The 57,671-nt window shown below is 43.3% G+C and carries 54 protein-coding genes and 1 tRNA gene (1 of these 55 running past the window's edge); 12 read left to right on the forward strand and 43 right to left on the reverse strand.

All coding sequences use genetic code 11. From position 1 onward, the window contains the following. Positions 1–131: 131 nt before the first annotated feature. Positions 132–929: a CRISPR-associated endoribonuclease Cas6 gene (cas6, locus tag NZ583_06095; protein ID MCS7281178.1), complete on the reverse strand. Its 798-nt coding sequence runs from the start codon at positions 927–929 to the stop codon at positions 132–134. Positions 930–1,027: 98 nt separating this feature from the next. On the opposite strand from cas6, the gene NZ583_06100 reads away from it, so the two are divergent. Next, positions 1,028–1,101, forward strand: a tRNA-Gln gene (locus NZ583_06100). 2 nt (positions 1,102–1,103) lie between these two features. Here NZ583_06100 and NZ583_06105 read toward each other — a convergent pair. Further along, on the reverse strand, positions 1,104–2,759 hold the full coding sequence (locus NZ583_06105; protein MCS7281179.1) for a glutamine--tRNA ligase/YqeY domain fusion protein: 1,656 nt from the start codon (positions 2,757–2,759) through the stop codon (positions 1,104–1,106). Beyond that, a complete protein-coding gene (locus tag NZ583_06110; protein MCS7281180.1) occupies positions 2,746–3,534 on the reverse strand; it encodes a DUF523 domain-containing protein in 789 nt (262 codons plus the stop codon). The genes NZ583_06105 and NZ583_06110 overlap by 14 nt, the downstream gene beginning before the upstream one ends. Positions 3,535–3,617: 83 nt before the next feature. On the opposite strand from NZ583_06110, the gene NZ583_06115 reads away from it, so the two are divergent. From NZ583_06115 to NZ583_06135, 5 genes are read left to right on the forward strand one after another with little or no spacing between them, the layout of a single operon-like run. After that, positions 3,618–4,496 (forward strand): glycine--tRNA ligase subunit alpha, encoded by an 879-nt coding sequence (locus NZ583_06115; protein ID MCS7281181.1) that lies wholly within the window; start codon positions 3,618–3,620, stop codon positions 4,494–4,496. Continuing rightward, complete coding sequence (gene glyS / locus NZ583_06120) at positions 4,493–6,565, forward strand: glycine--tRNA ligase subunit beta (GenBank protein ID MCS7281182.1); 2,073 nt, start codon at positions 4,493–4,495, stop codon at positions 6,563–6,565. The genes NZ583_06115 and glyS overlap by 4 nt, the downstream gene beginning before the upstream one ends. A gap of 12 nt (positions 6,566–6,577) precedes the next feature. Beyond that, entirely contained in the window at positions 6,578–9,343 is a 2,766-nt protein-coding gene (gene ppdK, locus NZ583_06125; GenBank protein ID MCS7281183.1) for a pyruvate, phosphate dikinase, read from the forward strand. Next, positions 9,333–9,866, forward strand: a complete 534-nt coding sequence (locus NZ583_06130; protein MCS7281184.1) for an epoxyqueuosine reductase QueH — start codon at positions 9,333–9,335, stop codon at positions 9,864–9,866. The genes ppdK and NZ583_06130 overlap by 11 nt, the downstream gene beginning before the upstream one ends. Positions 9,867–9,907: 41 nt before the next feature. Continuing rightward, the gene (locus NZ583_06135; GenBank protein MCS7281185.1) at positions 9,908–10,120 is read left to right on the forward strand and encodes a DUF2905 domain-containing protein; all 213 of its coding nucleotides are present in this window, start codon (positions 9,908–9,910) and stop codon (positions 10,118–10,120) included. 27 nt (positions 10,121–10,147) lie between these two features. Here NZ583_06135 and NZ583_06140 read toward each other — a convergent pair whose 3' ends face one another. The 8 genes from NZ583_06140 to dsrA form a co-directional block, all read right to left on the reverse strand. Beyond that, positions 10,148–11,812 carry an AMP-binding protein gene (locus NZ583_06140; GenBank protein MCS7281186.1) on the reverse strand — a complete coding sequence of 555 codons (1,665 nt, stop codon included), beginning with the start codon at positions 11,810–11,812 and terminating at the stop codon, positions 10,148–10,150. Positions 11,813–11,928: 116 nt separating this feature from the next. Beyond that, entirely contained in the window at positions 11,929–13,524 is a 1,596-nt protein-coding gene (locus NZ583_06145; GenBank protein ID MCS7281187.1) for a (Fe-S)-binding protein, read from the reverse strand. Positions 13,525–13,529: 5 nt separating this feature from the next. Further along, on the reverse strand, positions 13,530–14,435 hold the full coding sequence (locus NZ583_06150; GenBank protein MCS7281188.1) for a hypothetical protein: 906 nt from the start codon (positions 14,433–14,435) through the stop codon (positions 13,530–13,532). A 6-nt stretch (positions 14,436–14,441) separates the two neighbouring features. Next, positions 14,442–14,759, reverse strand: a complete 318-nt coding sequence (locus tag NZ583_06155) for a TusE/DsrC/DsvC family sulfur relay protein (protein ID MCS7281189.1) — start codon at positions 14,757–14,759, stop codon at positions 14,442–14,444. 68 nt (positions 14,760–14,827) lie between these two features. Further along, complete coding sequence (gene cobB / locus NZ583_06160) at positions 14,828–16,252, reverse strand: hydrogenobyrinic acid a,c-diamide synthase (glutamine-hydrolyzing) (GenBank protein ID MCS7281190.1); 1,425 nt, start codon at positions 16,250–16,252, stop codon at positions 14,828–14,830. Between the two features lie 9 nt (positions 16,253–16,261). Further along, a complete protein-coding gene (locus NZ583_06165) occupies positions 16,262–16,459 on the reverse strand; it encodes a hypothetical protein (protein MCS7281191.1) in 198 nt (65 codons plus the stop codon). Between the two features lie 9 nt (positions 16,460–16,468). Further along, entirely contained in the window at positions 16,469–17,533 is a 1,065-nt protein-coding gene (gene dsrB / locus NZ583_06170; protein MCS7281192.1) for a dissimilatory-type sulfite reductase subunit beta, read from the reverse strand. A gap of 2 nt (positions 17,534–17,535) precedes the next feature. Continuing rightward, on the reverse strand, positions 17,536–18,702 hold the full coding sequence (gene dsrA / locus NZ583_06175; GenBank protein MCS7281193.1) for a dissimilatory-type sulfite reductase subunit alpha: 1,167 nt from the start codon (positions 18,700–18,702) through the stop codon (positions 17,536–17,538). Positions 18,703–18,794: 92 nt separating this feature from the next. Between dsrA and NZ583_06180 the strand changes: the two genes are divergently transcribed. Then, complete coding sequence (locus NZ583_06180; protein MCS7281194.1) at positions 18,795–19,709, forward strand: polysaccharide deacetylase family protein; 915 nt, start codon at positions 18,795–18,797, stop codon at positions 19,707–19,709. A 64-nt stretch (positions 19,710–19,773) separates the two neighbouring features. Here the strand turns inward: NZ583_06180 and NZ583_06185 are convergent, their stop codons facing one another. Then, on the reverse strand, positions 19,774–19,971 hold the full coding sequence (locus tag NZ583_06185) for a tautomerase family protein (GenBank protein ID MCS7281195.1): 198 nt from the start codon (positions 19,969–19,971) through the stop codon (positions 19,774–19,776). Between the two features lie 112 nt (positions 19,972–20,083). Between NZ583_06185 and NZ583_06190 the strand changes: the two genes are divergently transcribed. Then, positions 20,084–21,484 (forward strand): CoA-binding protein, encoded by a 1,401-nt coding sequence (locus NZ583_06190; GenBank protein ID MCS7281196.1) that lies wholly within the window; start codon positions 20,084–20,086, stop codon positions 21,482–21,484. Positions 21,485–21,486: 2 nt separating this feature from the next. Then, the gene (locus tag NZ583_06195; protein ID MCS7281197.1) at positions 21,487–22,146 is read left to right on the forward strand and encodes an acetate--CoA ligase family protein; all 660 of its coding nucleotides are present in this window, start codon (positions 21,487–21,489) and stop codon (positions 22,144–22,146) included. Between the two features lie 20 nt (positions 22,147–22,166). Here the strand turns inward: NZ583_06195 and NZ583_06200 are convergent, their stop codons facing one another. Genes NZ583_06200 through NZ583_06215 form a run of 4 tightly spaced genes read right to left on the reverse strand, consistent with a single transcriptional unit; the run spans position 22,167 to position 28,660 of the window. After that, on the reverse strand, positions 22,167–23,453 hold the full coding sequence (locus NZ583_06200) for an MFS transporter (protein ID MCS7281198.1): 1,287 nt from the start codon (positions 23,451–23,453) through the stop codon (positions 22,167–22,169). A gap of 29 nt (positions 23,454–23,482) precedes the next feature. Further along, positions 23,483–25,867: an FAD binding domain-containing protein gene (locus NZ583_06205; GenBank protein ID MCS7281199.1), complete on the reverse strand. Its 2,385-nt coding sequence runs from the start codon at positions 25,865–25,867 to the stop codon at positions 23,483–23,485. After that, positions 25,867–28,149, reverse strand: a complete 2,283-nt coding sequence (locus tag NZ583_06210; protein ID MCS7281200.1) for a xanthine dehydrogenase family protein molybdopterin-binding subunit — start codon at positions 28,147–28,149, stop codon at positions 25,867–25,869. The genes NZ583_06205 and NZ583_06210 overlap by 1 nt, the downstream gene beginning before the upstream one ends. Position 28,150: 1 nt before the next feature. Beyond that, a complete protein-coding gene (locus tag NZ583_06215; protein MCS7281201.1) occupies positions 28,151–28,660 on the reverse strand; it encodes a (2Fe-2S)-binding protein in 510 nt (169 codons plus the stop codon). Between the two features lie 164 nt (positions 28,661–28,824). On the opposite strand from NZ583_06215, the gene NZ583_06220 reads away from it, so the two are divergent. Next, positions 28,825–29,496 (forward strand): SagB/ThcOx family dehydrogenase, encoded by a 672-nt coding sequence (locus NZ583_06220; GenBank protein ID MCS7281202.1) that lies wholly within the window; start codon positions 28,825–28,827, stop codon positions 29,494–29,496. A 5-nt stretch (positions 29,497–29,501) separates the two neighbouring features. On the opposite strand, the gene NZ583_06225 is transcribed toward NZ583_06220, so the two are convergent. The 16 genes from NZ583_06225 to NZ583_06300 form a co-directional block, all read right to left on the reverse strand. Continuing rightward, the gene (locus NZ583_06225; GenBank protein ID MCS7281203.1) at positions 29,502–31,913 is read right to left on the reverse strand and encodes a DNA-directed DNA polymerase; all 2,412 of its coding nucleotides are present in this window, start codon (positions 31,911–31,913) and stop codon (positions 29,502–29,504) included. Positions 31,914–31,957: 44 nt separating this feature from the next. Beyond that, positions 31,958–32,836 (reverse strand): TonB family protein, encoded by an 879-nt coding sequence (locus NZ583_06230; protein ID MCS7281204.1) that lies wholly within the window; start codon positions 32,834–32,836, stop codon positions 31,958–31,960. 17 nt (positions 32,837–32,853) lie between these two features. Further along, complete coding sequence (locus NZ583_06235) at positions 32,854–33,237, reverse strand: biopolymer transporter ExbD (GenBank protein ID MCS7281205.1); 384 nt, start codon at positions 33,235–33,237, stop codon at positions 32,854–32,856. Beyond that, entirely contained in the window at positions 33,227–33,652 is a 426-nt protein-coding gene (gene exbB, locus NZ583_06240; GenBank protein ID MCS7281206.1) for a TonB-system energizer ExbB, read from the reverse strand. Before exbB ends, NZ583_06235 begins: the two co-directional genes overlap by 11 nt. 88 nt (positions 33,653–33,740) lie before the next feature. After that, on the reverse strand, positions 33,741–34,310 hold the full coding sequence (locus NZ583_06245) for an amino acid synthesis family protein (protein MCS7281207.1): 570 nt from the start codon (positions 34,308–34,310) through the stop codon (positions 33,741–33,743). Continuing rightward, positions 34,258–35,130, reverse strand: coding sequence for a UPF0280 family protein (locus NZ583_06250; GenBank protein MCS7281208.1), 873 nt, complete (start codon positions 35,128–35,130; stop codon positions 34,258–34,260). Before NZ583_06250 ends, NZ583_06245 begins: the two co-directional genes overlap by 53 nt. After that, on the reverse strand, positions 35,127–36,638 hold the full coding sequence (locus tag NZ583_06255; GenBank protein ID MCS7281209.1) for a 4Fe-4S binding protein: 1,512 nt from the start codon (positions 36,636–36,638) through the stop codon (positions 35,127–35,129). The genes NZ583_06250 and NZ583_06255 overlap by 4 nt, the downstream gene beginning before the upstream one ends. Positions 36,639–36,645: 7 nt before the next feature. After that, on the reverse strand, positions 36,646–37,791 hold the full coding sequence (locus tag NZ583_06260; protein ID MCS7281210.1) for an amidohydrolase family protein: 1,146 nt from the start codon (positions 37,789–37,791) through the stop codon (positions 36,646–36,648). Between the two features lies 1 nt (position 37,792). Then, positions 37,793–39,940 (reverse strand): xanthine dehydrogenase family protein molybdopterin-binding subunit, encoded by a 2,148-nt coding sequence (locus NZ583_06265; GenBank protein MCS7281211.1) that lies wholly within the window; start codon positions 39,938–39,940, stop codon positions 37,793–37,795. 6 nt (positions 39,941–39,946) lie between these two features. Further along, positions 39,947–41,245, reverse strand: a complete 1,299-nt coding sequence (locus tag NZ583_06270) for an FAD binding domain-containing protein (protein ID MCS7281212.1) — start codon at positions 41,243–41,245, stop codon at positions 39,947–39,949. A 3-nt stretch (positions 41,246–41,248) separates the two neighbouring features. After that, a complete protein-coding gene (locus tag NZ583_06275; GenBank protein ID MCS7281213.1) occupies positions 41,249–42,556 on the reverse strand; it encodes a TRAP transporter large permease in 1,308 nt (435 codons plus the stop codon). Between the two features lies 1 nt (position 42,557). Continuing rightward, entirely contained in the window at positions 42,558–42,980 is a 423-nt protein-coding gene (locus NZ583_06280; GenBank protein MCS7281214.1) for a TRAP transporter small permease, read from the reverse strand. A gap of 60 nt (positions 42,981–43,040) precedes the next feature. Next, positions 43,041–44,171: a TRAP transporter substrate-binding protein gene (locus tag NZ583_06285; protein MCS7281215.1), complete on the reverse strand. Its 1,131-nt coding sequence runs from the start codon at positions 44,169–44,171 to the stop codon at positions 43,041–43,043. Further along, the gene (locus tag NZ583_06290) at positions 44,162–45,649 is read right to left on the reverse strand and encodes an aldehyde dehydrogenase family protein (protein MCS7281216.1); all 1,488 of its coding nucleotides are present in this window, start codon (positions 45,647–45,649) and stop codon (positions 44,162–44,164) included. Before NZ583_06290 ends, NZ583_06285 begins: the two co-directional genes overlap by 10 nt. Before the next feature lie 9 nt (positions 45,650–45,658). Next, entirely contained in the window at positions 45,659–46,204 is a 546-nt protein-coding gene (locus tag NZ583_06295) for a cupin domain-containing protein (protein ID MCS7281217.1), read from the reverse strand. Positions 46,205–46,243: 39 nt separating this feature from the next. Then, a complete protein-coding gene (locus NZ583_06300) occupies positions 46,244–47,197 on the reverse strand; it encodes a metallophosphoesterase (GenBank protein MCS7281218.1) in 954 nt (317 codons plus the stop codon). Positions 47,198–47,267: 70 nt separating this feature from the next. Here NZ583_06300 and NZ583_06305 point away from each other — a divergent pair, with 70 nt between their 5' ends. Both NZ583_06305 and NZ583_06310 read left to right on the forward strand, forming a co-directional pair. Beyond that, positions 47,268–47,393, forward strand: a complete 126-nt coding sequence (locus tag NZ583_06305) for a hypothetical protein (GenBank protein MCS7281219.1) — start codon at positions 47,268–47,270, stop codon at positions 47,391–47,393. Further along, on the forward strand, positions 47,384–47,923 hold the full coding sequence (locus NZ583_06310) for a hypothetical protein (protein MCS7281220.1): 540 nt from the start codon (positions 47,384–47,386) through the stop codon (positions 47,921–47,923). Before NZ583_06305 ends, NZ583_06310 begins: the two co-directional genes overlap by 10 nt. Here NZ583_06310 and NZ583_06315 read toward each other — a convergent pair. The 11 genes in view from NZ583_06315 to ribE are tightly spaced (at most 55 nt apart) and all read right to left on the reverse strand, a layout consistent with a single transcriptional unit that may run on beyond the window. After that, complete coding sequence (locus tag NZ583_06315; GenBank protein ID MCS7281221.1) at positions 47,913–49,094, reverse strand: class I SAM-dependent rRNA methyltransferase; 1,182 nt, start codon at positions 49,092–49,094, stop codon at positions 47,913–47,915. The two genes, NZ583_06310 and NZ583_06315, sit on opposite strands and share 11 nt — an antisense overlap. Before the next feature lie 8 nt (positions 49,095–49,102). Then, positions 49,103–49,591, reverse strand: a complete 489-nt coding sequence (gene mog, locus NZ583_06320) for a molybdopterin adenylyltransferase (GenBank protein ID MCS7281222.1) — start codon at positions 49,589–49,591, stop codon at positions 49,103–49,105. Continuing rightward, entirely contained in the window at positions 49,588–50,028 is a 441-nt protein-coding gene (locus NZ583_06325; GenBank protein ID MCS7281223.1) for an MOSC domain-containing protein, read from the reverse strand. The genes mog and NZ583_06325 overlap by 4 nt, the downstream gene beginning before the upstream one ends. Next, entirely contained in the window at positions 50,025–50,495 is a 471-nt protein-coding gene (moaC, locus tag NZ583_06330) for a cyclic pyranopterin monophosphate synthase MoaC (protein ID MCS7281224.1), read from the reverse strand. The genes NZ583_06325 and moaC overlap by 4 nt, the downstream gene beginning before the upstream one ends. A 1-nt stretch (position 50,496) precedes the next feature. Beyond that, on the reverse strand, positions 50,497–51,471 hold the full coding sequence (gene moaA / locus NZ583_06335) for a GTP 3',8-cyclase MoaA (protein MCS7281225.1): 975 nt from the start codon (positions 51,469–51,471) through the stop codon (positions 50,497–50,499). Then, positions 51,458–53,365: a molybdopterin biosynthesis protein gene (locus NZ583_06340; protein ID MCS7281226.1), complete on the reverse strand. Its 1,908-nt coding sequence runs from the start codon at positions 53,363–53,365 to the stop codon at positions 51,458–51,460. Before NZ583_06340 ends, moaA begins: the two co-directional genes overlap by 14 nt. Beyond that, a complete protein-coding gene (locus NZ583_06345; GenBank protein MCS7281227.1) occupies positions 53,362–54,600 on the reverse strand; it encodes a molybdopterin molybdotransferase MoeA in 1,239 nt (412 codons plus the stop codon). The genes NZ583_06340 and NZ583_06345 overlap by 4 nt, the downstream gene beginning before the upstream one ends. After that, the gene (locus NZ583_06350; protein MCS7281228.1) at positions 54,590–55,921 is read right to left on the reverse strand and encodes a radical SAM protein; all 1,332 of its coding nucleotides are present in this window, start codon (positions 55,919–55,921) and stop codon (positions 54,590–54,592) included. Before NZ583_06350 ends, NZ583_06345 begins: the two co-directional genes overlap by 11 nt. 55 nt (positions 55,922–55,976) lie before the next feature. Then, on the reverse strand, positions 55,977–56,888 hold the full coding sequence (locus NZ583_06355; GenBank protein MCS7281229.1) for a branched-chain amino acid transaminase: 912 nt from the start codon (positions 56,886–56,888) through the stop codon (positions 55,977–55,979). Next, on the reverse strand, positions 56,885–57,268 hold the full coding sequence (gene nusB, locus NZ583_06360; GenBank protein MCS7281230.1) for a transcription antitermination factor NusB: 384 nt from the start codon (positions 57,266–57,268) through the stop codon (positions 56,885–56,887). Before nusB ends, NZ583_06355 begins: the two co-directional genes overlap by 4 nt. Positions 57,269–57,276: 8 nt before the next feature. Continuing rightward, on the reverse strand, positions 57,277–57,671 hold the 3' portion of the coding sequence (gene ribE, locus NZ583_06365) for a 6,7-dimethyl-8-ribityllumazine synthase (protein MCS7281231.1). It continues 97 nt past the right edge of the window; 395 of the gene's 492 nt are visible here — the last part of the coding sequence; the start codon falls outside the window, past its right edge — the gene reads right to left on this strand; its stop codon occupies positions 57,277–57,279.

The following is a 57,671-nucleotide window of genomic DNA, read 5'->3' on the forward strand; positions in this document are numbered from 1 at the left end:
GCGCCCTCAGCCAGAATCTCATTACGCCGCGAAAAGAGGGAGCGCGGATTTCGGGGAGAGACCTTGGACTTGAGCCGGACAAAAATGCCGGACTCACAGTTTCTAAAGTAACGCAAACTTTTTTAAGATTCCTAGATAGCATTGGCCCAGCCGTTGGTGCTTTTTTCGCTTTTACGCATATCTTTATGCCAAACCTCTATACACCCAAATCCCTGGGAGTTTTTTGCTCCAAGACCTGTCTCGAATGCCAAAATGAAGAGCTTTTCCGGAAGATTCAATTCGAATATGCCGTCCCATCCCTTTATAATTGTCCCTTTGTAGCGAAGGATCCTTTGGTTTTTTGAGCTCACTTTATAAGGTCTTATGGAGCCTCCTTTTATGTCCTCACCGTAAAATGTCCTAGACTTCTTTCGCAGATTTTCTAGTAAAGATTCTTCGAACTCCCTTTCGAATGGGCTCAAGTAATACGTGCTCTTTCTTCCCTCAAAATCATTGGGAGTTCTGTAAACCGTTATGGGAGATAAGGTTCTCACAAGGATTCTTTCCTCGTAGTCGGGTAAACCTTCGACTTCTACGGATAGTATACAAAACCTTTTTCTGCCAAGTTCGAAGCTTTCACTTTTTAAAAGGTTTATCGCAAAAGACTCCACAAAGTCCCGCGAAGGTGAACATACAACGAGATTTATGTTGCCGTACAAAGTGATCCACTGGTTTTCTACAAATGCTCGCCTATCTGGTATTAACCTGGAAAAAGTAAAAAGCTTGAATGCCCTTTTTGTTACTGGATCAGTAAAACCTTCGTCATGGATCTTTTTTGAAAGCCATTCATCGAGATTTTTGTAAATAAAGCTTTGGACGAGCTCATTATAGTTGCACGGAAGGATAACAGGTTTTCCTTGAGGATCGGCAAACCTGACCTTTAACCGCACTCTCGAACTGTATATCAGTCGGAATGGGAAAATGCAAGAGGTTTTTTATGGCTTATTATTGACGGCGATAGTCTTTGATGCTATTATTTTTTTTGAACTGGGGGATCGTTCAACGGTAGGACAACGGGCTCTGAACCCGTGAATCAAGGTTCGAATCCTTGTCCCCCAGCCATTTTATTTTATTTTCTTCGAGTAAGGATCCTTAAGGGGTACAACCAGGTTTAAAACTGGTCGTTCTTTTTTCGAATCTTTGCTGTCAATACAGAAATACCCTACCCTTTCGAACTGAAAGACGCTTCCAGGCTCGCTTTGAGCAAGTTTTTTTTCAACGTAGGAAGGGAAGATAATCTCTAAAGACTTGGGATTGATGTACTTTAGAAAATCGTCTCCATAGGATGCTGGATCGGGTACTGTGAATAACCTGTCATAGAGTCTTACCTCAGCGGCAATAGCATCAGATTTCGCAACCCAGTGGATAACTCCTTCTTTACCTTTTTTTTCAACGTTTTTTGATTCGGGATCGTAAGTGCATATAAGCGTTTTTATCCTGCCGGTTTCATCTTTTATCACATCCTTGCACCTGATCCTATAAGCATACCTTAGGCGCACTTCACCCCCCGGTGTCAGGCGTTTATAGCCTGGAGGGGGGGTTTCGGAGAAGTCTTCTTCATCAATGTATATTTCCCGAGCAAAGATAATCTTTCTTGAACCCATCTCTGGTCTTTTTGGATGATTTGGACACTCAAGTATTTCGAACTTCCCTTGAGGATAATTCTCAATTAAGACTTCTATTGGCCTTATAACACCCATGATTCTAGGTGCCTTCCAGTCGAGGTCTTCTCTAACACAGTGTTCAAGTAAAGAGATGTCAACTAGGTTTTCGTTTCTTGCAACCCCTATCCTTTTTATGAAATCCTTTATGGCGTCCGGAGTGTAACCGCGCCTGCGAAGTCCTGCAAGAGTCGGCATTCTTGGATCGTCCCAGCCATCGACTATTTTTTCATCGACTAGTTTGGACAAAAGCCTCTTGCTTAAGACTGTGTGGCTTAAGTTTAGTCTTGCAAATTCGATCTGCTTTGGCTTTTCCGGACTAGTGACGAGTTCTTCAACAAACCACTCATAAAGGGGTCTATTGTTTTCGAACTCAAGCGTGCAGATCGAATGGGTAACACCTTCTATAGCATCTGACAGAGGGTGGGCGAAGTCGTACATGGGGTATATGTTCCATTTGTTTCCAGTTCTGTAATGAGGCACCTTTTTTATACGGTAAATAACCGGATCCCGCATAACCATATTGGGAGACTGCATGTCTATCTTTGCTCTTAGCACACAGGTTCCTTCTTCGAATTCTCCGTTTTTCATCCTTTCAAAAAGCTCTAAATTTTCCTCAACCGACCTTTCTCTATACGGGCTTTTTTTTCCTGGTTGCGTGAAGTTTCCTCTGGAAGCTTTCAACTCTTCAGGGGTTAGATGGCAAACGTAGGCTTTCCCTTTTTTTATGAGCTCTCTGGCGTACTCGTAGAGCTTTTCAAAATAATCCGAGGCGTAAAAGACCTTTTCTCCAAAATCGAACCCCAGCCACTTCACATCCTCAATTATCGCCTTTACATACTCCTCCTTTTCCCCTTCGGGGTCGGTATCGTCCATCCTCAAATTGCATTTTCCCCCGAATTCCTCCGCGATTCCAAAATTTAGACATATCGATTTTGCATGTCCTATGTGCAGATATCCATTCGGTTCGGGAGGGAACCTCGTAATTACCTTTGAATACTTTTTTTCTTTTAGGTCTTTTTCAATGATCTCCCTTATGAAATCCCTAAGTCCTTCCATGATTTCGGACGTTATTTTTTAACATTTCGCCCCTGCCACTGCAACAGTTGAACTGGTAGATCTCTTCGAATAAAGAGTAAAGGCGATACACAGCGTTTCTAGAAAGCCTCGTAAAAAGAGTTTTCTTTAGGTCACCTTCATTTTTTCTCGGATTTATAGCCGTTCCATCCGAGAAATTTTGGGATAATAACAGATGAGAATTGATCTTTAGGATTTCTAAAATCGAATCGTCAAATTGGCTCTTAAAGTCTTCCTTCGTCTTTTTCCTTATCCATGATGAAAGAAATACGCGAACGATAAAGTTTTTTTTCTTATCCTCCAATTTAAGATCCACCTCCTCCACAATGGGAACGTTCCTGAAATGTCTTTGTATGCTTTTTGCAAAGATACCCCTACCCTTTCGTGAAACTTCCAATCCGTTAGCATCGTATATTTTGGCACTCTTCCATCCGCAGCTTGGGGATTTGGATTTAAGTACGAATCCGTCGACAAAATGGAGTTTTGAAAGGAAGGACTCGCACACATTTTTTAGCAGCTCTGTCCGATCAATTCCTGTTTTTTCTTCTTGGACTATGAGTCTTCTTCGCTTCTTTTTAACGAGTATCAAAGGATTTCTTGGAACTCCAAGATTGGCCTCGATTTCTGGGCAAAAAGGGACTATTTCTGTGATCTCGGATAAGATTACGATACTTGCGTCAGATATTGTTTCGCCATTGTAGCGTACTTTTTCTCCAGTGAGACATTTGCTTACGACGATTATGGGTTTTGAATCCATCGATAAATTCTTACCTTTCTTACTCTTTCCTGTCCAGCGCAAGTTCTTGGCAATGGATTTCCTTTTGTGTTATAGAAAATTCGATGTACCTCCAGGACCTCATTATAGAGTTACAGAGATTCTGGGCTGAGAAGGGTTGCATAATTCAGCAACCTTACGACATGGAGGTTGGAGCTGGCACCTTCCATCCTGCCACCTTCCTTAAGGCTTTAGGACCGGAACCATGGTTTACAGCCTATGTTCAGCCCTCACGGAGACCGACTGACGGACGCTACGGGGAAAATCCCAATAGACTCCAGCACTACTATCAGTTTCAAGTTCTCATGAAACCGCATCCAAAAAATATTCAGGAAATCTACCTTGAAAGCTTACAGAGAATAGGGATCGATCCAAAAATCCACGATATAAGGTTCATAGAGGACGATTGGGAATCTCCAACACTCGGTGCATGGGGTCTGGGATGGGAGGTTTGGGTGGACGGGATGGAGATTACCCAGTTCACATATTTCCAGCAGTGCGGTGGGATAGATCTTAATCCCATACCTTGTGAAATAACGTACGGACTTGAAAGAATAGCTATGTATTTGCAGGATGTGGATAGCGTCTTCGATATAAAATGGAACGAGGATATACTTTACGGGGATATCTTTTTGGAAACGGAAAGAGAATACTCCACGTTTAATTTTGAAGAGGCGGATGTTTCTGTGCTCAAAGAGCTCTTTGAGACCTACGAAAGGGAAAGTGTAAGGATGTTAAAGGAAAAAGAGCTTGTTTATCCAGGATATGACTTTTGCCTCAAATGTTCACACATCTTTAATCTCTTAGACGCAAGGGGGGCAATAAGTGTTCAAGAAAGGGCAAATTACATCGCGAGGGTAAGGAATCTAGCCAAGATGACTGCAGAACTCTATCTCAAAAAGAGAGAAGATATGAATTACCCCTTGCTCAATCGAAAAAGATGAAGACTCTTCTTTTCGAGATAGGAACAGAGGAACTTCCTGCCCGCTTTATAGAAGGAGCCAAAGAAGGTTTTAAAAAGGCCCTCGAAGAAGCTTTCTACGCAAAGCGTATAAAGTTTGGGGAAATTAATGTATTCGCCACGCCAAGAAGGCTTGCTGCGCTCGTTTTCGGTGTATCCCCAAAGCAGGAAGAAATTGTGATTTTAAAGTACGGACCTCCTGTGACTGTGGCCTACGACGAGAAGGGAACCCCACTTAAGCCAGCCCTTGGTTTTGCTAAATCACAAGGAGTCGCTATCGATGATTTAAAGAAGGTTGAAAAAGACGGGGTTTTAGTTTTGGCATGCGAGAAAAAGGAGGGCGGGAAGGACACTGAGGATATCCTTCCAGAAATAGTCGGGGATGTTATATCGAAGATCCCCTTTCCAAAAAAAATGAGATGGGGGTTTGAGACCTTTGAGTTTGCAAGACCGATACAGTGGCTTTGTGTGATCCTCGACGGGAAAGTGATAGATGTTAAAATCGCAGATGTAAAAAGTGGAAATCTAACTTACGGGCATAGGTTCTTAACTAAAGGACCAATCGTAATAAATAACCCTTTAGACTATGTACCAAAACTCAAAGAGGCCTACGTCATTGTCGACGAAAATGAGAGAATGAGACTCATAATGGAAGGCATAGAAAAAATCGAAAAAGAGACCGGATCGAAAGCCGTATTCAGTGAGGAACTTTTAAAGGAGATACTCTACATTACCGAGTTTCCATATGCAATGAAGGGTAGCTTCGACCCGATCTACCTTACTCTGCCGTACTACGTCGTTATAAACGTTATGCAATCACACCAAAGATACATACCCCTTGTAGGCGAAAATGGGGTTCTAAAGCCCTATTTCATATTTTTTGCGAACACTCTTTCTCCTTTTTCCGACGTTATCGTAAAAGGAAATGAAAAAGTCCTAAAAGCAAGGCTCGACGACGCCAAATTTTACTTTGAAGAAGACAAACGGATGGATTTTTTTTCGCTTTACGAAAGGCTCGATAGCGTTGTGTTTCATGAAAAATTGGGAACGATGAAGGAAAAGGCCGAAAGGGTTGAGAAAATAGCCGGCCATCTCGCAGATCTACTGAACTTTAAAGACATTTCAAAACTTAAAAGAGCATCTAAACTACTTAAAGTTGATCTTCTAACCCATATGGTTGCAGAATTTCCAGAACTTCAAGGAAAGATGGGTAGGATCTATGCCCAACTTAGAGGCGAAGACGAAGAGGTGTCTTATGCAATTGAGGAGCACTACCTCCCGCTTTCATCGGAGGGAGAACTGCCAAAGACAAGGCTTGGCATCATAATGAGTATTGCAGACAAAATCGATACCCTCGTTTCATTCTTCTCAGTCGGAATAACACCCACAGGTAATTTAGATCCCTATGGACTTCGAAGGTGCGCTATAGGTCTTGTAAGAACGATAGTGGGGAAGGAGCTTCACATCTCTTTAGGTGATCTCATTTCATTCTCCTATCTTTCAGCATCCCACATAGAAAAAAGGCTGCCTTTAGATGTAATAAAGACGGAGCTATTAAACTTCATAGCCACAAGGTTCAAGTTTTTGATGATAGACGAGGGATACGAGTACGATCTTGTAGAAAGTGTTCTGTCCTTTGCACATTTAGACCTTTTCGATGCGTATCTTAGGCTTTGTAGTCTAAAAGAGGTAAGATCGGTACCAGAGTTCGAAAAACTGATCGTTGGGTTCAAAAGGGTTTTCAACATTACGAAAAAGGTTGAGGATTCATATGAGGTTAAAAGGGAGCTTTTCGAAAAAGAAGAAGAAGAGACCTTACTTTCAGTTTATGAAGTGAGAAAGGAGCCTTACTACTCGTACATCAAGGAAAGAAAGTACAAAGAAGCCGTTCGTTTGCTTATGGATTTTAAGGAACCGATAGATAGATTTTTCGATCGGGTATTTGTGATGGTCGATGATGAAAGAATCCGGAAAAATAGGCTCGGGCTTCTAAAGAGGATAAAGGACATGTTTACGGATTTTTGCGATTTTGAAAGAATAAAATCAGATTGAAGGAGGAGCTAGATGGAAAAGAAGTACGTCTACTTTTTCGGAGGAGGCAAGGCTGAAGGGGGGGAAGAAAAGAGGGATCTTTTAGGCGGAAAAGGGGCTTCCCTTGCGGAGATGGTTAATCTTGGCATACCCGTCCCTCCGGGTTTCACCATAACGACAGAGGTTTGCACTTACTACTACCAGAATAACATGAAACTCCCCGAAGGGCTCGAGGAGGAGGTAAGGGAAAATATAAAAAAAGTAGAAGAACTGATGGGTGCAAAATTCGGAGATCCTGAAAGACCCCTTCTTTTCTCTGTTAGGTCCGGCGCTCGGGTAAGCATGCCTGGTATGATGGACACGGTACTGAACCTCGGGCTTAATGACAAGACCGTTGAAGGTTTGGCAAGGCTTACTGGCAATGAATGGTTTGCCTGGGACTGCTACAGAAGGTTCGTCCAGATGTACGGAGATGTGGTTTTAGGGCTTAAACCGAAAAGTAAAGATGAGCATGATCCTTTTGAAGAGGTAATAGAGAAAAAAAAGAAGGAAAGGGGGATAAGATACGACATCGAGTTTACAGTAGACGATCTAAAAGAACTCGTCAGAGAATTCAAAACCTTAATAAAGGATAGAACTGGCAAAGACTTTCCTTCGGATCCGTACGAGCAGCTATGGGAAGCGATTGGGGCAGTTTTTAGATCGTGGAATAATCCCAGAGCGAAAGCGTATAGAGAACTCAATAATATTCCAGAAGATTGGGGAACGGCCGTAAACGTCCAGTGTATGGTTTTTGGGAACATGGGCTTGGATTCGGCAACAGGTGTTGCCTTCACAAGGGATCCGGCAACGGGTGAGAATCTCCTTTATGGAGAGTACCTCCTGAATGCCCAGGGTGAAGATGTGGTTGCCGGAATAAGGACACCCCTCCCCCTAACCAGAGCCCAGAAATCTGACCCTAATCAGAAATCCCTAGAAGAGGAGATGCCAGAGATATATAAGGAGCTTGTGTCAATCCGGAACACTTTGGAGCGCCATTATAAGGACATGCAGGATATTGAATTTACGATTCAGAAAGGGAAGTTGTGGATGCTTCAGACAAGATCCGGAAAGAGAACTGCCTTCGCAGCGCTAAAGATCGCAGTTGACATGGTGAGGGAGGGATTGATCACAAAAGAAGAGGCGATTATGAGAGTTGAGCCCGACCAGTTAAACCAGATTCTCAGGCCCATATTCGATCCCAAAGAGAAAGAAAAAGCCTTAAAATCAGGTAAGCTTCTCGCCAAAGGGCTTAATGCTGGACCTGGAGCTGCCACAGGCCAGGTTGTATTCAATGCTGAAGATGCGGAGGAATGGGCAAGGCAGGGAAAAAAGGTGATCCTTGTACGGATTGAAACTTCTCCAGAGGATATACGAGGGATGAACGCAGCTCAGGGAATATTAACTTCGAGAGGCGGAATGACAAGCCACGCAGCACTCGTTGCAAGACAGATGGGTAAAGTTTGCGTGGTAGGATGCGAAGATCTGGAGATAAGTTATAAAGAGAGAACTATTAAGGTAAACGGAAGGGTAATTCGGGAAGGCGATATGATATCCTTGGATGGAACTACAGGTGAAGTATTCGAAGGAGAGATAAAGACGACCCCATCTGAGGTTCTTCAGGTTCTTGTGGAAAAGAAACTGAAGGCCGAGGAGTCAAAGATCTATCAAGACTTTGCCACATTTATGGGTTGGGTCGACGAAATAAAGAGTCTTGGCGTTTACGCCAACGCCGATTTACCGGAGCAGGCGGAGATCGCGTGTGCCTTTGGTGCGGAAGGTATAGGGCTTTGCAGGACGGAGCACATGTTTTTTGAAGGCGAAAGGATAGATGCGGTAAGGGAGATGATAATCGCAGAAAATAAGGCGGAAAGGGAAAGAGCGCTAAGCAAACTACTTCCGATGCAGAAAAACGATTTTATCGGTATCTTCGAAGTAATGAAGGAGAAGCCAGTAACTATAAGGACTCTCGACCCACCTCTACACGAATTCCTTCCAAAGGAAGAGAAAGAGATAAGGGCTCTAGCTAGTAAGCTTAATGTAAGCTACGAAACTCTTATTGCTAAAATTGAAGGGCTAAAAGAGGCGAATCCCATGTTGGGCCACCGCGGTTGTCGTTTAGGTATTATGTATCCGGAAATAACTGAGATGCAGGCGAGGGCAATTTTTGAGGCGGCGTGTGAGGTAAAGAAAAGGGGTATAAATGTGAAACCGGAGATAATGATTCCACTTGTGGGACACGTAAACGAAATAGCTCTCCAAAAAAAGATAATAAATGATGTTGCGGAAGAGACGTTTAGAAAGTATGGATCCCGAGTGGACTATAAGGTGGGGACCATGATAGAGGTTCCGAGGGCTGCTCTTGTGGCGGATGAAATAGCAAAAGAGGCGGAGTTCTTCTCCTTTGGAACGAACGATCTCACACAGACGACTCTCGGGATGAGTAGGGACGATTCTGGAAAATTTTTAGTCTACTATCTTGAGAAGGGCATATACCCATACGATCCCTTCCAGCGGATAGATGAAGAAGGGGTTGGAAAGCTTATGAAGATAGCAGTCGATCTTGGAAGGAAAACCCGTTCTGATCTAAAGATAGGTATATGCGGAGAACATGGAGGGGAACCTAATTCTGTCGAATTTTGCCATAGAATCGGGTTAGATTACGTGAGCTGTTCCCCTTTTAGAGTAACTATCGCCAAACTTGCCGCGGCTAGAGCAAAGATAAAGGAGAAGTTAAAAGATCTCACGTATGAAGGATAGTCTTCTTTTACACGTCTGCTGTGCACCGTGTCTAATTTATCCACTCAAGGTCCTAAGAGAGGAAGGTTACGAGGTTACGGGGTTCTTTTTTAATCCGAACATCCATCCCTTTTCCGAGTTTAAAAAGAGGTTGGAGACTCTCCTTTCATATTCGAAAGTTGCGCTTTTTCGTCTAATCACAGATCTCTCCTACGATCTAGAAAGCTTTTTAGAAGGCCAGCTTGCAAATAAAGAAAAGAGGTGTCTTTACTGTTACAAAATTAGAATGGAAAGAACATTTGAGCAGGCCCTAAAGGACGGTTTTAAGAATGTAACAACGACTTTACTTTATAGCAAATATCAGAAACACGAAACCTTAAAAGAATTATGCCAAGAGTTATCCAAGGCGTACGGTATAAATTTCGTCTACTTCGACTTTAGGACCGGATGGCAGATGGGCTTGTCGGAGTCAAAGGCTTTAAACATGTACAGACAGAACTATTGCGGATGCATATTCAGCGAAAAAGAAAGGCACGGAATTTGAGTTTTGTCTTAGGCTGCATTATATAGATCTTGGAGGTTGATATGGGAGGGATAGGTAAGATCCTTATCTTTGCAGGGCTTATGCTCGTACTTTTAGGCATAATCTTCGCCTTGGGAGAAAAAATCCCTTATATTGGAAAGCTTCCAGGAGATATTCACATAAAAAAGGAACGTTTCTCTTTTTACTTTCCGCTTACAACGAGCCTTCTTATTAGCCTCATCCTTACGATCATCTTTTCCATATTGAAGAGGTAGACCGGATCAAAAATGCCAATTCCCGCTTCATCTTAAAGGATCATGACCTTCAAAAAGGTACCTCTTGATTTTATTGGTCGTTGTTTTAGGGAACTCCTCGAACCTTAATGAGAAGCTTCTTATTCTTTTGTAATCCGCAAGACCTTTTGAAACCGTCTCAATTTCCCTCCTTATCACCTCTTTTAACACCTTTTCCCTTTCTTCTTTTTCCGAAAAATCTCCAAGCCTGTCTTTCACTACTTCCTCATCAGGGAAGATTATCGCATGAAGCTCCTCTTTTTGATCTCTCTTTTTTAGTAAGACGAGGGCTTCTTTAACGTACGGCGACTTACATAGGATATTTTCTATCTCTTCCGGATAAATGGTTAGCCCTCCTTTAGTAACTATTGCAGATTTTTTCCGGCCTACTATGAAAAGGTAGCCATCTTTGTCCAAAAAACCGAGGTCTCCGGTTCGGAGATAATTCTCCATGAGAAAAACTTCCTTATTCGCCTCATCATTACGGTAATATCCTTTCATCACGTTTTCGCCTCGAATTACGATCTCTCCAACTCCATCATGCCCTGGAGCCCAAATCCGCACCTCCACACCGGGAAGCGGGATTCCGCAACTACCAACCTTTGGTTTATCGGGCGGATTCAAGGAAACAACAGGTGATGCTTCTGTAAGGCCATATCCTTGGATTACTTTAAAACCTAATCTTCTCATCTTGATCTCAACATCCTCAGGAAGATGGGCACCCCCGGAAACAAAAAATCTAAGCCGCCTAAGGCCCATGCTCTTTTTAATGCCCACCTGCACCAATTTTTTTAAACCCGGAGTTCTCAAAGCGAGAGTTATGAAAAGTCTTTTAACCGGAGAAGACAATTCAATCCGCCTCTCGATACCGCGTAAGAGTTTCTCCAAAAAGAGAGGGACAGCAAGAATTATGGTGGGTTTGGCACGAGACAGGTCCTCCAATAGTTCTTTCGGCTTTAGCGAAGAGGCGTAAGCGATGGAGGCACCCGCTGCTAGAGGAAGCAAATTTCCCGCAACGAGTTCATAAGCATGAGAGATTGGTAGTATTGAGAAGAATCTATCATCCTCACCCACCTTTACCATCGAGAGGATCGATCTTATATTGGATAGGACATTCCTGTGCGAAAGGAGGATCCCTTTCTGAGTACCTGTTGTGCCAGAGGTGTAAAATAGTATTGCCGGATCTTCAGGATCCGGCTTTTCTTCTAACGACAAATTGTAAGTGTTTTTCTCTTTCTTATCGATGAGATCTAAAAACTGGTCACGGTCGAGATCGACAATCTCTACCATTCTCTCCGCTACCATATCTGCTATCTGTCTTATAAACCTTCTTTCCGTGAAAAGAACTCTTATATCAGAATGGTCTATTATGCCCTTAATCTCAAAAAAACCGAGTCTTGTGTCAAGAGGCACACAGATCGCCCCAACACTTTGGATCCCAAAGAACGAAATCAGCCACATGGGCCCGTTTTCGCCTAAAATTCCCACCCTTTCCCCTTTTTGGACGTTCAGTCTCTTCAAGTAAAGACCAACCTTATCCGACAAGTTCTTTAACCGTCCGTAAGTAAAGAAATCCCCCTTTACGAGGGCAACACGCTCTCCGTTCTCTTTTGCTCTAAGCTCGAGAAGGGAATTTAAGGTTAAGGCTAAATAAGGGAGGTTCGAGCTTTTCACTTTTAAAGATTTAAGCTTTTTTGTAAAGTCCGCCTATATACTTATTTTATGATCTCTATCTTTTGACGAATAGACGATTTCTCTCAAAGCTGAAAATCGAGCCTTTCGAAATCTACCTAGTGCCATTCCCATTCTATGAATGGCTTTTTTAAATCCTCCAAGGCATTTACTATCAATTCCGCAATCCCACCATAAAATATTCCGCACAACTCGTTTGTCTTGAAAGAATTAAAAAGGTCTCTTAGCTGTCCTTTACAGTTAGAGCACGGAGCGCACACATATTTCTTGACATCCGGGGAAATTACATCTTGGAACACTTCTAAGATCTGTTTTAACTTCATCCTTCCTGAGACAGAGCTTCTCCAGGACGGGAAGTTCATGGACTGGATTATGGCAAAACCGCTCCCACCACCGCAGCAGTAATTGTGTATCCCATGCGGTTCCATCTCCCTGAAGTCAGGACAGATCCTTCGGAGTATCTCCCTTTGAGGTTCGACGATGCCCATGAGTCTTACAACATTACAAGGGTCGTGGAGTGTGACTGGAAAGTTATTCTTTTTGGGATCGACTTTCAGCTTTCCTTTAACAATCAGATCCCTAAGTAGTGGTAAAGCGCTTTCCCTTGGAATGTTCATATCTCCCGTAAGCACCCTGTCGGCGACAACTACAAGCGCCTTATGAGCATGCCCGCACTCGCCAACATTTATCTTTTTAACTTTGAGTTTTTTTGCAACTTCGATGTGCCTTATTGCAATCCTTGCGAACTGAATATCATCGTACCAAAGTCCGTAATTAACAGCGTCGTACCCCATAAGGTCGCTAGATAGAGTCCAATCTATATTTGCAAGATCGAAGATTATGGCAAACGCTTCAACATTTTCTGGCCATGAAAGATACTCACCTGCGTTGTGTATGAGTAAAACCTCTGCCCCTTCCTTGTCAACTGGGATCTTTATCTTTTTTCCCAACTTTTCTTCTATGTCGCTTTCTATAAATTCGATGATGTTCTTCAATGCCTTTGGAGTTATACCGGTTGAGGAACCGACCTTGAGTTGTTGAACAGTTCCTAGTTCATGCAATTCTTTTGGGGCAAGTCCCAGTTCCTGACTCAAAAGTTTTCTTATTTCACGCGAGATAAGACCGTTGTCAACCCCCAACGGACAGGCCATAGCGCACCTTCTGCAAAGTGTACATCGATAGGCAAGTTCTCCCAATCTCGCGATTGTTTGCCAGTTGAGTTCCAGATCACACCCAGAAAGCTTAAGAACCACACTGCTTCTTTTCTTCACGTACCTTTCTACTAATCTTCTTAAAATCTCTCCCCTTAGGGTCGGTCTGTAAATTTCTTTTTTTCCTGAGGCTATATATACTGGGCAATGGTCGTTACAAAGCTGACATCTCACGCAGTACTCGAGGGAATGATAAAGAGGCATAAGGAATGTCCAGTTATTCTCGGGGGTCAGAAGTTTTTGAAGACCATTTATGAATTTCCTTACAATCTCCTCTTCTTCTTTTCTGTCCTTTGGCATTCTTATTCCGAGTGCAGATATTCCGTCAAGGGATGAATCGAAAGTTTTGAGCTGATCTTCGGTTAACCCTTGAATATCTGGTTCAAGATCTCTTCTATTGTAGGGATACGGAAGGTCAATAAGGTCTTCCTTTTTGATCTTGAGTAATCTTTCCTTCTTTTTTGAAAAATCGCTTATCCTCATCAAGACTATACCCTTGCCAAATCAACCCAACTTTTGCCCTTATCAATGTGTGGAGCAGACCACGTAACCTTCTTTTCAAGAAGGCGCGCAACTTTTCTTTCCAGACTGCTTCCCGGTATGTTTGGCTCGTCATCCCATCGGATGAAAAAGAAGGCAAAAAACCTTGTGATGTAGTGGAGCCAGCGGGTGTACGGAAGGTAAAGAAGGAAAAGATCGTAAACCATTATGTGGATTGCTGTCCACAAACCAACACGGCTAAAATCGAAACTTAAAAGTCCCGCCCAAAATAGTCTATATTCTTCAAGTTTTGGGTCCGTAAAGAACCATGAGTAGAAACCGGTAAAGAAAAGAAGAAACGTCACGCCATAAGTGATGTAGTGTAGTAGGACGGCATACTCCCTTAAACTTTTGTCGAAAACCCGGTTTAAAAAGATAAGTACAGAACCGACCATGCCAGTTAAAAAGCTCAAAACCCCAATAATTAAAGTCATGTGGTAAAGAAAAGTTCCTACAATGGACGGTGAACTGTCCGAAACCTGTCCTCCTCGGATGATGTATAGTCCACTGATAAAACAGAGGAATTCAAAAAACATGGTAAGGATGAATCCCATATGCCAGGGATATAGTCCCAACCAGTAAAGGAACTTTCCCTTTGCATAATCTGAAAGAATGAAATAGTCCTTGAGAAGGAAAAAAAATCCACGAAGATACTTTTTCTTCCTTTTTTTTAACCACCAGTCCTTTTCTTCGAGGTAGGAGCTGGCGGATGGGTATTTTTCTTCATGTATGACAGGATAGAGTTCCCATCTAAGATGGACCGGCATCTTAAGGTATTTTGCCAGTCTTACAATGTAGACGTGGATTAAGAAAAGATGGGCGAAATAAGTAAATAAGGCTAAAAAAGTCTCCAATTTGTGCTACACACACCCTGTCGGTTTTGGTAAGCCCGCGATCTTACACGCACCCTTGGCAGGGCCAGATGGGAAAAGTTCATATATCTTTTTGAGGTCAAAGCCCGTTTGCTTACAAAGCATTCTGATTGGCGGGGCTATTTCGAATTTCAGATAGTACTCCCTCAGATAGTTAACCACCTTCCAGTGATCTTCTGTAAGAGGATAGGCATTCTCTATCTTTGCCAGATCTTCTGCTACCTCTTTATTCCACTTTTCAGGTTCCTGAATGAAACCATCCTCATCAACTTCAATCTCAATTCCTCCCAAAATCGCCTTCGGCATACGCAACCTCCTTTCTTATATGGATGTTTATGAATTTCGGCGTTTCATAGTGAAAGTTATGCAATTCTCTAACTACTTTTTGCCTCTTCTAAAATATAACTACTGGACCCTCTTTCTTTCAACTTCCCACAAAGATTGACAAAATTTTTAGCCCAGACTGGAAGTCCGATCCCGTGAACATGAGTATAGGAAGCAAACGCGTTTTTGTATAGAATTCCATCACTCAGCCCATAACCCCCCCTCCCCCTCCTCATTCTTAACACAAATTTAACGGTACTTTTGAGTTTTAAGGCTGAATGATGGAATTCGTGGCCTCTAATAATTAGTCCTTTAGGATAAAAAGGATTTTCTTCCACTACCTCAGCCTCCACATAGCCATGCCCTTCCGGTCTTTTTCTTAAGAAAACGTCGGCTGGTATTATACCAGCCATCTTAACCCTCAAACCTTTGTAAGAGACATGGTCGCACAGATACATAAGACCGCCACATTCCGCATAAAGAGGTTTTCCCTCTTCTACAAAGTTAGCCACATCTTCCATAAGGGTTCTATTCGAAGAAAGCTCTCTTAGATATAGTTCTGGGAATCCCCCACCAATATAAATCCCGTCAACATCTGGAAGTCTTTTGTCTAAGATGGAATTGATAAACACTAGTTCCGCCCCTTCACTCGTGAGAGATTCCAAATTTTCAGGATAGTAGAAATGGAAAACGCTATCGTAAAAGACACCTATGCGAACCACGTTTCTTTTAGGATGTTTTCTTTCATCCTTTAAAGATGGCACACTCATAGGGGGAGCCTTTTTCGCAATCTCTATTATTCCCTCAATATCGAGATGGGGCTCAAGAAACGATGCGATCTTTTCCAATATCAAAAGATTTCTTTCCCTTTCTGGAAAGGGAATGAGACCCAAATGTCTCTCACCGATTAGCAAACTTTCCTCTTTGGGAATCACGCCCACAACTGGAAGCCCGCAATACTTTTCTATCGCTTTTATGAGTTTTTGGGTGTGTCTTTCGCCTGCCACCCTGTTCAGTATAACTCCACAGAACATCGTTTCTGGCTCGAAATTTCTATAACCCTCAATAAGGGCTGCCACACTCCTCGCCATCTTATGAGTGTTCACAACGAAGATTAGAGGGGCTTTTAAGATCCTTGCGATATGAGCCGTGCTTCCACTACCATCGTCACTCACACTGTCATAAAGCCCCATGTTACCTTCTACCAGTGCAAGATCAGCACGTCCAGCATAAGTAACAAACTGCCGAATTAGCCTTTTTTTCCCCATTAGGTAAAGATCCAGATTCCGGCAAGGATTACCACTTGCTGCTTTAAGCCAGGTGGGGTCTATGTAATCGGGACCTTTTTTGAAAACTTGGACGTTTATTCCCCTTCTCTTTAAAAGTATTGATATTCCGCATGTGATTGTGGTTTTTCCTGCCTGTCCAGATGCGGACCCAAAAACGAGTCTCGGAAGCGGCTTCTTTTCCGACACGGCTTTTGCTTATTCTTTTATTTTCACGAACGATGTTCCTAGAAAAATGTATTCTATCTTTCCTTCCTTGCTCAGTTCTCCGATGGCCTTATCGACAAGGTGTTTATCTTCATTTAGTGCACGGGCTATATCTCTGTTTTTTGCTTTGCTTACGGTCTTTAGATACTCCAAAATCTTTTGTTTTAGTTCCTCACTCACTTCTCCCATAAGTGCCCCCTACCATTTGAACTGAGTTGTTGTTCTGTAGGTCTCTACGGCATGTGTAAAATCATCTATGTGGTATTCAGTAAACGGAATTCCTGTCAGCCTAAAAAACTTTTCCCATCCTATCCTCTCTATCCACTCTCCCATCCTCTCGTACCTTCTTGCATTCTTCGCGTAGACTTCCAAGATCTTTTTTATAACCTCAACGACTTCGGGCCATCTGGGTGGGTTATTTGGAAGATAAGGCACTATAAGCCTCGAAAACATGGGTGGCTTTCTGGCATTCGATACTTTTCCTCCGGCGTAAATCGCCACGCCGTCCCCTTCAGGGTCAGCAATTGACATAGCCGGACAAACGGTAAAGCAGTTGCCGCAGTACATGCAAAGTTCCTCCCTAACGACAACACTTTTTATGTTTGGGTCTGGATGTCGCCTTATCGCACCTGTAGGACACGACTGAATCGTTGTGGGTATTTCACACTGAGCCATCAGTTTTTCGTGATCGATTCTCGGGGGCTTGGTATGGACCCCGACTACGGCCAAATCCGAACAGTGGACAGCACCGCACATGTTAATGCAACAGGCGACCGCTATTCTCACACCTGCAGGAAGGCTCATAGAAGTGAAGTAGTCGTATAGCTCGTCCATTATGGCCTTTACTATCCCTGAAGCATCTGTTGCCGCACTGTGGCAATGTATCCAACCTTGGGTGTGAACAATGTTTGTAACGCAGGGACCTGTTCCACCAACAGGTAAACCGAGTCTTTGGACTTCTTCTATTATCTTGTCCACATTTTCTTGTTTATCCGTCAAAAACTCGATGTTGTACCTGCTCGTGAAACGGAGATAACCATCGCAGTACTTATCAGCTATCTCGCATATATCCCTTATGAAATCGACGCTTACGAGCCTCGGAGAACCGACCCTCACAGAGTAAAGTACATCCCCGCTTTCTGCGACGTGTTTTAAAACCCCTGGTTTCACAATCTCGTGGTATTTCCATTTCCAATAATTCCTTTTGATTATGTCCGGAAGCATGTCCTTATAGTTCGGTGGTCCTATGTCTGTTCGTGGCATGGTTACCTCCTAAAGAAGACGTAAGGATTCGACCTCGGTCTAAAAACCATCTGGGGCTGTACTGGAAGACCCATGTCTTTTAAAAACCTTGCAAAACTTAACCTTTCAATTAGTTCTGCGAGCCTTTCTCTTGTCCTTCCGTGCTCATCCCACCAGTCCCAGATCTTCCTTAAAAGGGATTTGACTTCCGAATAAGGTGGTTCCATCTTCATAAAAGGTACAATAACCCAAGAAAGATACGCGCCTTTTAAAATAGGGGCCTTTCCCCCAACTAGTATGGTCGCTCCTCCTTCTGTTCCGGGTCTTATAGCCTTCGGCATCTTATTAATACAGTGCATACACCTGGTACAGTCTTCGGGAACAAAATTTAAAACCTTATTTTTCTCATCCCAACTTATCGCTTCTGTCGGACACTTTCTTACTACAGTTTCTATGTCAAAACCGTTCTTTACATACTCTCTTACTGCTTCCTGATCGATCCTTATCGAATCTCTCCACGTTCCAATTATCGTAAAATCTGCCCTCGCTATCGCAGCGACACAGTCATTGGGACATCCTGAGATTTTGATCTTGAATTTATAAGGCCATCTGGGCCTGTGGATCTCGTCCTGAAACTCCATTGTCAGATCGTAGGTGATATCAAGAGTGTCAATCGTGGCCCACTCACATCTTGCCGGACCAACACATCCGGAAATCGTTCTTAGACCTGAGCCGGATCCTCCCAGATCGAAGCCTGCTTCTGTAAGCTCATTAAAACATGGCTGCAAATTCTCTGTTTTCGCACCTAAAAGTATTATGTCTCCCGTTGAGCCGTGAAAATTGGTCATGCCACTTCCGTACTTTTCCCAAATATCGCAGATCTTTCGTAAGGCCTCAGTTTTGTAAAACCATCCTGCGGGATGGTTGACCCGAAATGTATGAAAGGCCGCCACTTCCGGATACTCTTCTGGTTTATCGCAGTACCTACCTATTACCCCGCCTCCATAGCCCGTAACCCCAACTATTCCACCGTGCTTCCAGTGTGTGATCTTGTCTTTATACGAGAGTTCCTCAACTCTTAAAAGATCCAGTGCAGCTTTGTTTTTCTTTGCGGCCCTCTTTATCTCCTTTACAAAACTGGGCCATCTACCTTTTTCCAATTCGTCTAGTAATGGCGTTTCGCTCTCCATACCAAAACCTCCATGGGTTTTTTCCTCATCTGAACTTATATCAGTGGTAGGCGCCCTTGTCAACCGAAACGTTTAACTGCTATTATTCCATCGTGGAGCGCATAATAGGGCTAAAAATAGACGTCGATACGTATTTAGGTATGAGAGAAGGTGTTCCAAAGATTTTGTCCATTTTAAAGACGTACAACATAAGGGGTAGCTTTTTTGTGCCCATGGGATATGACAATACGGGAAGGGCAATAAGAAGGGTATTTACGCGGAGGGGCTTTTTGAGTAAAGTAAAGAGAATTGGTGTAGTAAAAACATACGGTATAAAGACACTCCTTTATGGAGTCTTTTTGCCTGGTCCAAAGATTGCTGAAAAGAACGTAGGGATTCTAAAAAGAATCTTGACCGATGGGCACGAACTCGGAATACATGGATATGACCACGTCTTCTGGCACGATCGGATAAAAAAACTTGGCTATGAAAGGACAAAAATAGAAATAGACAAAGCCGTAGAGACCTTCACAAGGCTTTCTGGACAAAAACCTAAGTCCTTTGCTTCACCTGGCTGGATGGTAAACGTCCACGCTCTAAAAATATTAAAGGATTATGGATTCTCATACTCAAGCGACACAAGGGGCCGAAACCCTTTTTATCCGGTTATGGGTGGAGAGTTCATCCCTATACTACAAATCCCCACAACCCTTCCTACCCTTGATGAGATAGTGGGAATCTACGGTTCTGATGAGTTGTCCCTTTTTGCCCACTACAAGAACCTCTTAAGCTTTTTTAACGTTTTAACCATCCATGCAGAAATTGAAGGAAATAACTGGGCGAATTTTCTTAAAATCTTTTTCGAAAGGACTCTTGAAAGTGGGTATAGATTTTTAGCCTTAACGGAGATAGCAGAAAACGTAGATCATCTTAGTGTCCCTCAACACGAAATAATCTACGGAGTGGTAGGAGGAAGGGCTGGCGAGGTATGTATACAGGGACCGAAAATTGAAGGATCAGAAAGTTAAGCCTACCGATTAGTCCTTGCCTATTTTTTCGATTTGGCTTAGAGTTCCTTTTGCCTTTTTAAACTCAGTCTTTTTTCGTTAAAATGTCTTCTAGTAGCTCCCCTCTTACTCCCACATCTTCCGGTGTAGCCTCCCTTATATATACCACAAAGGCTGATTTGTCTAGCCCTGTAAGTTTTGCACCTATTTCTGTGAATGACCTTATCATCTCCCTTTTCTTTTCTTTGTCGAGCTTTGGACCGTAAAAAAATATCGTTGGCATCTTATCCTCCTTTGGGTGGCTTTTTTAGGCACGTACCTTATCATTTTACTTTTGTCAAGCAAAAAAGAGTTTTTTGGTCCTAAGACTCCTTTGTGGTAAGATTGATTGAAGTATGGATTCCATTTTCCAAAAAAAGCTAAAAAAAGTCTTTTCTCCAAATTCGATTGCCGTAATTGGAGCATCGGACAGTTTTGAAAAGTTAGGCTATCATGTAATGAAGAGTCTTGTCCTTGGGGGTTATAGGGGCTGCTTATACCCTGTGAATCCGGCATCCGAAAGAATATGGGGTCTTAAAGCTCATAGATCGATTCTAGATATAGAGAAAGAAGTGGAACTCGCTATCATAGTGGTTCCTGCAAAAAAATCCCTTGATGTGCTTTTTGAGTGCGGAAAGAAAAAAGTCATGGGTGCTGTCATAATAAGCGCAGGATACAAGGAGACCGAAGGTGATGAAGGAAAGTATCTTGAGGAGAGAATGAGGGAACTTTCAGAGGGGTTGGAAATTCCTATTGTCGGTCCTAATACTTTCGGTTTTGTGAATGTAACGGATAAAGTCAATGCTTCGTTTACGTACGAATTCTCTTTAATCAAAGAAGGTGGCACTACAATCATAAGTCAAAGCGGAGGGTTTTGCCATCTTATCGGTTTTTTGGCGATCGAAGAAAGGATGGGTGTTGCAAAACTTGTGGGGTTGGGAAACAGGGTGAATTTGGATTTTCACCACACTGTGCGTTATTTTCTCGAGGAGGATTCGGCAACTAAAGCTTTGGTTTTATACATTGAGGGTATGGATGAACCGAGAAAGCTATTCAATGCAATCTCTCAATCGAAAGCAAAAAAACCGATTATAGCGTACAAATCTGCAAAAAATGTGAAAAGAGACGTCGCAAGTAAATTCCATACGGGAAGCCTTGCTGGAAATTACAAAATCTGGAAGGGTGCTTTTCGTCAGTTTGGTATCCTTGAGGTTGCTGATTCAGAAGAACTTATCGACATCGCAAAAGCTTTAGAGGCATGTCCATCAATGAGGGGTGAACGTGTGGCAGTCCTTTCAGGACAGGCAGGTCCGGGGATAATAGCGGCCGATGTTCTTGAAAAGGAAGGTTTAAAACTGGCGAATTTTTCTGAGGTCACACAGAGAAAAATAGATGAACTTCTCCCTCCACTCGCTATAAGGACAAATCCAGTGGATATGGGTCCTGCCTGGTACAGTCCTAAAACTATCCTCTCTATTCTTAAAGTCGCATCCGACGACGAAAACACAGATGGAATACTCTTTCTCAATATGTTCGCATCCGCCAATTTAAAACTCGTAAAGGAAATGGTTAGGATTTTGAGAGATCTGGAACCCTTCAATAAACCTGTCATTGCCTGCCTTTGCGCACCACCAGGGATATGGGACGAAGAGATAAAAGAGATAGATGGTCAAAAAGGAATAGTGGTCGTTCCTACACCTGAAAGAGCTGCAAAAACTTTGGCGAATCTATATAGAATCGGCTCTACTGGCAGGTAAGTATGGAAACCATTTTAACCGCGTTTGAGGCACTCGAATTCCTCAAAAAAAAGGAGTTTCCTGTACTTGAAAGCAAAATTGCAAAAAAAGAAGAAGAGGCCTTATTCTATGCGAAAGAGATAGGCTTTCCAGTAACGCTTAAAATCTCATCAAAAAAGGTCATCCACAAAAGTGAGATAAGAGGGGTAAGGACATTCATAGTTGATGCAGAGGGGGTAAGAAGGGCATTTAGAGACCTTCTGGATTCTTTCTATTCCATTTTCCGCGAAGATGATCTAGAAGGCATAATAGTTCAAAAGATGGGTTTTGGTTTTGAAATGATCGTTGGGGTATACGAGGACATAAATTTCGGTCCGGTCATCATGGTTGGTCAAGGAGGAATCTACGTGGAAGATGTAGGAGACGTAACATTTAGACTTTTACCCATCACAGAGAGGGACGCCACGTCCATGTTTGAGGATATCTCGGTCTCAAAAGTAGTACGATCAAAAAGAATCGCAGATTTTGACGTTTTAAAATTCCTACAGTTCGTAAAGAAAGTGTCAGATCTTGCTACGCAAAGACCAGAGATAAAGGAAATGGACCTCAATCCGGTCTTTGTCTCGAAAGAAGTGATGATATGTGATGCCCGAATAAGACTCCTTGGAGCGAGATCCGTATGAGCTTTCCGTGTACTGCCTTGCTACGGGATTTTCACACTCCCATCATACGGGTTTCTTATAAGCCAGATGATCAAGATGGAAGCAATTACTGAACCTGATATGACAATGAATGTATTGGGCCAGTACGTACCTTTGAGATCGTATATGAGTCCCACTGCCCAGACCCCCAAAACGGAAAGTCCATAGATTGCCGCTTCAAAGAAACCATATATCGCGCCGAATCTTTCCCCTTTGAATAGATCAGCAAGGATCGCCATAAATGAGGGAGCTGTTACTCCCCAGCCCGCACTGAAAGAAAAAACAAAGATGTAGATGAGCCACTCCCTTTCCGGTTGCGTAAGAAATAGAGAGACCCCGCTTAGGATCAGGAATGAAGCGCCCATCGTATATGATACCTTTCTTCCCTTCCAGTCGGAAAGCCAGCCCCAAAGTACCCGAAAAAGAGAAGAAACGACGCCCACAATGGCAAGGGCAGAGGAGGCTTGATTTAATGATATGCCCTGGTCCATAAAGATCCGTACGCTGTGAACAAGGATCACATGAACGCTAAGCAGGACTAGAGATCCAAAGGCTACACACATCAAGAACTGATTGCTCAAGAGTACTTTTTTGAGTTTGGTTTTTTCGCAACTATCTTTAGCGGAGTCTTGCTCTTTTGGACTTCTCGGACTTGAAGCCCTATTTTCGGGTTTGTGTTTTAGAAGAAACCCGTTTGTTGGAAAGAGGAGAATAAGGGCCAGAAGACCCAAAACGAAGAAAGCCTCTCTCCATCCATGAGTGCTAATGAGAGCCTCGCTTATTATCAGAAGGGAGAATGTTCCAAATCCCATTCCAGATGATGCAATCCCAGAGGCTAGTCCCCTTCGTTTTTCGAACCAGTGCGCAAGGATCGCAGAATAGGGAACTATGCTTACGCAAGCGGTGCCGATCCCCACAATTATGCCGTAGTAAAGATAAAACTCAAAAAGGCTTTTTACAGTTGAAGACAACATAAGACCTATAGCCAAAAGAATTATTCCGGGAAGAATAACAAATCTCGGTCCGAACCTGTCTATGGCTCCCCCGATAAAAGGCACAGAGACCATATACATGACGAAGGTGATTGACTGGACAAATGCCGTGCTGGCCCTTGACCATTGAAATTCGTCAAGAAGAGTCGCGTAAAACACCGAAAAACTGGACCTGATCCCCATCCAGAAAGCCATCGACAAAAAGCTGATTCCCACAAGGATCCAGCCGTAAGAAGATTCTTCCTTAAACTTCCAATTACCGTCGGTGGTCTGCACTGCCCTTTGGGCTCGGTTCAATGACCTTTCCTAGGTTTTTACCGAGACTACTAACCTTCGGGATTTAATTCCGAAAGCAAAGCCCTCCGCAAAAGCGAATTCAGAACCTTTATTTTAAAGCCGTTCATAGGAAGGGGGGAAGCGGATGAAGAAATCATTTCCGCCAAAGCTTCTATTGTCTTATCGTTTAGAGCTTTTCCCCGCAAGAATTCTTCCGCAAATCTGGCCCTTATGGGTCTTGGCGATACTGAACCAAGTACTATTCTAATGTCATTAACAGTATCGCCAGAAAATGTAGCGACATAGGACAAAGTGACTATTGAAAAGTCAATAGAATCTCTTAACCTGAACTTCACAAAGGACTGTCTCGCTCTGCCGTCAAGAGGAGGGATTAAAATCTCGGTGATTATCTCAGTATCGGAGAGTCGACCGCGAGGAGATTGGAAGAATTCCTCCATAGATACGACCATTTCTCCGGCTTCACCTATGAGCTTTATCTTTGCATCAAGTGCCATAAGAGCACATGCCACATCGGAAGGATTGACCGCAACACACCCGCAGTTTATGCATCGAGTCACTTCGTACTTTAAATCTTCAATGCTAGTTTCCCCTATATCTTCCCTCTCAAGATTCCGCTCATGTATCTCCAATCTTGGCACTTTTATCCTCTTTGAGGCTTTAAAACCTGGTACGTTAACTCTATCAAAGAGGAAATCTGTACGAATTTCTCGGACATCCTTTCTTTCTCCAGAAAGCATTTTATCGATCGCAAAGGCCACCCTCCTTCCCATTGCTACGGCTTCTACGACCGTTGCAGGACCCAGTACACAATCCCCTCCTGCGAAGAGATTTCGGGCCACATGACCTGTGATCCTTTCAGCTTTTATCATCCTTTTTTCATCTAAGAACTCTTCTGGCACAAAGTCCACGCTCGGTATTTCCCCTATGGCTTTTATGACCGCATCGAACTCTAAAGTAAACTCCGATCCTTCGATAGGGACAGGCTTTGGCCTTCCAGTCTCATCTTTTTCTTTCAACTCCATCTTAACGCACGTAAGACTAATTTTTCCCTCTTTCTTTTGAACAGCAATAGGAAGGGTTAGAAATTCGAACCTTATACCTTCCTCCTTGGCTGCCTCCACCTCCTCTGAAAGAGCTGGTAGCTCTTTTTCACTCCTCCTGTAAATGATAACGGGATTAGCCCCGAGCCTCAAAAGAACTCGTGCCACATCTATGGCCACATTCCCCCCGCCTATTACGGCAACGTGACTTCCCGGTACCTCTTTTGAACCTGAATTCACTCTCCTTAGAAAATCTATCCCACTTATTACAAGTTCCTCCCCAGGTATATTCATCCGTATTTCTTTGTAAGCTCCTACTGCAACCAATACCGCATCGAACTTCGTCATAAGCTCATATATGGAGATATCCTTTCCGATCTCTGTGTTAGTTTTAAAACGAATACCCAAAACTTTTTGGAAGACGTAAATCACATCATCTACAATTTTTTTCGGCAGTCTAAAGGAAGGTATTCCATACCGCAAAAGCCCTCCTGGCTCGGCATCCTTTTCAAAAATTGTCACATCGTGACCAAATCTCCTTAGATAGTACGCAGATGTAAGCCCGCAGGGACCAGACCCCACTATAGCTACAGTCTTCCCACTTTCCGGTTTTTCTATCTTTAAAATTTCTTCTGCTTTACCTAACGCGTAATCTCCCAAAAACCTCTCTAAACTCCTTATGGCTACGGATTCATCCAAATAACCCTTAGTACAGTCTTTTTCGCAGTAGTGGGGACATACGCGGCCGGTGATAGATGGCAAGGGGTTTGTCTCGTATAAGATCCTAGCTGCCTCGTTCAAATCTTCTAATCTGAGCTTTGCCAAATATGAGGGAATGTCTATCTCTGCAGGACATGAAATAGTACAGGCGGATGGCCTTTTTTGCTCTCTATAACATTCAAAGACGGAATGGTATCTATTGTCCCCAACCAAAGCATAACATGTTTTCCCGCCCTTTAGATAGCACGTTATGCGACCTCCGATCTGATGTGGATACCTGTAGTACCAGCATCTAACATCCTGGCATAGATTTCCAGCGATTGTGGCCATATTCCTGATCTGCGGAGTTCCGACGGAGAATGCGGCCTCAGAGAGGATTTTAAAATTTCGCTTAATTACAGGGGAAGATGCGATATCGGCAAGCTTTGTTAAGGCTCCAATTCTTATGCAATCTTTTTCTTCTTTTATGTAGTCTAGGCCAGGTATAGTCTTTATGTTTATGATCACTTCTGGATAGCAAGATAATGAGTCCCTCCTCAAAATGGGTATTAGATCCGTTCCGCCTCCTATGAGTTTCGCTCTTCCTCTATGCTCTAAGAGGAGTTTCAGAGCCTCTTCTACTGTTTTGGCGTTTATGTGTCGAAATGGTCTCATCAACAAGCCTCCTTTTTCTGTAACGCCTCTAGGATTTTGTCAGGTGTTGCCGGATACGACAAAAGCCATTTACCTATTGCGTTGCTAATTGCCATGACACAGGCAGCAGGACCCGGAGAAGTCGATATTTCTCCAACCCCCACAGCCCCAAAATCGTGAGTTGGAAATGGGGTCTCAAGGATCACATTGTTTATTTCCGGAAGGTTTCTAAAAACGCGCCATTTATAATCAACCATGTCTGTAGTTAGTATCCTGCCCAATTTAGTATCAAAAACGGTCTCCTCAAAAAGCGCCGTATCTATCCCTGCTGATCCTAGACATCCGTTAAGCTGATTTTCAAGGCAGTACTGATCGATAATCTGACCAACATCTGTTGCATTGACAACCCTTGTAAGCTCCGCTCTACCTGTCTCCGTGTCCACCTCAATTTCAACAAAGCAGACCATAAAATTACATAAAGAGTAATCAGGTTCGAACCGGCCGTAGCCGATTAACGTCCTCATCGTTCCCATAGCCTTTCGCCAGCTTATCCTTTTTTCAGGATGGTTCTTTACGTATATAATGGCGTCTTCTGTGTCGAGCTCTTCCGGACTTACGTTGAGTTTCTCTGCGGCAAGTAAAAAGAGCTGACGTTTGACATCCTTTGCGGCTCTAATAACAGCGCTGCCTATCGCGTAAGTCCCTCTCGAACCGACAAGTCCGAACTCGTACGGATTCACTTCCGACTCAGAAGGAGAGACGAATATTCTCTCTGGAGGTATCTGGAGAACTTCAGCTGCTATTTTACACAAATTACTCCTTTGCCCGCCGCCTTGCTCAGGGACCGCAACGTAGAGTGTACAAGTCTCATCAGGATCGATCCGCATGTAAGCTTCCGCCACATCCTCTCCCACATCAGCGTTTCCATGAACTCCTACTCCTACCCCTATCCTTTTCGAACCTCTTATCTCTGTGGGCTTTAGCCAACCCCTCCATCTCTCTTTCCAACCGAAGACGCGTGCACCAGCGTCTATCGCTTTTGTGAAGTCTATCACCCTGGATACCCACCATTCTCCATCCCTCCAAAAATACCCATCCCCCGCTTTGACAACGTTCTTTTTGAAAAATTCGACGGGATCTACATCGAGTTTGGCCATTGCAAGATAAAGTAAGGGAAGAAGTGCAGATTTTAACTCTTGACCCCCGAATCCTCTTATCCATCCTGAACTGGCTCTATTGGTACAAACTATCTTTGGCCTTATATCCCAGTTAGGACATCTTATAACGAGCTGAGCCTCACCCAGTCCAACCATCACCTGAGCTTGAGTTACGGCCGAGTAATGGCCCGTATTGACAAACCAATCTGCTTTTATCGCGGTAACCGTCCCATCTTTTTTCATCCCCACTTTACCCCGGATGCGCGAACCCAATCTTAAGGTGAATGTTGCGAGATGTTCCTCCTTTGTGTATGTGAGTTTTACAGGCTTATTCGCCTCTTTAGCGAGAAGGATCGTATATATAGCAATGGGTAAAATCGTTCCTTTAGATCCGTAGCTACCCCCACACTGGGGACCGTGGACTATTACCCTAAACTTTCTCTTCATTATGTAGTAAAGGCTTATTTTGTCCATGTAGATGCCTTGGGAGGTCAACCACACATGAACCGTGGATGGATCTTCCCAATAGGCGATTACACCTGGTGGTTCCGGAGGAAGAGGGTTAGGTATGTTCTCATAGGAGAATGTCCCCTCAACAATAGTGTCGGCTTCCTCGAACCCTTTCTCCACATTTCCAAATACGAGTTCTTTTAAGCCTTCAGGCATTTTGGGACTGCCAAACCAGGGATTGCCTAAAGGGAGAATGTTATTGGGAAACTCTTCGTAAAGTTGTGGGGCTCCAGGACGGATAGCCTCTTCCACATCGTAGACGGCCAAAAGAGGTTCGTATTCCACTTCAATCAAATCGAGGGCTTCAAGGGCAATCTCTTCTTCCGTTGCAGCAACCAAGGCAACAGCATCTCCCACGAATCGAACCTTTTTGTCGAGGGGACGGAGATGGGACGGAATACCCATCTTCCAGTCTGGCACGTCTTTGTAGGTAAGAATTGCCTTTACTCCCGGAAGCTTCTTTGCCTTCTCAACTTTTATATCTTTTATGATTGCATGCGGATGTGGACTCCTCAAAACCTTGCCGATTAGCATTTCGGAAAGTTTTATGTCATCCAAAAATATTGCCCTTCCCGTTACTATGTCCAATGCATCTTTGCGAGGCGTAGGTTTACCTAAGAATTTGTACCGGCCCATCTTACCTCCCTTTAGCTATCACATCTTTTACAGCGTAAAGCACATGGTAATGGCTTATGCAGCGACAGTAATGCCCGGATAAAGCTTCTTTTATCTCTTCATCTGTGGGAGCGGGATTTTCGGCTAAAAGGGCTTTCACGCTCATTATGATTCCTGGTGTACAGAACCCGCATTGGAACGCTGTGTACTTGATAAAGGCTTCCTGGATAGGATCGAGCTTCCCTTCGGCGGGATTACCTATTCCTTCTATTGTTGTAATCCTTTTTCCTTGACACTCAACTGTAAGGGTAAGACATGAAAGAACTGGTTTTTCATCCAGAAGGACGGTACAAGCTCCGCACGCGCCATGGCCGCAGCCTACTTTCGTACCTGTAAGACGTAGGGTCTCCCTCAGGGTATGGGCAAGTGTGTGCCACGGATAGATATCTTTACCGACCGTTAATTCGTAATTTATCCCGTTGACCGTCAAACTAATAATGTAAATCTTTTCTTTTTGGAAGCCAAAATCCATAATCCCCCCTCGTAGGACGTGTTACATAGGTTAAAAGAAATGGCAGTGCATGTCAAGAAAAATAAGGCCGTTTATGAGTGTCGAAAAGGTCCAAAAACCTGGTATTTCAAAAGCTAATCCTATCTGCACTTGAGATATATCTCGAGTTGAGGTAATATGTGGCTATGAGATCCGTCGTAAAGATAGCCATGCTTATTTTTATTGCCTTAGCAATCGGAGGAATTATGGAGGTAAAAGGGAGTGAGTTTATTGCCCTTCCTGAACCGGCAAAGAAGGGGTCTATGTCTTTGGAGGAGAGTATCTTTCTTAGAAGGTCAGTCAGAGAGTTCTCGGATACAGCTTTAACCATAAATGAGCTATCACAGCTTCTTTGGGCCTCCCAGGGTACTGTAAAGTCGGGAAGAAGGTCAGTTCCCTCGGCTGGAGCCCTTTATCCCTTGGAGATTTATGCCGTCTGTGGGAATGTTAAAGGGATCGAACCCGGAATTTACAAATACGACGTAAAAAGACACGGACTCGTAAGAATTTTAAGTGGTGACAGAAGGGCCGCCCTTGCCTCTTCCGCGCTCGGTCAATACTGGGTGAAAAACGCACCGGTAAGTATTGTAGTAAGTGCCGTTTACGAAAGGACAACGAGAAAGTATGGTGAGAGAGGAATAAGGTACGTCCATATGGAGGTTGGCCATGTTGGACAAAATGTACTGCTACAGGCTGTGGCTTTAAATCTTGGGGCTGTCCCTGTGGGAGCTTTTTACGACGAGGATGTAAAAAGGGTCCTTAACTTACCAAAGGATGAACATCCGCTTTATATAATTCCGGTCGGGAAAGAAAGATAAAGCGTCTAGGAGAGAATATCATCTTCACTAACTCCTACGACTTTTAGGATCCGTAATGAGGCTGGCAAAATTTGGTTGTTAATGTAGTAGTCAGTATCCACATTCTCTATTTTTGCGAATTCTAAGGGCTGGGCCCTATCCGATATAGATCCTTTCCCTTTTTCAATGACAAATCCGATTACACTGCCTTCGCCAACCGGAATTCCTTTTTCTAAAAGCTTTCTTGCCGCACCCACGTGAGGTGATAAAAGCTTGTATTCCGAAAGGGGTTTCGATAGTTGCTCGTAAACGACTAAATCTTTTATCTCCACCTCCAGATTTTTAAGTCTCTTGATCGTTTCTCTTACGAGCTTTATAGCTCCGTCTATATCTTTCTTCTCAAGTATCATTCTTAACACTTTTTCCTGGGTCCTCTTAGACAACATCGACCAGTCCCTTCTCACTTTTTCGAGTCCTCTCACTTTTAGATTTCCGTTTTCGTCAATCAACGCGTATCTTTTTTTCGCAACCCCTCCTCCAACCTCTTTGGGAATGAATATGCCCCGAGTGTAAAAATTTTCTAGCTCCATCCTCATCTCTTTTGGAAGCTTAGCGTTTAAGTCATTGAGAAACTTAAAAAGATCCTCTTTACTTTTGTTTTTGAGTCCTAAGAATGCGGAATCTGTATCTCCATAAATCGGATGAAATCCATTAGACTCCGCCTCATCCATTATCTTCAGTATCCAATATCTACCAAAAGCTGCTATCGACTCTGCACACTCCTTCGAGTACCACTTGCTCGCAGAAAAGGCGTAGTAACCGTAGCTCGCATTTGCTATAGTCTTTAGTGCGAGCTGTCTATGATTTAGCACATTGTATTCGAAGCTACCCTTCTTATAAGACTTCATAAGGTCCTTTATCTTTCGTCTCTCACTTATGAGATCCCGGATCACATTTGATTCGAAACCAATCCTTTTTTTACAGAACCAATGTGGGAGATCCGGAACCTTGTAGCCATCATCGGCGCAGCAACTGCAGTTTAAAGTCTCAATAGACACATTATAGGTTGCGATGATGGAAGGGTAAAGGGAAGCAAAGTCTATGACCGCGATATTTTCATGGAGGCCCGCCTCCGGTTCTTTGACGTACCCGCCGGTGTATGTCTCTTTCTGTCTGGCCTGTATTTCATCGAAATGGGGCTGATTTGGCACAATCCTTCCCACTTCTTTAGCCTTTTTCGTGTAGTACCATTCAACAAGCTGGCTATATGTCATTCTCGAGACATCGAACAAGCTCTGTCCAACAATTTTTGTGAGCTCCATTATCTGGGGAAGAAGAACAAGACAGAGTCTATACGTAAGCTCGGAATCTTTAAGCGCGTACTCCGCAAGGGCCCCAAGGTTCTGCCCTTCCTTCCAGGATTTCAGCATCTCTGAATACTCCATTTCGATCTTTTCGTCCCCTAAGATCTCCGATGAGACCGCATCAAGGCTTAGTACCTCCGTTTGAAGCATGGGTGCTAAGATGTTACTAACGAAGTTAAAAACATCGATATGAACTCTCCCTTTTAGCCTTGCTGTGCTTATCTTCGCCCTTTTCGAAAGGCTCACTCCCGAGCCATCTTTCGATAGAGCACCTAAGGATACCTTGAGTTTCTGAGCCCTCTCGCGCAAAACCACAAAGTCGAAAAGGTCGGAGTTAAACCCTGCGATGATATCGGGGTCGTAGGAACGGACAAAGTCTACAAAACGCTTAAGCATCTCTTTTTCGTCCCTTAAGATCTCTACGAAATCCGAAAAATCGCCCTCCTTGTACGTGAATACCTTTCTCACATCATCGCCATAGACTGAGATCATAACAAGCTGTCTTTCTCCTCTTCTTTCCTCCAGGACCTCCGTGTCGAAGGCTAAAACTCTTATTTTCCCTTCTCTCTCAGGGATTTTTTCGATTTTTTTAGCTTCGATTACGACATCTGCATCAAATGAGAGTGGTAATTCATCACCAGAAACCGAAAGCCAGTCAAGACACGAAAATCCTCTATCTACAAGATAGCTTCTGTAATACCCGATCTGGTACTCGTACTCGTCTATCACGGACCCACTTCCGCCCCTTCGTCCTTCAAGGTTTTTAATAACGTCACGTAACTTCTGAGTATCCTGAGGCAAAAAGCACTCTACCTTTATTACGTCCTTTAGCTCTCCATACACAGTTTTTTTCTCGAATTCTAGATTTTTTGCCGTCAAACCGTTTTTCGCCAAAAGGTCCTCTATTTCTTTTTTCGCTTTTAGTGGGTCACTTGTAAGAACGTAAAAATAAGGGGTATAGGTTCTGTCTAGAACGACAACTTTTCTTCCGTCCACATCCTTTCCGTAAAGTATGATGTAAAGCTGACCGTCGATTGTGTCGTAATCAATATCGAGCAATAGAAACTCAGTCATTCTTAAATCAAGTATATTCCGTTTTTTGGGTAGACTCAAATTTTTTATTTGAGTCGATATGCCACTGGAATAATAACCCTTACTTTTGTTGGCGGTTCTGGAAACTTGCCTATGGCTTTTATAGTCTCAATCAGGTTCTTTGCTAGAAGCTCGTTTCCGGAATTGCTAAGAATCTTTATGTCTTCCGGAATTCCCTTTTCGTTTATGAGTATCGATACCACTATATCCCCCTCGTAGCCCCGAATACGAGCTATATGCGGGTATTTTAGATTTTTCATAATGATCTCCCTTATGTATGCCAAATTTATCCGAAGATAATCGGCTGAGCCAGAAGTCCCTTCGCCTTTTTTCCATCCATACCTTCCTTCTTTTCCCCCTAAGCCTGAACCTATATCGCCTCTTCCTGTGCCAGAGGAATAGGATCCAGAACCTTCAAGAGAGCCTTCTTTTCCCCTAGAACCCGAGATCCCAAAACGGGAAGGAACGGAGATAGATCCTCCATCTTGAGCTATCTCAACACCTATTACGGAACTTGATACGGTCTCTTTTCCTTCCGAAAAAGAAAACGCCATATCAATTCTATCTTGTCGACCCTCTTCATCCTTTCCCTTCTCAAAAACTTCTAGCTTTTGCACGAGTTCCGGCTTTTCTTGATGCTCAGTTGGTCCGGGCCAACCAAAATGTTCGTCGTTATAAGATCTACCTCCCATAGGCCCAATAATTTTTCTATCCCCCACTCCCATTTTTTCCTGTATTTTGTCGATTCTACTTCTTTTTTCAGGATCCCTTTGGTTAAAGTTTTGATACCCTAAAAAAACCGTGACTATCTCTTTTTCGCTTGAACTTTTCTGGCAGAGAAAGAAAAGAGGAAATAAAAAGATAAGATGCAAAAGAAGTGAAAGGACATAGTATTTTTTTTGCATCAGCTCCAAATACTTCCCTATGAACCCCTTTTTTCAGTCTGTAGGGCCACTTTCTGAAATCCCATGCTACTTAAAAGTTCTAAGACGTCCACGCACATCTGAACCGTGGAGTCCTTGTCGGCCCTTATTATAATCGGTGATTCTCTTGTAAGGGGAGCCAGTCTCTGTCGAAGAAGAAGAAGGGTCACTCGCTCGGATTCGAAGTATATGTTTCCTCCCTTATCGATCGATAAGGTCAAGGCCTTTGGAAGATCCGATTTTTTTTCTGCAGCTTTTGGAAGTTCAACGGGTATAACACCTGTTGCAATGAAGGTGGAGGTCATAAGAACTATAGTGAGAAGTACCATCATAACGTCCACAAGGGGAATGACATTCATGTAGTCGAATTCTTTATCTTCCATTTTCAATCTCCCAGATGATCAAAAGCTCCTTTGCTCTGCGCAAAAGCACGTTATAGAAAACAACTGCCGGGATTGCAACCGCCAGTCCAACCGCTGTGGCCTTAAGTGCCAAGGCTAGCCCTGTCATTATCTTTGATGTATCTGCGATCCCTTCTTTTCCTATGGTTGCAAAAGTGATCATTATCCCGAGCACAGTTCCAAGAAGGCCAACGTAGGGTGCGTTGCTCCCTATGGTTGCTATCACGTGGAGTCTCTTCATAAGGGCAAGTTCTAGCTCTTTTTTGTCCTTGAAGCTTCTCAGATTAAGACTTTTGTAAAAATTCCTCCTTTCCAGTCCTACTCCCACCGAAACGACACTCATAAGGACAAGCGCTCCTATAATTCCGTAATCGACTATGGCTTTAAGATGATCCATCTTATCCCTCAAAGATCAGTAACCACCAAAAGTTGGTGCTATCTATGGGAAAAAAATAGCACAAAGCGAAGCAAAGGTCAATAGAGGTCTATCTTAATCCGTCTTCTTTTTTTGCTTCCTCTTTTTTTAGGCCCCCAACCCGTGGATGGGGTCTTCCGCCGTCCGTCACGCAAATAACGAGTACTATCTCATCGGATTTTGGGGCATCAGCAATAGAAACGGTCATGGCATCAAAGTGGGATCTGACAAAAGCCGCATCTTTGTAGTGCAGAGGCACATCAATACTTGCTCCCATGCCACCTATCTTTTTTGCAGAAGGAATTATGGCCTTTCCACCACCTACCGCCTCTCTAAGTGGAGTTCCCAATTTTGGATGGAGGAGAGCCGCCGCGTGCTCAAGTTCGCCTTTTTCGCCAACGATGCAAGCTTTGCCGTAACTTTCAACCTCTCCACTTAGGGCAGAGACGGCTTTTTGAGAAAGTATCTTACCGATCTCTTCGCTAAAGTCTATAAGGGGTGTGAGGTCTTCTTCGTACTTTCCCGCATACGGATTCTTGATAACAGCTATGGCCGCAACTTTTTTTATTGGTTTCTCCACTTTTTTTTCACCATCCGCGTATATCTCCTCGATTACTGTTACTATTTTTCGTATCTCCATCCTGACCCTCCATTTTTATATTTCTTGAGTCTTCGTTTATTGTTGTGCCAGATAGATCTCCTATCCTTAAATAGGCATCAAAAATCACCTTAGATTTTTTTAGCTTATACGCAACATCTAAACCACTTTCTAAAGCTTTTTTCATCTCCGGGTAGGTGAGTTTTCCCCTAAAAACAACAACCTCTTCATCGAGGTCTGAAAGCGGGTCTAGATCCTTTGCCCTCTTTTTTTTCACCGAAGGCGAGTCTACGTACGTAGCATTGCATATGAATGTTGCAGATGCATCAGCAATAGCTCCACTTTCCGCAAAGACTGTCACTAGATCACATATCCCCAAAGTAAAGCTCCTACCTCCAAAACCACTCGTTGCAACACCCACCCTTTCGAGTCCGGAAAGGACAAAGATAGGATCGATTAAGGTGGAGGAGTTAATATCTGCAACTTTTATCCTAAAATACGTTTTCCTTTTCGAATATGCGGAGATGTCACCACCGTTATTTATATAAGCGAAGTCCACGTCCCAGTCCTCGATTACCCTTTCTATGAGCACGTCAGAGACGGCACCTGCAACAGCAGCCATAGGTGTTAGTGTCTTACCATCGACAAGCATACATGCATTTATCATTTTTTTTGCCACATCTGGTAGGGCACTCGTCTTCTTAATGAGATAGGCCTTAACTTTTAAAAGGGGAAGGACATCCCGTAGCTCAGAAAGAATACTTTTTACTCTTTCCTCTAAGTATGATCGATCAAGATCTAGTCTTTTTCCATCCTTTTTGAAACTCGCAACCAAAGTTGTGGGACCGATATCCACTATCATTTTCCCATATTTAGAACCTCTTCAACCGGTCTTAAAGCCTCTATATGACCACCGATCTCCTCGAAGGTCTCTCTTCTCATCGTGTATTCGATTGGAAGAATGAAAGAAGGGGTGGGGGAAAGGTAAATACTTCCGTACTTTATCTTTTCCACATCCACGAGAAAATTTATGCCGCCCCCAGGAAAAACAAAAGGTCTTGCGCCACCTATTGTTATTCTCACCTTTCCTTCATGAACAGCCCTTGTCAACCTTAAAGGATTCTTCGTAACTCCTGCCCTAGCGGAACCTCCAATTCCCGCAGAAAAGAGCGCACTGACTTTCGACTTCTCACAGGAACTCCTAAGAAGCTCTATAAATCGTAAAGCTTCCTTCGGCGGTGGCTCTTCAACGAATTCTTTCCCCTTTAACCGAAAATATGCGTAGAAGGTTCCTGTTGTTTCGGTAATTAGGAGGGTTAGCCCCTCTTTTGCCTTCTCCCAGTCGACATACTCTATGACGTCAAGAGGTCTTTCTATGTCGGTGCCCCCTATTCCCCTTCCTTTATTAAGGAAGTACCTTCCATCTGTGCTCTTCTTTCCCTTTATGTAGATCGGCGATCTTTTCTTACCAAGGTATCTTCCTGATGGATGTTCGCTAAAAAGCCCGGTTATATGACCATCGAGTATGATGATCTCATCTGCAGCTTCCATCATTGTAGGCGCGAAAAGTCCCGTTGTGGCACTTCCACATCCGACCCTCATGACTTCCTCTTTTTTCCCATCCACGACCGGTGTTTTACCTAGAGAAATTTCAACCGTTGCGCCGTCTTCAACGTAAAGTTTGACCCATCTGCCAAGAAGTATCTCATAGATCGTTTTTGCAGCAAAAAGACCATCCTTCGATGTAAGTATGTTAACTCCGCCAAGCGAGATCATTTTAGATCCATATTCTTCGGTACATACGTGCCCTATTTTTCTCCGTCCTTTTTTTAGGACGTATACGCTTTTTGTCTCCTCTCCTATGTATAGATCCGTGTCAATTTTTAGCTTCAGTCCACTATAGCTAAGAGGAGCCTCCGTAACAACTGTGACTATTTCCGTCCCCTCCCGTATGCCGCTTACTATGAATGGGGAAGGTCTGAAATCAGGGTACGTCGTACCACTCCCTATGCCAAGTATTAAAGGTTCTTCAATTAAGGCATCTTCCTCCCCTTTTATTATGTCTTTGACCTCTTCGTAGGTATGGATCCTTCCCTTTCTCACTACTTTTCCTTTCTCATTGACATACCTTTTGCAAGCCCCAAAATATCCTTCTGGAATGACACACATTACAGGACATGCGGTGCATTTTTCTCCTTCGTACTTTTCATCTGGACGGAGGGCATCTTCAGGGCAAACTTTAAGACAGGTTTTACACTCGCAGCATCCTTCAGCTATTTTCGCTTTTTTTTCATGTACCTGGATTACTTCTAAAGGACATACCTCCTCACACAGACCGCATCCTATGCATTTTTGAGTATCTACCTTCATACTCACCTCACATTATTGTTGCAGGTGGTGGCGTGTTTCTGCTCGGCTTTACCCTTATTTGCCCATCTACTATAACCATTGCGATGCCTGGTATATCACCCGCTTCTATTGCGCTTTTTGCATCTTTACCCTGGGAGCCCATTGGGGCATCTATTATCTGGATGTCAGCATCCATCCCTTCCTTTATCATGCCGTGGGTGAGCCCGAAGACTTTCTGTGTGTTTCCCGTTGCGAACGAGACAGCTATCTCTGCCGGTATTCCGCAAAGGGAAGAAAGAAAGTTGACCATACGCCATATTCCTAATGGAATTACACCTGTTCCCGATGGTGCATCGTTTCCTAGAATGAGTCGATTTAGGGAGTTTTTCTCTTTCATATAATTCGCTATTTGGAACGCAGTGTAAAAATTCCCGCAATGTACTATCTCTATCGCACAGTCTGTCTCATCGATGATCTTTTTTGCCTCTGAGAAAGCAATACTTGTTGGACCCCCGTTTAGATGGCAGCACACATGTGGTTTGACGATTAGCACATCTTCGCAACTTACTGTTGAACTTCCCGGAATAGAAGTTCCGCCAACATGCATAAGAACCTTCATTCCGTACTTTTTCGCCCATTCCACCATCTCCTTTGCTTCACTTGCCGTCTTCACACTGCCAAGGCCGATCTCTCCAACAAGCCAGACCCCCTTATCTCTTAGCTCCCGGAAATCTTCTTCCTTTAAGCCTTTTTCCAGAATCAAGGCGCCACCGTAAACCTTAACACCAGAAGGTCTTAACCTTTCAAAAGATTTCCGTGCAAGGACTGCTAAAGCTTTGACTCCGTCCGGATCTACTGGTCGTCCTGGAAGATGAACCTCTCCCGCAGAGATCATTGAAGTGACTCCTCCATGAAGGGAGCTTTCTATGAAGCCTATCTGGTTTTGGCGCGGGGTATAATCTCCAAAGACGGGGTGAGAATGGGAGTCTATGAATCCCGGACATACAGTCATACCACGGGCGTCTACTGTTAGGCCTTCGTATTGGATATCTTCAAAAATTATCTTTTTTATCTTTCCGGATTCTATAACGATCGAGCACTTCTTATCTATTAATGGCTTTTCGATGTCGCCTGTAAAAACCATCCCGATATTTTTTATGAGCATATCCCCCATTCTAGGCACCTCCTTTTTTCTCCATCAAAAGTTTCAGTCTTTCTATGTCGCAGGGGAGTTCGTAAGGCCGTATTCCAGTAGCATCGTATATCGCGTTTACGATGCTTGCCGCTTGCGGTATTAGAGCGGGCTCACCAACACCTTTTGCTCCGAAAGGCCCTGTGGGTTCCTCATCTTCGACAAGGAATATCTCCACTTCCGGCATATCGAGGGAGGTCGGGATGTAGTAGTCACTGAATGATCTTGTCCTTTGGGGCACATACTCTTCCATTAGAGCAAAACCTATCCCCATCGCGATTCCTCCGCATATCTGTCCTTTTACGCCTTCTTTGTTGATCACACATCCCACATCATGAGCGGCATAGACCTTGATAACCTTTACGTAACCTACTGCACTATCGACTTCAACTTCTGTCATGTGTGTCGCGTAGGCGTATGTGGCGTACGGTTTTCCGGCCGATGTTTGCGGATCTAAAGGTGTGGTTGGCGGATCGAAAAATCCCTCAAATACGAAGCTACCAGATTCTTTATGTTTTCTAGCTATTTCCTTTAAACTTCTGCCTCTGTAGAATCCTTCAGCTTCTAAAAATTCCCTCAGTTTTAACGCTGCATTGTAAGTCGCCCTACCGGAAATGTAAGTTTGTCTGCTTGCGGAAGTTGAGCCCGCATCCTTTGTGAAATCAGTATCTGCGTGCACTATTTCCACATCGGTCGGTTCTATCCCTATTACCTCACACAGGACCTGTAAAAATACTGTATTCGAACCTTGGCCAATGTCGCAAGCTCCCGTATAGAGAATAATCTTTCCATCTTCGCTAAGTCTTAAGACTGAAAAAGACGGGTTAGGAATGCCCGTGTTCCCTATCCCGTAAAACATCGATCCTAAGCCGAATCCCCTGTTCTTTTTTCTATTTCTCGCAGTCCAAATAGGTTCTATTCTTTTTAAGGTCTCCAAATATCCCACACTCGATTCTAGAACCTGGGATGTGGCGGTTTTTGAACCTTTCCTTAAACCGTTCTTCATCCTTATATAAAGGGGATCTATTGAGAGTTGCTCGGCCAAAATATCCATTTGGGATTCATGCGCAAACGCAACTTGAGGAACCCCAAATCCTCTCATGGCACCTGAGATCTGGTTATTGGTATAGAACATTCGGCTTCTTACGTATACATTTGGCACCTCATAAGGACCTGTCGCATGTATGGCTGCTCTAAGGCATACTGTCTCACCGTACGAGGCATAGGCTCCAGTATCGCCTACAATATCAACCTTTACCGCTTGGAGAGTTCCGTCTTTTTTTGCTCCAGTTTTGTACGTGATGATCAGCGGATGTCTTTTCGTATTCACAAGAAAACTCTCTTCCCTCGTGTACCTTATGAGTACCGGACGCCCCGTGTGGAAGACGGAGAGGGCGACGTAACCTTCCACAGTCATGTCGAGTTTTCCTCCGAAACCACCCCCCGTCTCGGCCTGGATAATTCTTATTTTCTCTTCCGGAATCTTTAGAATCCTTGAGATCTCTTTTCTTTTGTAGTGGACGTTCTGAGTGGAGGAGTAGATTACTATTCTTCCTTTCTCGTCCATAAAGCCGAATGCTGCCTCGGGTTCGAGATAGGCGTGATCTAGCCAAGTTGTTTTGTAAGTCCTTTCGACAATTATGTCGGAAGCATCGAAACCTAAATCAACATCACCCTTTATCACAAACTTCTCTGTGAGAAGATTTCCGCTTTCATGGATCAAAGTTGAAGATCTCTCTGCCACAAGTGGATCATTTATCACCTCTAGATCCTCGTACTCTACATCTATAAGATCAACTGCTTTCCTGGCTAAAGATTCCTTTTCTGCGAGAACTATGAGTATCGCATCTCCCACAAATCTTACTTTTTTATCGCAGAGCAAAGGCTGATCCTTCCTAATTATTCCAAATGAATTTTCTCCAGGGACATCCTTGGCTTGGATGATTCGCAAGATTCCGTCTAATGATTCTGCTTTCCTTGTATCTATTTTTTTTATCAACGCGTGGGGTCTTTTGCTTCGTAGAATGGCACCGTAGATCAGACCTTCCATGTAAAAATCGGCTGCGTATCTTGCCTCTCCTTTCACTTTAGCGTAGGCATCTATTTTTTCTATTTGCTTTTCGATGGGCATGGCTACTTAAGTAAAGATTCGAATCAAAATATCCCTAATTACGGGAAACTTGTATCTGAATGACGGTCGATCTCCGGAGACACTGAGTATTCCGTCGAAAACTAAACTCAGTAATTCCTTTATTACTTTTTCATTTTTTTCCCTTCCTATAAGCCTTTCCTCAAAGGACTTCGCTCTAAACGGTGTAGGTGTACAAGACCCTATCGCAAGCCGTACATCCTCAAATCTTCCGTCTTTTTCTTTTATTGCATAGGCAAAAGAGACCCTCGATATAGAAAGCGCCTCCCTTTTTGCTACTTTGACGTACCCTTCCTTAAATCCTTCAAGTTTTTCGAGTTCTATCTGGGTCAAAAGCTCTCCTTTTTCTATAGAAGTTTTGTAGGGTGAGAGTATAAATTGTTCTAGGGGAATCGTCCTTTCGCCTTTTTTGGATTCCAGCTTACACAACGCGTTATGAATCATAAGGGCAGGTATAGAATCCGCAGCCGGTGATGCATTTATGATGTTTCCACCTATGGTACCCATGTTCCTTATCTGGGGGCTTCCAACCTTCGAAGAAGCAAAACTTACAGATGGCGCATATTTTCTAAGTACTTCGCTCTCAGAAAGCTCATCATACGTAGTCGATGCCTTTATCACTACCTTTCCGTTTTCCTCTTTCACTCCTTTTAGATCGGGGCAGCATGTTATGTCGAGAAGTTCACTCTCCATCTCTTTACCCCTCAGCCTCAAAAGGAGGTCCGTACCTCCTGCCACGATATTTAGTTCTTTTATCTCTGAAAGTTCAAAAAGGATCTCATCTTTCGTTTTCGTTACACTTTCGGAGAAATCTATCCCTTCGTCCTCTTCGATCATCTTTGATACGCTTGCTATTGCCTCCACGATTTGTATATACCCCGTACACCTACACAAATTACCACTTATTGCAAGTTTTATATCTTCAAGCGTAGGATTTCTGTTTTTTTTAAGGAGCGCATAGGCAGATATGATCATTCCAGGTGTACAAAAACCGCACTGGACAGCCCCGTGCTTTATAAATGCTTCCTGAAGGGGATGGAGTCCACGGCTGGACAAATATTCGACCGTCTTTACATGTTTTCCTTTTACCTTTTTTGCCAAGGTGAGGCAGGAATAGACGGCTTTTCCATCTACAAGAACCGTACAGGCACCACACTCCCCTATCCCACATCCCTCTTTTACGCTTTTTATTTTAAGCCTCTCCCTCAAAGTGTAAAGCAGGGTTTCTTTTTTTTCGACCCAAACTTCACAATCAGCATTGTTTAGGATGAATCTTATTTTCTCCACTTTTTACCTACCCATGAGTGTTGGAAGGAAGAGTGCTATTTGGGGAAAAAGAATAACCAGTGCGACAACAATAAATATGGAAAAAAGGAAAGGAGCTGCGCCCTTGAATATTTCGAACATGGGTACGTCTTTTACCATTCCCGCAAGCGTATATACGTTTAGTCCAACAGGTGGGGTAATAAGCCCGGCCTCCATCATGAGAACTGCTACAACCCCAAACCAGATGGGATCGAATTTTAATGCCACAATCACCGGAAATATGACAGGAAGCGTAAGAACCATCATTGACACAGCGTCAAGAAAACACCCAAGAAGGAGGTAAATGAGAATAACGATTATTAGGATCAGGTACCTCGATAGTGGGAGGGAACCAATCCATTCGGAAACGATGCTAGGAATTGTGGAAAGAGCGAGGAAATAACTAAAGATCGTAGCACCGGCAACGAGAAAAAGGACAAAAGTTGAAATTCTTGCCATTTCAAGAAGGGCAGTGAATAGCCCTTTGAACGTCAGTTTTCTTTTGATGAGGGTCAAAACGAAGAGCGCAAAAGCACCGAGGCCACCTGCCTCCGTTGGATTTATAAAGCCAAAGTAAATTCCCCCCATGACTATGAAAAAGACTAGAAGCGCTTCCCAAACCCCTTTTAGTGCCTTAATTTTTTCTCCAAGCGGAACGCTTTCTAATATCTTCGGGGCAAGGGATGGATTTATTTTAACTTGCACAAAGACAACGAGCATATAAGAGAGAGCAAGGAACATTCCGGGGAGAATCCCTGAGACAAGAAGCTTTCCTATCGATTGCTCTGTGAGCATCCCGTAAATTACAAATCCGAGACTGGGTGGTATAAGAAAACTCAGCGTACCTCCCGCTGCTATTACGCCCGTTGCGAGCCTTGGATGGTAGTTGAACCTCCTCATTTGCGGAAGGGCAATATTTCCCATAGCTGCTGTTGCAGCAACAGAGGATCCACTGACAGCTGCAAAACCTGCACAGGCACCGATTGTTGCAATCCCAAGCCCTCCGGGCAACCTTCTTAGCCACTTATCAAAGGCATCGTAAAGTTCTGCCGTTATACCAGCCTGGGTAGCAAAACTTCCCATAAGGACAAAAAGGGGGATTATGGTGTAAGGATAGTGGGAAGCCACTTCATATATGGTTCTACCCAGAACGCCAAGTGCTGCCTCGAATGAAGAGAGAACACAAATCCCGAAAAATCCGACAAACATCATAAGGAAGGCGATAGGCATCCCTAAAAGAAGAAGAACTACAACGAGAATACATCCCAAAACACCGAAAAGTACTGGATCCATCCTACCCCTCTTCTCTTTTCCTTAAGAGACGTAAAAATTCCACGGAGAATTCCGCCAAAAGAAGTAATCCGGCAACGAAGACTAAAAATCTAAAAGGTTTCTGGGGAATCCTTAACATGTCCGAAACAGTCTTCTCTTCCAGTGCCTGGGTAAGTCCCTGATATGTGAGTATGGAAATTACAATCATGGAAAGCACATTTGTGATCAACTGGATTATCCTTCTTCGTTGAGGCGAGAGTCGGCTTGTTACAAAGTCAACACCTACATGGCCTTTTATCTGCTGCGTGTATCCAGCACCTAAAAGTACTATAACACAGAGCATATACTCACAAAGCTCAACCGCCCCAGGAAGAGGTTTGGAAAAGAAGGATCTGCCCATTGCGTCAAATGTGGTGATAAACATTAGGGGGATGGCAAAGAACATCCCCCCAATGCATGAAAGATATGTAATTTTCTGAATTAAATTCTGGATCCGCTCCATTTTTTAAAGTTTCTTAAACTCGGGCGGACAGGCTACAAGTTCAATACCCCTTTTCTCACACTCTTCATTCATTATCGCCACAGCCTTTCTTGCAGGAAGCCCTTTTGCCTCAAGATCCCTTACCCATGCTCTTGTTACGTCCTGGAATCTTTTGTACCACTCGCTGGCTTCTGCCTTTGAAAGTTCGACGAACTTCACACCATGCGCAGCGATATTCTTCATTATCTCCTTATAAACTTCTCTCGTCAGGCCTCCTGTTGTTCTGAAAGGATTTGAACAGACTTCCTCTATTAACTTTTTCTGATCATCCGGAAGCCTCTCCCAGAACTTAAGGTTAATCGCAACACCTTCAGAAACACATCCAAAAGTTAGAATAGTTGCGTGCTTTGCAACTTCATAGAGCTTAAAGCCTTCGATAAGCGGAGGACAAGTCACAAGTCCATCTACGGTCCCAGTCTCCATAGCCATATAGACCTCACCAAGTGGCATAAAAACGGGCTCAGCCCCTAAAGCTTTAATATAATGGGTCTGGTGGCCCCCGGGGGACCTGATCTTTAGACCTTTAAGATCAGCGAGTTTAGATATGGGCTTCTTTGTCCAGATAAAAGACTGGATGCATCCATTAAGCTCTATGATCTTTACATCCTTGAATTCGTCTTTTAAAATCCTTTGATAAACGGCGTTACCAATATCGGCCGCTATGTCCTTTCCATCAATCCATACAGCTAAAGATAGAACATCCGTTAAAGGGAACCTTCCTGGCGTCCACGTCGCCGTAAAATAACCCATATCCGAAAGCCCCTTGGCAACTATGTCATAATGCTCCGGACCTTTACCCAGCGCCGCTCCAGCATACATGGTATATGCGATTTTTCCTCCGCTCCTCCTTTTCAATTCTTCAAGCATGGGAACCCAAACAGTCTTTACCTCCCTTCCCACAGGAGGATGCCAGGTGCTGAACCTGATATTTGTCGTCTGGGCGTTTAAAACCTTTATCCCTCCATCGAATAACCCTAAACCTAAGGCGGCCCCGCCAACGAAAATTGTCCTTAAAAAGTCTCTTCTCGTAATATTACAAGTATCACACATGTCTTTTTCCCCCTTTCCATGTTTTTTATGATTTTTTATGCCCATCTTACTGTAACTGTCTTTTGATCGAGAAAGAGCCGTACCGAATCGAATCTAGATTTCGCAATCCCATAAAACGATTCCTTCTTCGAGCCCAGAGGAAAGAACGCATATGGCTGCGGAATACCTACATTTATTCCTATATTGCCGACATTACACTCCTTTACAAATTTCCGTGCCTTTCTTCCACTTTCCGTTATAAGGCAGGCAGAATGTCCGTACTCGGTCTTTGAGTTTATCCACTCTATGGCCTCATCTAGAGAGCTTGCCCGCATAAGGTTTGCAACAGGACCAAAAGATTCAATCTTTGCGATCTCCATGTCGGGATGAACATCCTCAAAGATCGTTGGCCCTAAAAAGTAACCCTTTTCATAACCTTCAACTTTTAAGCCCCTTCCGTCAAGGATAAGTTTTGCTCCCTCTTCCACCCCCTTTTCGATAAAGTTTATCACTCTCTTTTTATTCTCTTCCGTCGTCATAGGTCCCATCTCAGTCTCTTCCAAAAGTCCGTATCCGACTTTCATCCTTTTTGCCGCCTCCACAAACTTTTCTTTGAGTTCTTCGTAAATCTTCCCTATAATTACGACGTTGTCCGATCCAAGGCACCTCTGTCCGGACATACCGAAACAGCCCCTCAAAAGATAGACACAAGCCTCATCGATATTGGCATCCTCCTCCACGACTATGTAATTTTTTCCGTTTCCGTTTATGGATGCTCTTTTACCTAGCTTTCCGCAAAGATCATACAGCATCTTCCCAACTGCGGACGAACCTATGAATCCCAAACCCGCTATCCTTTTGTCAGTTATTATTCTGTGATTAAGTTCAAATTTCTTCCCGATGTGGATTAAATTTAATACTCCCTTAGGCAAGCCTACTTCATCACATGCCCTAAATACGGCCTCCGAAGCGAGAGGACACTGCCAACTCGGTGACACCACAACAGTGCAGCCGCAAGCCAAAGCGTATGGTACAAAGGAGGACCATGCATGCATCGGTATGTTTCCTGGTGTTATTATGAGAAAAACGCCAACAGGCTCCCAGAGCATGTAACAGTCTATTCCTTGCGCAAGTTGCTGAACGTATTCTCCCTTATAAAAGCTATATAGTGCACCTGATGCCGATTCTATGTTTTCGATAACCCTATCCAACGTTCCCCTTGAGTCCCTAATGGCCCTTCCGTGGTCCTGGGAGAGGATTTTCGAGAGCGCTTCGTGCCGTTCTTCAAATTTGGCCCGAAGTCTGTTTATATAGTCAGCCCTGTCTCTGAAGGGAACTTCCCTCCATTTTTTGAAAGCCTGGTACGCGGATTCGATCGCATACTCCACCTCTTCTTCAGTAGCGATTGGTACTTCTGCGATCTCTTCTCCTTTTCCAGGATCCGTATCGTAGAATACTTCATTCGATTTCGATTCGACCCATTCACCGTTTATGAAGAATTTAAGCCTTCCGTAATGATCCTTTAAACCATCAAAAAATCCCATAGTCCCTCCTCAGAAGGTCGGTGGAGTAATAACCCATATTATGTGGACTTCCTCTTTCCCCTCATTTACCCAATCGTGGGGAATCCTAGACGAAAAGTAAAAACTTTCCCCCTGCCTTATGATGTGTGTTTTATCATTTAGTCTTAGTACCATCTCCCCTTTTATAACGAAGCCGAACTCCTCGCCGTCATGAGAGTACATCCCGTGTGAACCACCCCCCGGTTTTATTACGGTGTAGAAAGGTTGCATTCTCTTGTTTGTTACATTTTTGACGAGAGACTGGATCTTCGCATCCCACCTTTTAAGATGGATATCAATTCTATCCTCTTCTTTCGTAACCACATCTTCATCATTCACATTATCCATAAAGAAATCGACTATATTTACGCCCAGTGCGCTTGCTATCTTTTTCAACGTGGATATCGAAGGCTCAGTTTTTCCATTCTCGACTTGGGAAATAAACGCAGGCGTACAACCAACCCGCAACGATAACTCCCGTAACGTAAGGCCTTTGGCTTCCCTAAGTTGCCGTAACTTCATTCCGAGGTCTACCATGTTAAGTTTCACTTAAACTACTAAACTACACTTAACATGTCAAGAGGTTTTTTCCAAATCTATCACAGTTATCTCGGGTGGGGCCAAAAATCTAATCGGAGGACCCCATGTACCGAGTCCTCTCGAAACGTAAAGGTGAGAGCCTCTGCCGAGAATCTTATGTCCACTTATGTGTTTAAAAAATGCACGAGTTATAAGAGAAAAGGGAAAGATCTGACCACCATGTGTATGTCCGGAAAGCTGAATGTCGAATAGTCCCACACAATCTTCGATTACAATCGGTCTATGCTTGATAAGAATCTTAAAATCGTTAGGATTCAGATTTTCAAGAAGCGCTCTCTCAAGCCCCGCGCTTGAATATAGATCATCGATACCAACGATTGATATCCCATTCCTTATCCTTTCGGATTCGTTCGCTAAGAGCTTGAAGCCCGCTTTTTCAAAAAATACCTTTGCTCCATCCAAACCAATATAGTACTCATGGTTTCCAGTAACCGCGAATTTGCCGTATGTCGGTTTGATGGATAAGAAAGACTCAACGAAACGATTAATCTTATCAGGATGTCCATCAACTATATCCCCTGTCGCGACAAGGATATCAGGTTTTAGATGGTTTATCTTTTTTAGACACTCCTCTAGGTCGCGATCCTTCGTCATTATACCTAGATGAAGGTCCGATATCTGAACGATTCGTACGGATATGGTATCTTTTGGCAGTTTTTCAGTTTTTAAAACAAGCCTTTCGATTTTTACTTCTTTTGCCTCGAAAAACCCGTAAATTACAAGGACGAGAGAAAAAAAAAGGGGGACAAGAAACTCGAGCCTAGGAATGGAAAATATGCGTCTTTTCTGTAAGATACCAAAAACGACAATAGAAAGATCGAAGATGACTGAGGAAGAGAAAAAGAGAAAAATGAACGCCATCCATGAGTAACCCAAATATCCAACAAAGATCGCTTCTTTCTCGTAACTTTCTCTCTCTAAGATCCTCATAAGGACAGGGGATAAGATTAAAACCAAAAAAATAAACGACACAAGAAACGAGAAAAGATGGGGTAGCTTTATGGCGCTTCTTAGCTTGAGAAAGAAATGGACGTGTAGTAGCGTATACAAAGTAAAAAAAATAAAAAGGAAGGTTGTCATAGTCTACGAACCCGGTGAAGTTATTTATCACAAAATATGGTTTTGAGAAATATATTTCACACTTCCGGTTCTTTAATTCCCTTCTCATACATCTTTTTCGGTAGGGATTTTGCCTTTGTCCTTTCGCTAATGGCATTCGTTACTATTTCGATTTTTGAGCTTTTTAGGATAAAAGGGGGGATAAAAGTCAGAATAGTCGAAAGGTTACTAAAGACAAAGGAAAGTAAAAGACCAACTGGAAGTTTTTACTTCCTTCTGGCATCAATTTTCGTAATCCTACTCTTTGAGAGTGAAGCTGCGATTCTTTCCCTCTTTGTCCTTTCATTTTGCGATCCGCTTGCCGCATCCTTTGGGCGCAGATTCGGTAAAAAAAGGTGGAGAGGGAAATCACTGGAAGGTTCGATGGTCTTTTTTTTGGCAAGCCTTCTATTCCTATTTTTCGCAAAAGTAGATATTGAAAGTTGTATTCTCGTCTCTTTAGTCTCTACCCTCACTGAATTCTTCTCCACAAGACTTGATGACAATTTCACGATACCTCTTTCTACGGCTTTTGCTCTCCAGTTCTTTAGTTTTTGAAACATTGCAAAAAAAAGCATTTCAAGTACTCTCCTTCGACGAAGGGAAGTGGGACGGGATGGTCAATCCCGTGGGTATAGACTTCAAGTATCCGGAAAGAAGATTTTGCCTTTGTCGCAACATCGATTAAAAGGCGCCTAAACTCCTCTAAGCCCAGGTGGTACGAACAGGAGCAGGTGACGAGTATCCCCCCATCTATAAGAAGATCCATTGCCTTTCTATTTATGTACCTATAGCCTAAAACCCCTCTTTCTTTTTTCGTTCTTTCCTTTATAAAAGCTGGTGGATCGAGGACTATCGCATCGTAAGTCTCTTTATGATCCCTAAACACTTTTTTTACATCACCCTTTATGTTCTCCATCCTTTCTGTCTTAAAACCGTTGATTCTCACATTTTCCTTTGCCAGTTCTAGGGCGTCGCTTGAGGTGTCTATGTTTATTACGCTTTTTGCTCCCCCTGCAAGAGCGTAGACCGCAAAACCGCCCGTGTAGGAAAAACAGTTCAAAACTTTCGCGTCCCTTGCATACTTCAGAAACGCTTTCCTCTTGTCCCTCTGATCTAGGAAAAACCCTGTCTTTTGACCCCTTTTGAGATCGACCAAAAAATTAAGACCATTTTCTCTAATTTTTATGAGGTCTGGGATTTTTCCACGGATCGCGCCGTATTTCTCTTCAGGTTTTTCGTTCTGACTAGTGTATATCTCTGATCTCTCATAGATTCCTTTCGGTCTTACAATCTCCTCTAACGCTTCAATGATTTCATTTCTCCATTGGTCCATTCCTTTTGTGTGAAACTGTATAACAAGGTAGTCCGCGTATTTGTCCACAACAAGTCCGGGAAGCATGTCACCTTCGCTATTTACAAGTCTATAGGCGTTAGTATCGGTATTCTCTACGTATCTTTTCCTCACCCAGAGGGCGTTTGCGATCCTTTTCTTGAAAAAATTCCTATCGACTTTTTCAGACTCATCGTATCCCCATACTCTCACCGAGATCTGAGAGTAGGAATTAAAGTAACCGGTTGCAATGAATTTTCCGCTTTCGTCTACAAGTTTTACCGGAGTTCCAGGCCTTAGTCCATCCGGAACGTAAAGGAGAGCTTTAGAGTAGACCCAGGGATGTCTCGCAAGAATCGGACCAATCTTTTCCTTCTTTACGACAAGAGGGATCATCTACCCATTCAAGTACCGCATTCTTCCGTTGAACCTTTAAGCTTGGAAAGGGTATGCGGTATTGCATCAATAACAAAAGAGAGACATTCTTTTGCTGCCTTAGGACTTCCCGGTAAATTTATTATGAGACTTTTCTTCCTTATTCCACATATTCCCCGCGAGATTATGCCATGGGGAGTTATTTTATAACTCTCTACCCTCATAATCTCTGAGAAACCGGGAAGTTCTTTTTCTATCACTCTTTTTGTTGCCTCAGGAGTCACGTCCCGGGGACTAATCCCTGTTCCCCCTGTGGTGATAACTAGGTCTATTCCTTCCTCATCGATAAGTTTTGCTATTGTGGTAGAGATCGTCTCTTCCTCATCCGGAACGACAATTATCTTTTCGACAAGGTATTTATCTTCTAAGAGAGCTCTTACAGAAGGTCCACTTTTATCTTCCCTTTCACCCCTTGACCCTTTATCACTTACCGTTACTATTGCGGCTTTGTACTTCACTCTATGACCTCAATGGGATCTCCAACTTTCACCACACCGCCCTCAATAACTTCGGCAAAGATTCCTTCTTTTGGCATTATGCAGTCACCCGCCATATAGTAAATGGCACACCTTTCGTGACACTCTTTTCCGATCTGGGTCACGCGGAGAATAACTCTTTCACCCACTTTAAGTTTCTTTCCTAAAGTAAGAGATGATAAGTCGAGCCCTTCTGTTGTTATATTTTCCGCAAAATCTCCTGGTCCCACATCCAGTCCAAGATTTCTCATCTTCTCAATACTTTCGATTGAGAGAAGGCTTACCTGTCTATGCATAAACCCGAAGTGTCCGTCTCCTTGAAGGCCCTTGTCTTTAACGAGAAAAGCATTATTGACGTTCCTTTTTTTTTCTCCCTTTTTTTCACTTGTGTTCACTGATATTACCCTTCCCTTATTCATCTTACGAACCTTCCGCTTTTGCCGCCTTCTTTTTCAATAAGATAAAAAGGACCGAGCACAATCCTTTTATCCACGGCTTTTAGCATGTCGTAGACAGTAAGCGCACTCACAAGGACAGCTGTGAGGGACTCCATCTCAACGCCGGTTTTGCCTTCGCATTTTACCGTGCTTTCTATCTCTAGGGCTGATTCCACGTCATTTAAGCTAAACTCTATCTCTACGTGGGATAGAAGAAGCGGATGGCAAAGAGGGACAAGCTCATGAGTTTTCTTTGCAGCCATTATTCCGGCAAGTCGGGCAGTTCCCAAAATGTCTCCTTTTGGTCCTTCCCCTCTTTTTAGAAGCTCGTACGTGCTCTTCGACATTTTCACACACCCGTACGCTTTAGCCTGCCTGAGTGTGATTTCTTTTCCGCTTACATCTACCATTCTTGCCTTGCCTTCTTCATCTATATGGGTAAGTTTCACACTAGCCTCCGATATGTCTTAAACTTCTCTGGCATTTCCTTATGAGGCCATGTTCTTCCTTCCTTTCCGGTTTTTCTTTTACAGCCTTCACAATAAGCCTTTCTATTTCTTCGTCAGAAGCTCCGCTCCTTAAGGCACTTTTTAAATCATATTCCACATCTGAAAAAAGGCAGGGCTTTATCCTACCTCTGGAAGTTAAGCGGATTCTGTTACAACTTGTGCATAGGTGGGAGGAGACCGGACTTATAAAGCCCACCTTGCCTTTTCCGTTTTTTATCCTGTAAACCACAGCCGGTCCCTGTTCAGAGTTTAAATCCGGTTCAAGTTCGAAATGCTCCTCTATCCGTTTTCTTATAAGCTCTGTCGGAACTACTCTCTCTTCCGTCCAGAAGCCTTCTTCCCCGAAGGGCATAAATTCTATGAACCTTATCTCCAAGTCAAGCCTACTGGCAATCTCAACAAAGTCGACAACTTCGTCATCGTTTATGCCTTTTATGATGACCGTGTTTATCTTTACAGGTCTAAGCCCAAAAAGGAGGGCTTTTTCTATTCCCCTTATAACCTTTTCTATTTCGTCAAAACCCGTTATGTATCTGAAACGGTCCTTCTTTAAAGTGTCCAGGCTCACATTTATCCTTTTTAAGCCACATTCCTTAAGTTCCGAAATTTTTTCTTCCAGAAGTACTCCGTTCGTTGTAAGGCTTATGTCCTCTATCCCTTCAATAGACGTTAAACTCCTAATAAGCAGTGAAAGGCCCTTTCTCAGAAGAGGTTCTCCGCCTGTGAGTCTTACCTTCGTTATTCCCAATTTCGAACATACCCTTACAAATCTGGTGATTTCTTCGTAAGATAGGATTTCGCTATGCGGCACGAAGGGTACCTTTCCGTCTACACAGTATCTACATTTAAGGTTACACCTATCGGTAATCGATATCCTTAAGTAGTTGATCCGCCTTTCGAACCTATCTTTTAACATACTTTATCTTTCCTGTGTCGGCTAAATTGTAGCCTCCGATAATCTCTAGCTTCTTTTTGAACTCCCCAGATGTGATTATATCATATATGGTCTCAAATTTAGCGTCCTTAACAAACTCCTCGGATACGAGGAGATCAAAATCTTCCTCCGCAAGGGGTATGAAATCGAGGTCAAAAAGTCTTGCCACACTGAATGTTGTCAATCCGCAGTCCGCAATTGATTCCTTTATCATTATTCCTACCCTTGTGTGGGAAGACTCTTCTCTATCGTATCCGTCTATCTTTTCCTTTGGAATGCCCTTTTGAGAAATAAGCGTATCAAAAAGGATTCGAGTTCCGGATCCATACTGTCTGTTTACGAACTTTACCCCTTCCTTTGCTATATCTTCAATCCCTCTTATCTTTTTCGGGTTTCCTTTTTTCACCGCTATACCTATTATCCTTTTTGCAATGTTTATGAGTCTCCAACTCCTTTCCGGCAGATACTTTTTGAGGATGGGGATGTTATAGATTTTCTCATCCGGATCAAGTATGTGGGTTGTTGCAAGATCCGATACTCCCTTTTTGAATGCCAAAATACCCCCCAAACTTCCAACATGGATACTTAAAAGATCGAAAGCAGAGTTTTGTCTCTTTAAGATGTCCCTAAGATAAGAAAGACATATATCGTGACTTCCTACGATGTTTATGCGGTTCTCTATGTGAGACTTCTCCTTAATGAGGAAACAGAGCGCCTCCTCATTTTCATCAAGACCTTCCAGATTCTCAGGAATGCTCAATATTCCGTCAGCCATCGAAAGGGACGATATGAGGCTTGCCCCTCTTGGAAGGGGTACGGCGTAAAAATCATTGCCTTTTTTTAAAAGGTTAACCCTCAAAAGCTCTTCAATACCCAATCTTGAAGGAATTTTATAGGCAGTTCTCACCTTTATTGATTCTCTTTCTATCCGCTTTCCTACAGAACTTTCGTAAAACGGAGTTAGAAATTCAATAAAACAGAACACAGCGCTTACGGGGTAACCAGGTATCCCAAAGACTGGCTTATCGTTTATTTTTCCGAAAAGAAAGGGTTTACCAGGCATCATCGATACTCCATGGAATATTACCTCCCCTATCTTATCTATCACTTTTTTTGTGAAATCTTCGCCTCCAGCGCTTGTTCCCGCATTGATGACGATTAAATCAACGTAATCAACAAATTTTCTAATCTCCTCCTCCAATTCCGATTCGTTTTTTGCAATCTTGCCTTTTTTTACTTCGAAACCAATGGATTCACCAAGAGAGGAAAGCACGTATGAATTGAAGTCAGTAACGAATCCTTTCTTTCCAACTCTTTCTGGCTCAATGTAAGGATCTATGACCTCTTTTCCTGTGGGGATGATTACCATTCTAGGCTTTCTAAGGACATGGACGTGTGTAACGCCGGATGCGATGAGAAGTCCTATATCGTACGAGGTTATAGTGTGGTAGGTTGGCAAAAGAATTTCATAGGCTACAGTGTCCTCCCCTATCATTCGCACGTTCTGCCAAAGATTCGCTGGCTTTCTGATCACTATCCAGTCCTTTTTATCCTCCACTTCTTCTACCATTATCACCGCGTCTCTGCCTTCGGGTAATGGATCACCTGTATTTACGGGATACGCTTCTTGGAACTTTTTAAGCTCTAAAGGGTTTGAGATGTCAGCACCCTCAGTTTTTTTTGAGGCTACAGCATACCCATCCATGGCCGAAAGGATAAAAGGGGGGTTAGAGATTTTAGCGTAAACAGGTCTTGAGGTAATCCTGTCTTTGGCCAGATATGTAGGGATGAGTTCCTCTTCTTCTATTTTTTTTGTATTTTCGACTATAATTTTCTGGGCTTCCTTTTTCGATACAGTCTTTAAGTATCTTTTCATGACTCATAAAAATAGACGTCCACTTCCTCGCCTTTTTCGTACCCTTCGCGATTTTCATCCACTACTATGTATCCGCAAGAAAAAGTAAGGACTGATATCACTGCCGATTTTGCAAAGATAGGTTCCACAAAAATCTCTCTACCTTTGGGAATTATCCTTACGTTAACGTACTCTTCGATACCTTGACTTGACGGAACATTGGTAATTAGCACTCCTTTTAAAGTCTTTGGCGATGTCTCACTACATCCGGCAACCTTAAGAAAGAACGGTACAACAAACCTATATGTGACTATAAGACAGGATAGTGGGTGTCCTGGCAGACCAAAAAAGGGTTTGTCCCATATTAGCCCAAAAAGAAAGGGCTTTCCCGGCCTTATGTTTACTCCGTGAAACAAAATCCTTCCTCCCGATTTTTCCAAGGCTTTGGCTATCACATCCCTTTCTCCTTTGGAACTTCCCCCACTTACACAGAAAATGTCGCAATCCTTCACAAGTGAAAGTTTGTTCACAACATCTTCTATCTCATCTTTTGCTATGCCAGGAGTTACTGTCTCACCTCCAAGCTTAGTGAAAAGACCATCCAAGAGATACCCGTTTATATCACGGATTTTTCCCGAACCTGCCTTTTCATCCGGAGAAACTATCTCGTCTCCAGTTGAGATTATGGCAACTTTTGGCTTTTTGAATACAGGAATCTTCGTAAGCCCCAAAGCGGCAAAGATGCCGATGTCGTGAACGGTTATCCTTTTTCCCTTTTTAAAGATGATGTCCCCTTTTTTTATATCCTCGCCCATCCGTACTATATTTTCGCCCTTGTAGACAGGCTTCATAATCTCAACTACATCCCCCATCTCTCGTGTAAATTCCTGCATAATCACGCTATCAGCTCCGGAAGGAACATACGCTCCCGTACTCACATAGACACATTCGCCCTCAGAGACCGAAATCTTCGGTAATTCCCCAACCCGTACGCTTCCTTTTTTCCATAAAACAAGTGGGTTCGTCTCAGAAGCACCTTGGGAATCCTTCGAACGCATAGCGTAGCCGTCTACAAGCGAACGGTCGAAATAGGGCAGATCCTCAGGCGAGATTAAATCCGAAGCAAGTACTCTTCCTAGACAACTTTTTATACTTAAACTTTCAAAGCCCAAAGGTGTTACATAAGAATCGATAATCTCCCTCGCATATTTTGGGCTTACCGTTGTCAAAAAATCGAGCTTCACTTTATGGCCCATACTCTTCGTTCCAGGTTTTTTGAGCTATGGCTCTATACTTTTTCGCGTAGTCGTCTAAAAATTGTGAAAGCTCATTCACTATACTTTCAGCACCTGGATGTGTTGGACTGGCATTGTACTTTCTTACGAGTTCCCTCAACGCTTTGGGGTTATCAATGATCATGCAAGGAGTTAGAGGATTGTCCGAAAAGGGCTGATTTGCCCTTATCCCTTTGAAGAAGGGGGAAAGGAGAACCTCTTTGAGCGTCTTGTCTTTTATGTTATCGACTGCAAAATGAACAAAGACACAAGGCTCCACGTCTCCATTCGCATTTATATGGAAATACTCACGCCCTCCTGCAAGACAACCCTCTATGTATGCTCCATCGTTCCAGAAATCGCACAAAAATATAGGGTAGGTGTTTCTTATGACTCTTAATCTCCTCCTTATCTCGTCCCGCTCTTCAGGTAAAAGCATAAGAGTTGGGTCAGGATTGTGACCGACAGGTATGTACTGAAAATACCATATAACCGATACGCCCTTCTCGACTAGCATCTTTATGAACTCATGGGAGGATATTTCCAGATAATTTTCCCTTGTCTGCATTATGGAGGCTCCAAAGAGTACACCGTGCCTTTTCAGCCTGTCGAAGACTTCCATGAGCAACTTAAAATGTCCTTTTCCTCTTCTTGAATCTGTTCGCTCCTCAAAACCTTCAATACTCACCATGGGGGCCACATTCCCAAGTTCAGAGAGCCTTTTTGCAAGATCCTCTGTTATTAGAGTACCGTTGGTATATACCTGAAACATAATGTCCCTGTGCTTTTCGTAAAGCTCTAAAAGGTCCTCTCTAAGAAAAGGTTCGCCACCGGAGATGGTAACAAAGTGGATATGCATCTTTTCGGCCTCGGTAAGTATCCGATCGATAACGTCGTATGGGAGTCCAAAATCCTTTTCATACTCCCCTGAATAGCATCCATAGCACCTCATATTACATCTCATTGTGGGACTGATGACAAAGAAAAGGGGTGGTCGGAAACCTTCTTTTTTTAAAATTTCGTCCCTTTTCTGTGTGCCGTAGAGGAGACCTAGGATGAAAAGGTTATATATAATTCTAAACCTGACATTGGGTGCAAGTTCGTAGAGAACCTTTTCTATGAGTTTCGTTGCCGGATGTTCGTGAGCCACGTAAGTTTCAAAGCTTTTAAGTATGGGCCTGTACTTTTCTTCCCTGAGGAGTAGGTCCGCAAGCCTTAGGATTTTGGACAAATTCTTCATCGAGAGCTTGGGCACCATCCTGGCCATAGCTTTTACCAGAAGCTCACTACTTGCAAGCTTCATGGTATCAACCTCCCTGTTTCAAGGCTTGTGGAGGAATGGAGTAACCTACAAAAAGTTATAGGTAGGTGAGCCAGTGTTCGTATTCCTTATGCATGCCCCGTGCGACTTCAAAGAACATCTTCTGAATCTTTGAAGTGACGGGACCCGGTTTTCCGCTGCCTATCCTTCTTCCGTCTACATTCACCACAGGGGTTACTTCTGCGGCTGTACCGGTGAAAAAGACTTCATCCGCAATGTAAATCTCGTCCCTGGAAAATCTTTCCTCTCTAACTTCAAAACCCAAATCCCTAGATATCGTGATTATACATTCGCGCGTAATACCTGGAAGGATGGAAGTGAGAGGGGTCGTCTTTATCACATTCCCCCTCACTATAAACACATTCTCACCACTTGCCTCCGAAACATAGCCTTCCGTGTCGAGCATTATGGCCTCATCGTAGCCGCAAGCTATTGCTTCCCTTTTTGCCAAGATAGAGTTAACGTACTGTCCGTTAACCTTTGCCTTTGTCATACCGGCATCCACATGGTGCCGGATGAAAGATGAAATCTTGGCTTTTATCCCATTTTTTAATCCTTCTTCGCCAAGGTAAGCTCCCCATACCCACGATATCACTGCAACCCTAACTTTAAATTCTTTCACAAATAGACCCAGCTGGTTACTCTCTATGAATACGAGTGGCCTTATGTAACATTCCCTGAAATTGTTTATCTTCACGATCTCCTTACAGACCTCTGTGATCTCCTCTTGGGAATACGGAATTTCGATTTCAACTATGTGGGCTGAATCGTAAAGTCTCTTTATATGCTCTTTCAATCTGAAAATCGCGCTTCTTCCGTCGTAACACTCGTAACATCTTATACCCTCAAAAACCCCGAGACCGTAATGGAGAGTGTGCGTGCACACATGTACTTGTGCTTTGTCCCAATCGACAAATTTGCCGTCAAACCATATCTTGTCTGCTCTCATGAAACGGTCTCCTTCTTGTAATGGGATTTAAATATCGAATCGAGTATCCCGTTTATGAAATCGCCTGAATCTTCGTTACCGTACTTCTTACCCAACTCTATAGCTTCATCTATTGCAACAAGAGGCGGAACATCTTCCAAGTAAAGCATCTCGTAGATTGCGATTCTTAAAATGTTTCTGTCAACTAAAGTTATTCTTTCAAGACTCCAGTTTTTCGATGCTTCCCTTATCAGACGATCTATGCTCTCTCTTTCTTTTTTTATGCCTAATAGAAGTCTTTTCGAATAGTCAACTATGTCCTCTTTGTAAGGAAAAATCTCCACATACTTTACTAGGGCGCTTAGGGGATCTTCTCCTTTTGTTTCTTGCTGGTAAAGCATCTTCAACGCTAGCTCTCTAGCCTTTCTTCTGCGCACAAGCCCTTTTCTTTTAAGAGATTTACCATCTCTATCACCGTTATTGCGGCATCGTATCCTTTGTTGCCGGATTTCGTGCCCGCTCTTTCTATGGCCTGTTCTATAGTTTCACTTGTTACTATTCCAAAAGCGATGGGTTTTAAAGACTCCAGAGAAGTAATCGCTATTCCTTTTGCTACCTCCGTCGCTACGTAGTGGAAATGGGGGGTATCACCTTTAATAATTGCTCCTAAGCAGATTATTCCGTCTATGTCTTTCCTTTTAGCCAGAAGCTTTGCAACAAGTGGAATCTCAAATGATCCCGGGGTCTTGTAAACTTCTATATCCTTTTCTTCGGCTCCATTCCTTCGTAATGCATCTAGGGCGC

The sequence above is a fragment of the Thermodesulfobacteriota bacterium genome, assembly GCA_025062045.1.
GTDB lineage: Bacteria > Desulfobacterota > Syntrophorhabdia > Syntrophorhabdales > JANXAF01 > JANXAF01.

Excerpts from the sequence above, each read along its gene's own strand:
- dsrB (MCS7281192.1), bottom strand. The coding sequence starts at position 17,533 with ATGCCACGAACAGACATAGGACCACCGAACTATAAGGACATGCTTCCG.
- NZ583_06280 (MCS7281214.1), bottom strand. The coding sequence starts at position 42,980 with ATGTTCTTTGCCATCCCCCTAATGTTTATCACCACATTTGACGCAATG.
- NZ583_06305 (MCS7281219.1), top strand. The coding sequence starts at position 47,268 with ATGGCGCTTCTTAGCTTGAGAAAGAAATGGACGTGTAGTAGCGTATAC.
- NZ583_06295 (MCS7281217.1), bottom strand. The coding sequence starts at position 46,204 with ATGGTAGACCTCGGAATGAAGTTACGGCAACTTAGGGAAGCCAAAGGC.
- glyS (MCS7281182.1), top strand. The coding sequence starts at position 4,493 with ATGAAGACTCTTCTTTTCGAGATAGGAACAGAGGAACTTCCTGCCCGC.
- NZ583_06215 (MCS7281201.1), bottom strand. The coding sequence starts at position 28,660 with ATGGATTTTGGCTTCCAAAAAGAAAAGATTTACATTATTAGTTTGACG.
- NZ583_06155 (MCS7281189.1), bottom strand. The coding sequence starts at position 14,759 with ATGCCGAAGGCGATTTTGGGAGGAATTGAGATTGAAGTTGATGAGGAT.
- NZ583_06220 (MCS7281202.1), top strand. The coding sequence starts at position 28,825 with ATGAGATCCGTCGTAAAGATAGCCATGCTTATTTTTATTGCCTTAGCA.
- NZ583_06285 (MCS7281215.1), bottom strand. The coding sequence starts at position 44,171 with ATGGGCATAAAAAATCATAAAAAACATGGAAAGGGGGAAAAAGACATG.
- NZ583_06325 (MCS7281223.1), bottom strand. The coding sequence starts at position 50,028 with ATGAATAAGGGAAGGGTAATATCAGTGAACACAAGTGAAAAAAAGGGA.
- NZ583_06260 (MCS7281210.1), bottom strand. The coding sequence starts at position 37,791 with ATGGGGGATATGCTCATAAAAAATATCGGGATGGTTTTTACAGGCGAC.
- NZ583_06105 (MCS7281179.1), bottom strand. The coding sequence starts at position 2,759 with ATGGAAGGACTTAGGGATTTCATAAGGGAGATCATTGAAAAAGACCTA.
- NZ583_06145 (MCS7281187.1), bottom strand. The coding sequence starts at position 13,524 with ATGAGGATAAGCGATTTTTCAAAAAAGAAGGAAAGATTACTCAAGATC.
- NZ583_06310 (MCS7281220.1), top strand. The coding sequence starts at position 47,384 with ATGGTTTTGAGAAATATATTTCACACTTCCGGTTCTTTAATTCCCTTC.
- NZ583_06235 (MCS7281205.1), bottom strand. The coding sequence starts at position 33,237 with ATGGAAGATAAAGAATTCGACTACATGAATGTCATTCCCCTTGTGGAC.
- NZ583_06225 (MCS7281203.1), bottom strand. The coding sequence starts at position 31,913 with ATGACTGAGTTTCTATTGCTCGATATTGATTACGACACAATCGACGGT.
- NZ583_06190 (MCS7281196.1), top strand. The coding sequence starts at position 20,084 with ATGGATTCCATTTTCCAAAAAAAGCTAAAAAAAGTCTTTTCTCCAAAT.
- NZ583_06355 (MCS7281229.1), bottom strand. The coding sequence starts at position 56,888 with ATGAGAGCAGACAAGATATGGTTTGACGGCAAATTTGTCGATTGGGAC.
- NZ583_06315 (MCS7281221.1), bottom strand. The coding sequence starts at position 49,094 with ATGATCCCTCTTGTCGTAAAGAAGGAAAAGATTGGTCCGATTCTTGCG.
- NZ583_06255 (MCS7281209.1), bottom strand. The coding sequence starts at position 36,638 with ATGAAGGTAGATACTCAAAAATGCATAGGATGCGGTCTGTGTGAGGAG.
- NZ583_06250 (MCS7281208.1), bottom strand. The coding sequence starts at position 35,130 with ATGATAGTGGATATCGGTCCCACAACTTTGGTTGCGAGTTTCAAAAAG.
- exbB (MCS7281206.1), bottom strand. The coding sequence starts at position 33,652 with ATGGATCATCTTAAAGCCATAGTCGATTACGGAATTATAGGAGCGCTT.
- NZ583_06115 (MCS7281181.1), top strand. The coding sequence starts at position 3,618 with ATGTACCTCCAGGACCTCATTATAGAGTTACAGAGATTCTGGGCTGAG.
- ppdK (MCS7281183.1), top strand. The coding sequence starts at position 6,578 with ATGGAAAAGAAGTACGTCTACTTTTTCGGAGGAGGCAAGGCTGAAGGG.
- NZ583_06230 (MCS7281204.1), bottom strand. The coding sequence starts at position 32,836 with ATGCAAAAAAAATACTATGTCCTTTCACTTCTTTTGCATCTTATCTTT.
- NZ583_06340 (MCS7281226.1), bottom strand. The coding sequence starts at position 53,365 with ATGAAAAGATACTTAAAGACTGTATCGAAAAAGGAAGCCCAGAAAATT.
- NZ583_06110 (MCS7281180.1), bottom strand. The coding sequence starts at position 3,534 with ATGGATTCAAAACCCATAATCGTCGTAAGCAAATGTCTCACTGGAGAA.
- NZ583_06210 (MCS7281200.1), bottom strand. The coding sequence starts at position 28,149 with ATGGGCCGGTACAAATTCTTAGGTAAACCTACGCCTCGCAAAGATGCA.
- NZ583_06275 (MCS7281213.1), bottom strand. The coding sequence starts at position 42,556 with ATGGATCCAGTACTTTTCGGTGTTTTGGGATGTATTCTCGTTGTAGTT.
- dsrA (MCS7281193.1), bottom strand. The coding sequence starts at position 18,702 with ATGGAGAGCGAAACGCCATTACTAGACGAATTGGAAAAAGGTAGATGG.
- NZ583_06195 (MCS7281197.1), top strand. The coding sequence starts at position 21,487 with ATGGAAACCATTTTAACCGCGTTTGAGGCACTCGAATTCCTCAAAAAA.
- NZ583_06165 (MCS7281191.1), bottom strand. The coding sequence starts at position 16,459 with ATGGGAGAAGTGAGTGAGGAACTAAAACAAAAGATTTTGGAGTATCTA.
- NZ583_06245 (MCS7281207.1), bottom strand. The coding sequence starts at position 34,310 with ATGGAGATACGAAAAATAGTAACAGTAATCGAGGAGATATACGCGGAT.
- NZ583_06205 (MCS7281199.1), bottom strand. The coding sequence starts at position 25,867 with ATGAGACCATTTCGACACATAAACGCCAAAACAGTAGAAGAGGCTCTG.
- NZ583_06345 (MCS7281227.1), bottom strand. The coding sequence starts at position 54,600 with ATGGGCCATAAAGTGAAGCTCGATTTTTTGACAACGGTAAGCCCAAAA.
- NZ583_06265 (MCS7281211.1), bottom strand. The coding sequence starts at position 39,940 with ATGCCCATCGAAAAGCAAATAGAAAAAATAGATGCCTACGCTAAAGTG.
- moaA (MCS7281225.1), bottom strand. The coding sequence starts at position 51,471 with ATGTTAAAAGATAGGTTCGAAAGGCGGATCAACTACTTAAGGATATCG.
- NZ583_06185 (MCS7281195.1), bottom strand. The coding sequence starts at position 19,971 with ATGCCAACGATATTTTTTTACGGTCCAAAGCTCGACAAAGAAAAGAAA.
- nusB (MCS7281230.1), bottom strand. The coding sequence starts at position 57,268 with ATGCTTTACCAGCAAGAAACAAAAGGAGAAGATCCCCTAAGCGCCCTA.
- NZ583_06130 (MCS7281184.1), top strand. The coding sequence starts at position 9,333 with ATGAAGGATAGTCTTCTTTTACACGTCTGCTGTGCACCGTGTCTAATT.
- NZ583_06300 (MCS7281218.1), bottom strand. The coding sequence starts at position 47,197 with ATGAGGATCTTAGAGAGAGAAAGTTACGAGAAAGAAGCGATCTTTGTT.
- NZ583_06135 (MCS7281185.1), top strand. The coding sequence starts at position 9,908 with ATGGGAGGGATAGGTAAGATCCTTATCTTTGCAGGGCTTATGCTCGTA.
- NZ583_06350 (MCS7281228.1), bottom strand. The coding sequence starts at position 55,921 with ATGAAGCTTGCAAGTAGTGAGCTTCTGGTAAAAGCTATGGCCAGGATG.
- NZ583_06290 (MCS7281216.1), bottom strand. The coding sequence starts at position 45,649 with ATGGGATTTTTTGATGGTTTAAAGGATCATTACGGAAGGCTTAAATTC.